This is a genomic window from Dactylosporangium siamense (genome assembly GCF_016862795.1).
GTDB classification, from domain to species: domain Bacteria; phylum Actinomycetota; class Actinomycetes; order Mycobacteriales; family Micromonosporaceae; genus Dactylosporangium; species Dactylosporangium siamense.
The window spans coordinates 1-49,498 of sequence record NZ_BONQ01000031.1; the positions used below are offsets into that span (position 1 = coordinate 1).

A 49,498-nucleotide genomic window follows, 5' to 3' on the forward strand; every position below is an offset into this window, starting at 1 on the left:
CGCTGCGGGCGCCTGCCCCAATACTGCGCTGCCGATGACCGGCCCGAGACGCTTCGCTGGCCGGTCATGCTCGGTGGTGGGATCTCCATGCCCCCAGCGTCGCACTTCAGCTTGCGGCCGGGTGCACTCTCCAAGGCTCGGCCCGCAGCCCGCCGCGCTGGTTGATGCCGTCCTTGAGGCGGTTGGCGGTGTCGCCGGAGATGCCGGGCGCCAGCCAGGACGGGATCTCGACGGCGTCGGCGGTGTACGCGTCGCCCTCGCCGTTGTACTCGACCCGCATCGTCACCGGTCCCCGGTCGGTCTCCAGCATGACGAACACGGTGCCGTCCGGGTCCCCCGACAGCGTGGTGCGCCGGCCCAGCATCTGGCAGGAGGTGATCGCGCCATACGGGGTGCTCTGGCCGGTCGTGCCCTCCGGGCCGCCGGTGAGCAGCGCACACGTGCCGGGCTGCCGGGCGGCGAGCGCGTCGGACCGGCCCGGGAATCCGGTCGCGACGAGATACCCGACCACAACGACGAGCACGCCGACGATCCCGCCGCTCCACCACCACAGACGATTCATGACCACCTTGATACCGGAAACCGCCCGGCGATGTAGTACCGGGGAGCTACCGAAAAGACAGTCCCGCAGCGTGACGACCGCGCGGGGGCACCGTTCGTACCGTCTCAGCCATGACCCTTGCTCAACGTGTGTCGGATGCGACCCCGGCGACCCGGGACCGCGCCGTGGACGGGCTGCGCGCCCTCGCGATCGGCGGGGTCATCCTCGGTCACTGGCTGGTCACCGCCCTGGTCACCGACGGCGGCACGGTGCGCGGGGCCAGCCCGCTGCGCTTCCTGCCGCAGCTCGCGCCGGTGACCTGGCTGTTCCAGACCCTGGCCGTGTTCTTCCTGGTCGGTGGCTACACGGCGGGCCGGCCACGGACGCTGCCGTATCGCCGGTGGCTGGCGGCCCGGCTCATCCGGCTGCTGCGCCCGGTGCCGCCGCTGCTGGGCGTCTGGACGGTGGTCGCGGCGGTGCTGCTGGCGACCGGCGCGACCGATCGGACCATGCACACCCTGGTGAAGCTGGTCCTGTCGCCGCTGTGGTTCCTGCTCGTGTTCGCCGCGCTGACCGCGGCGACGCCGCTGGTGTCGCGGCTGCACTGGCAGTGGCCGCTGAGCGTGGTCATCGCGGTGGACGTGCTGCGGTTCGGGCCACTGGCCCCCGAGTGGATCGCCTGGGTCAACCTGGGTGCCGGCTGGCTGGTGCCGTTCTGCCTGGGGATCGCCTGGTCCCGCGGCACGCTGAACGTCCGGCGGACCGGCTGGCAGCTGCTCGTCGGCGGGGCGGCCGCGACGGCGGTGCTGATCCACTGGTTCGGCTACCCGGCCTCGATGGTCGGCGTGCCCGGCGAGGGCATGTCCAACCTCAACCCGCCGACCCTGGCCGCGGTCACGTTCGGGCTGGCGCAGTGCGGGCTCGCCCTGCTGCTGCTCGGTCCGCTGCGGAGGCTGCTGGCCAGGCCGGTCGCGTGGGCCGGGGTCGCGCTGCTGAACCTGTCGGCGATGACGGTGTTCCTCTGGCATCAGACCGCGATGATCACCGTGACGCTCGTCGTGGACGGTACCCGACCCGGCCTGCACACCGTGCCCGACACGCCGGCCTGGATGGCGGCCCGGATACTGTGGCTTCCCGTTTTCGCGTTGGTACTGGCATGCTGCTGGGCGCTGTTCCACAGGTTCGAGCGCGCTCCGGCCGCCGCACGGTGATGTGAATATTCGGATAAGACGGACATATCCGAGTATCGCTCGTTATGTTCCCTGCATGGCTTCAGCTTGGCTCAAGGCATCAGCCGCGCTCACCACGGCCGTCATCGCCTTCGCACCGGCAGCGCCGGTGTCAGCGAACCCCATCCCGCCACCGCAGTCGGTGGTCGTGCAGGCCGGCGACACGCTGTGGGGCCTGTCCCGGCGCAACGGCACCACGGTCGCGGAACTGCAGCGCATCAACAACCTCGGCGCCTCGACCCTGATCCGGATCGGTCAGACGCTGCTGCTGACCGAGTCGACCCGCGCGGCCAGGGTCGCCGTCGCCGTCGCCTACGCCAAGGCGCAGGTCGGCAAGCCCTACAAGTTCGCGACGGCGGGACCAGAGACGTTCGACTGCTCGGGGCTGGTCATGCGGGCCTGGCAGGCGGCCGGTTTCCAGCTGCCGCGCATCACGTACGACCAGATCAAAGTCGGACAGCACGTCACCCGCGAGCAGCTCGAGGCCGGCGACCTGGTGTTCACCAACAACGGCGGCCACGTCATGCTCTACATCGGCGACGGCCAGGTCGTGAACGCCGGCCACACCGGGGTCTCCGTGCACCTGCAGGCCCTGCCCCGCACGGAGAACGTCGTGGCCTTCGTCCGGCTGCCCGACCGCTGACCCGTCACCGCCCAGTGATGCCGGCCACCTCGTCGAGGTGTTGCAGCAGGTCGTGCGCGGCCAGCTCGACGTCCTTGTGCCGCCACTCCGAGGCCCGGTACACACAGGCGATCAGCCCGCTGCGGTGCACCCGCCGCAGGTCGCCGCAGTTGAACGCGTATCGCGCCTTGGTCTCGTCGCCGGGGCCGACGGTGAGCCCGAGGTGCCACCGGCCGTACTCGTCCCAGGAGTGCCGCTCCAGGTACGCGTTCTGATCCTCGGCCCTGGGCTGCACCTCACCCCAGTCACTGTCCAGCACGTACTGCCGCGCGTCGATGAGCTTGCTGATGTACGCGACCGCCGCCTCGTTCACCTCGTACTTGGCCATACCCCCCGCGATACCCGCGCCAGGCCCGCTTCAACACCGTTCTCCATGATCCGGTGGACCCTGGGCACCCAGGGGTGCGCGAGGTCTACCGGATCATGAGGAGGACGCGAGCCACGCACCCACGGCGGCGACATCGTCCCGGGTGAGACCCCGACGAGCATCGACCGCGTGCAGCAGCGCCGGGCCGGGGTGGTGCGCGGCGACCCACGCACGGTCAGCGGCGGCGATCTCGTCGTCGACCCAGACGAACGCACGCCCGGCCGCCCACGCGACCAGACCACGGGTCTTCCAGTGCACCGGACCGGGATCATCCTCGTCCGGCCAGGACACGACCGGCAACGACGGCAGGTCGAGCAACGGGCCGACGACCTCGTTGGCGTCGGCGCCCCACGTGGTCGCCCACACCAGGTCGCACGGCAGCGCCGTCAGCCAGGCGCCGAGACGAGGGTCGAGGCGGGCGAGCAGCGGGTTGCCCCGCGCCGCCGCACGGATCCGCGCCGAGGCCGGCGGGCCGTACTCCCGCGCACCGAACGGAATGAGCGGGCCGTCGACGTCGAGGAACAGCACCGGTCGCACCCGTCACAGCGTAGAGGAGAGGTCAGCCGCGGAGCCGGTCCGTTCCCATGTTCGGTGGGCCCGCCGGGGCACGTCACAGGTCTGCATCGTGGTGCACGGCGGGCCCGATGACGGCTTGCCCGTCGGATCGGCGATGATCAGGGTGTGGGAACTTGGGATTCCGGACCGCTGGACAACGACACCGCCGCCGACTGGTGCCGCGAGTTGCATGATGCTCCGGCGGCCGAACGGACAGCGATGGTTCGCACGGCGTTGACCGTCGTGATCGGCCACGACGCCGACACGTACCTGGACGACGACTTCGCGGTCGAGGCGATCGCAGCGGCGGCGGTCATCGCCGCGCAGCTGCCCGACGGCCCGCGCCTTGACTCCCCGTACGCGCCGGACTTCATCCACGCCGGCGGTGGCCTCGACGTGCCCGACGGCCTGCCTTCGCTGGCGTTGCTGGCGCTGGACCGTATTGACGGCGCGAACTCGGCGCTGCCGGGCCTGTGGGAGGACGGCTACCCGACGGTGCTCGAGCGCCGTCGACCGATCCGCGCCGCCCTTGAACGAGCGGCCGGCTCATCGCCTGGCTGAGTTCGCGGTGCCGGTGAATGGAGTCGCAGGACCGGACCTACGTATCGCTGCGATGGGGTTCGACGGCGTCCAGAAGCACTCTGATCAGACAGCGTCGCCGGCCTGCCTCGACATCGTCCTGGAAGGCGTCTCGCGCGTGCAGGATCAGATGGTCGTTGATGATGAGCAGGTCACCCTCGGCGAGGGTGTAGCGGAACTGCAGCGCGGGTCGCATCATGACGGTGTCCAATGCGTCGAGGGCCATCCTGTCCAGGTCTGTCAGGGGTTTACCCGTGAGCGCCTGCGCCATCTCGATCCGTTGCCGGTTGCAGCGGACAAGCCATCCCTCTGGTCGTTCGTCGAAGACCGGCGCCATGATCCACTGCTGGCCGCCGTGGTCGACGTGGCTCCGTTCAAATGCGTACGGGCGGCACAGCCGCGTCAGCGCCTCCGAAAATTCCTGTCGGAGGTTTTCGACAATGGTCGGAACGCTCAACAGGACCGACTGGCCACCCGCGGCAGCCGAACCCAGACACAGCAGAGCGAAGTAGTCGATCTCGTCGCCGAGGTTGCTCATCGCGCTGTCATTGTGAATGTCAAGCTCGTCGTGTGACTTCGAGGTGTAGACGCCGGGGGCAAACGACCCGTCGGGCCGGAAACGGGACGATCCCTCGTCCCGGACGATCCAGCCCAGCGTTGTGGCACCGGCGGGGCCCTGGGGGCGCGGCCGACCGAGGAAGCGCACGATCGACGGCGCGAAGTCCGAACACTCCTCAGGGCTCCGGCCCGCGATCGGGACGTCGGTCACCAGCGCGAAGCCCGGATGCCCATCCAGTGGCCCACGGACCGCGGCTGCCAACGCAACCGGATCGGCCACGTACGGGATTCGCCAGTGGGTCGAGGACTTCAGCTCATCCGCATACCACCCCGGTCGCTCGGCAGGCATCACGACGGACTCCATTCCTCCATCGTGCGGTGTCGGGCAAGGGTGTCAAGGATCGAGGTGGCGCATTCGTCGGCGCTGGGCATGGTCCCCATCTCCTGGGACAGGCGCCACGCGTTTCGGTGGTAGAGGTTGTCCGCGCAGATCCGGTGGACGGCGTCGACCACGGCACTGTCCACGTCCGGCGCCTGGCCAAGGTCGATTCCGGCACCAAGGCTCGCCACCCGGAAGGAGTTGTAGGACTGATCGGCTCCCATCGGCTGGCAAACGACCGGGATCCCCAGCGCGAGGCAGTCCAGCATGGTGCTCCGACCCCCGTGACACACGACGATGTCCTGGTCGCGGAGCCAATCCAGGTAGGCGGCGCGCGGCTGCGGCGATCCGTTGGTGCCGTTCAACCGGGTAACTGAGAATCCTTCCCCGGTCAACGCGGCCGCTGCCTTGTGCAGCGACGGAGAGAAGCCGGAATAGACCGTTCCGAAGGTGATGCCGATCTTGCGAGAGGTGCCGGGCACGGGAACGGCAGTCCTCATGTCTCGCAGCGCGATGTCGGAAAGCATCGGATTCATGAAGAGGTCCTGCGGGCGGCGGGACGAGAGGGGATTCGGCTGGAACGACGGCGGTATCGTGTCGATGCAGACATGTCCCCAGAAGCCGTCCATCGCCGGATCCTGGGCCAGCCCGGCCCCGGTCCGCAGCGACGACCACAGCTGGTGCCAGCGCGCCCGCTGGGTCTCGATCGGCGAGCGAAATGTGGTGGCGACGCAGACGCGGTAGCTCCCGACGCGCTCTCCGTAGAGAGCCCCAGCAAAATCGTGATCATCGTGGACGATCACGTTGGGTCGGAGCGCAGGGTCGGCGCGGATCATCGCCGTCAACATCTCGGCGCTCCGGGTGGAGAAGATCCGCGACCAGTGCTCTCGCGGGGTCGCGGTCGGGTAGCGCTCGCGAGCGCGACGAAGGTCGTCGGCCAGGGTCCATTCCGGGCCGATGTCGAGCGTCGCGTAGCCCATCCGCCGGAGTATGGCGGTGGAAAGGCGGCTGCCGGCCAGCCTGACTTCGCAGCCGGCCCGTATCAGCGCGTCGGCCAATGGCCGCAAAGGATAGATGTGTCCATACCCGGGTAGCACCGAGAACAGGACCGTCACCACCCTCGCCACCCGACGACCTTCTGGGCGATCAGCTCGTCCGGCCAGCGGCAACCCAGAGCGTCGAGCTGCTGACGGGCGAGCGACAGCAGGCGCTCTCGCGACGAGTCGTCGGTGATCGACGCCAGCTGGAGACGAGCCTGGGCTGTGCCCAGTTCGCTCCCGCACTCGGTGAACAGCGCTGTCGCATTGTCGAGTGCCCCGGTGGCCCGATGGCGATCACCGTGCAGGACGGCGATCTGCGCGATGGTGAACCAGCCCCAAGCCTCGCCGCGGGTGTCGCCGATCGTCCGGAAATTCTCGATGAGGTGGTCAAGCTCTGCCAGCTGCCCTCCGTCGCGTGGCAGTGCACCCGATCGAATCTTCAGCTCGATGGCGACCAGTGCCACCCAGGTCTGCCCGATCTTCGCTGGGTACCGTTCAAACGCCTCCCTCGCCTGACTGAGGGAGGCCGCAGCCGCGGCGTAGTCGCCTGCGTCCGACAACGCCTGCGCGAGACTGAAACCGATCCAACCGACCGCGCGCGGGTATCCATCGGCAATGGCGCGGCTCAGCCCGGCGGACAGTTCCCGGACAGCACCGGCGACATCTCCGGCGACGCGATAGACGGACCCGAGGCCGAGATGTGGGTAGCTCCGCATGGCGGTGTGCGCTTCCACACCCTCCAGCGATGCCAGAGCCTCTCGATAGCATTGCGTTGCTTCGGCCGGGGAGTCGCCCAGACGGAATGACTCACCCAGGCGAAACTGGGCCCAGGCAATGCCGACCTTGTCGCCGATCGAGGTGAAGACGTCGGACGCCTTCTGGAGCTCGGCCTGGGCTTCCGACGCCCGCCCGATTCGGGAGAGCGCCACCCCGAGGTGCAGTGCCATGGTGGCACTGCCCATCACGTTGTGGCTCCGTGCCGCGGCCTCGGCGCCGAGCCTGCACGCGTTGATCCAGGCATCCCAGCTGCAGGTCGAGTCGAGATAGGTGCTGACAGCGCGAGCGAGCAGCCAGACCTCGTCGAACAGCCCGTCCTTGAATGCCTGCTCGATCAGGACCGTGATGTTTCGGGCCTCGCCATCCATCCAGGTCACCGGATTCTCACGGACGACAACGGCAAGCGTGCCGATCTCCACCCAGGTGGAGGCGCCGAGCGCGCCCTCGATCTGGCCGCCGTCCAGCCCGATGGCCAATCCGGCCTCCTCGGCGAGGACGATGTAGGCCGCCAGCACGTTGCGGAGGAAACGGACCCGCGCCTCGTCGTCGGACGCGGCGAACTTTCTCCCGAGATCACGAAGCAGATCGTGGTAGCGATATTGCCGCTCGGTCGCCGTCGCAGTTCGACCCACCACGTCCACGAACTGCTGGTCGGCCAGCCGCTGCAGTGATCTCCGGGCAGTGTCCAGCGAGGTCCCATCCCCGGTGCCCAGATGCCAGGCTTGGAACTCAGCGGTCGGTAGTGTCGCGAGCAGACCGAAGGCCTTTTGGGCCGCAGGCTCCAGGGATGGGTAGTTGAGGCTGAGCGATGCCTCGAGGTCGAGGTCGCCGATCCTCATCTCGGCCAGGCGGAGTTTGGAGTTCGAGTAGGTGCGGTCCAGCTCCGTCAGCGTGGACTCGGGACGCAGCCGGAGCGCGGCAGCAACGATTCGCAGTGCCAGTGGTAGCCGCCCGCAGGTCGCACACAGTTGTTCGACGATGCGCTCGTCGGCCTGGTCGTATGCTCTGTTGCGATAGATGAGCTCCTTGGCGTCGTTCATGTCGAGCTCGCGAAGCCAGAGATTTTCGAGACCCTCGATGGAGATCGCCTGCCGGGACGTCACGATGACGCCGGTGCTGCCGTCGGCGGGCAGCAGCGGCCGCACCTGATGTTCGTCGGCGCAGTTGTCCAGGACCAGCAGGGTCTTCATCGTGCCGAGGATGGCCCGCAACTGACCGGAGCGAAGGCCGCGGTCGCGGGAGATCTTCGATGGTGCGAGGCCGTAGGCGCGCAGGATCTCGCCGGTGACCTCGAAGGTGTCGAGCGCCTCCGCCTCATAGCCGCGCATGTTGATGTAGATCGTCCGGTCGTAGTCCGGCGCAAACCTCTGCGCGGCGACGATGGCGAGCGTGGTCTTGCCGATGCCGGCCCGCCCGTAGATGTTGGCGAAGAGCGGTGGAAGGTCGTTCCTGATGCGGAGCAGTTGCTCCAGCTCCGCGGCGCGGCCGACGAAGTCGCGCGGCGCCGACGGGAGCGCGAATATGGTGGCCGTCAGGTCACGCCGGCCCTCCGAAGCTTCCTTCGGCCGGCTCCTGGTCTGATCCGTGAGCGTCTGATCCGTAAGCGTCTGGACCTCATGCTTCAGCGTCAGGTAGCGCACATCGTCAAGGTCGCTCGGCTTGATGATCGTGAAGTGGTCGCCGGGCAAGGTCCGTGTGTCGGGGAACACCGACCGGCCCGGCACGTCCTTGACGACGTTGTCCTCCGTTCCGACCGTCGCCAGAATCTTGATCCGGTACCGCGGATCGGGAGGAATCAGGATGCTTTCGAAGATCCGCCGCTGAGCCGCGTTGACCTGCTCGTCGAGTGGCCGCAGCTCCCGCTCCTGCGGGTTGCCGCCCAGCAGGCGGAAGAGCGGCCGACGCAGGGACAGCGCGAGGTCCGAGCCGCCCGTGGGCGTCGCGTACATGAGCAGGCCGACCACGCGGTGCAGCGTCGATGACTCAGGCCGGCTGACCTCCGCGGCGATGTAGCGCTGCGCGACGAGCCCACCCTGGCTGTGGGCGACCAGCAGGATCGACGGTTCGACCACTCGCAGGTCGATGAAGTCGCCGAGGCCACGCGCGATGTTGTCGATGGATGGCAGCCGCTTCAGTGGATTGAGCTGCGCGATTTTGGAGGTGTACTCGTACTGGTAGACCGTCACCTGCTCGCTGACCGGCGCGTCGCTGCTCAGCAGACTTTCCATCTGCGTCCACGTGTGGGGGCCTGACAGGAACCCATGTATGAACACGAGGGCCAGTCGAGCGTCCTGACCGGTCATCTCGTCCGCGCGATCGCAGGCGTCATGACGAAATGATCGCGGAACGGGCGGCTGGGCGCCACACGTCGGCCGCGGGAATCAGGATCAGCGCCATCGCGCAGGTCAGCTTGCCTCCAAGGCGTTCACCCGGACGACGGGATCCGTCCGGCGCTGTCCCGGTTGACCCGGCGGCGGATGATGTCCGCGACGGACGGGCCGCCGGCGAAGCACCACAGGGCGATGACCGGGTCGCAGATCGCGCAGCCGAACGACGAGTCGTGCGCGAACGGCAGCAGCGGCTCGCCGCGCAGGTGGTGCGCGACGTCCCAGGCGGTGTGCAGCAGCCAGCCGACGCCGATCCACCGCCACGACGACAGCCCCCGGAACGCGACGACCGTCATCACGGTCGTGAACGCCAGTTCGAGGGGCCCGAAGGCGCCGCCGCTGAGGTACGCCGCGCCGGCACCGGCCACCATCAGCGCGTTGAACGGCCGGCGGTGCCGGGACGGGATGAACGAGTTGAGCGCCGCGTAGAGCAGCCCGATGAGCACGGGCCCCAAGATGGACATGCCGCGACGCTAAGCGCGCCGCCGGGGCCACGACAGCGGCGCGGCTGCCACGTTCCTACGGGAAATGGACACGCAGGAACTCGCGCAGCACGGCCAGCCACGCGTCGGGCTGGTCCAGGTGCACGTCGTGCCCCGCGTCCGGCACCACGACGTGCGCGGTGCCGGGCCGCAGCGCCACCATCCGCTCCACCTCGCCCGCGGGGCCGGTGCCGTCGGAGCCCCGGACCAGCAGCGTGGGCGCCCGCACCGCGGTCCAGTCGTCCCACCGCGCGACGTCCGCGACGCCCCGGATCGCCGCCGTCATCACGGCACCGTCGAAGCGGGGCCACAGCCCGCCGTCGCGCTGCTCCAGGTCGTCGGCCCACGTCTGCGCCAGGGACCGCCCGCCGAGGAACTCGACCGCCGCCGCCCGGGACGGGAACGGCACCGGCCACGACGCGAACCATGCCTCGAGCCGGCTCGGGTAGTCACCGTCGTCGCCGCCGACCCCGCCCTCCAGCATGACCAGGCCCCGCACCCGCGACGGGTGCCAGGCGGCGACGAGCATCGCGGTGTGGGCGCCCATCGACTGCCCTGCCAGGACCGCCGGCGCATCGGTGAACGCGTCCAGGACAGCGATCACATCGTCCACATACGCGCGCCGCGACACGTCCCCGGGATGCCGGGTGGAGCGGCCGTGCCCGCGCTGATCGGGCACCACGACCGTGTGCGCGTCGAGCAGGGCGGTGGCGGTCGGGACCAGCTCGTGCGCGCTGCCGGCCAGGCCATGCAGCAGGACCACCGGCGGCCCGGATCCGCCGACGAGCGCCGAGATCGTCACGTTGTCCCGTCGCAGGGTCATCCTTCGCACCGGCGCCATCGTAGAGTGCGGTGATGGACGGGTTCGTAGCCGCGGCGGAGAAGCTCGGCGTGCACGGCTTCGTGCTGCTGCGCGATGGCGAGACCGTCGCGGAGGGCCATTGGCATCCTTACGAGCCCGACGAGCCACAGACCCTGTACTCGCTGAGCAAGAGCTTCGCCTCCACCGCCGTCGGGCTGGCCGTCGCCGACGGGCTGCTGTCCGTGGACGATCACGTCGCCGACCTCCTGCCCGTCGGCGATCAGCAAAACGACCTGCGCGGGATGCGGGTGCGGCACCTGCTGACGATGACCACCGGCCACGACACCGACGCCGCCCCGCTGATGGACGAGGACCCGGACGGCGACTGGGTCCGCGTGTTCCTCGGCGTGCCCGTCGCGCACGAGCCCGGCACCCGGTTCGTCTACAACAGCGGCGCCACCTACGCGCTGTCCGCCATCGTGCAGCGGCACACCGGCGAGACCCTGCTGGACTACCTGCGGCCGCGGCTGTTCGAGCCGCTCGGGTTCGGCCCGGCCGAGTGGGACAGCTGCCCGCGCGGGATCAACCTCGGAGGCTGGGGGCTGCGCCTGCGGACCGCCGACGTGGCACGGTTCGGCGAGGTGTACCGGTGCGGCGGTCGCTGGCAGGGCCGGCAGCTGCTGCCGGCGGGCTGGGTCGACGCGGCGACCGCCTTCCAGGTGCCGACGGCGGACACGAACGGGTCACCGGACTGGCAGCAGGGCTACGGCTTCCAGTTCTGGCGGTGCCGGCACGGCGCGTACCGTGGCGACGGCGCGTTCGGCCAGTTCGTCATCGTCATGCCGGCCCAGGCGTCGGTGCTCGCGATCACCGCCGGCACCGCCGACATGCAGGCCGTCCTGGACGCGGTGTGGACGCATGTGCTGGACGCCACGCCGGCGCCACCGCCGCGCCCGCAGGGGCCGCGCCTGGAGGGGCTGCGGCTGCCGGCGCTCACCGACACCGCCGAACCGGACGCGGAGCTGCCCGGCCGCCGGTTCCGGGTCGCCGACCCCCTTGCCCCGCCGCAGCGTGGCGGCCGGCCACTCATCGACCAGCCCACCCGGATGCTCGGTTTCGCGGTGGCACGGGCAGCGGCCGGCTGGCTCGTCGAGCTCGACGACGAGCACGGCGAGCACCGGTTCCGGTGCGAACCCGGCCGGTGGCACCGCTCGACCTTGACCTTGTCCGACGGTGGGACGCACCCGATCGCCACCACCGGCGCCTGGCGCGACCCGCGAACGTTCGAGCTGCGGGTGTGCCACACCGGCGAGCCGTGCACCAGGACGTACACCGCGACGTTCGACGCCGGCGGGGTCACGATCGCCGGGGAGGACTCGGTCGGGTTCGACTTCACCGTCCATCCGCCGGTCCGGGCGGTGTAGCAGCGCCAGCCATCCCGGAAATGTGCCAGGTGGCGTCGCTGCGCGGGCGGAGCGGTCGTTGACCCTTCAAGGTGGAGATCACCAGGTCACATCGCCCCCGAGGAGCCGTCATGCCGCGCCGCCCCGTCCTTGCCGTCACCGCCCTGCTGACCGGTGCCCTGAGCCTCGCCGGGTGCGGCGTGCTCAAGGGTGCCGACGACACCCCCACCCCCGGAGCCGCCGCCACCACCGGCGGTGCCGCCAGCGCCCCCGCCGCCACGAAGAGCGCCCCTGCCGCCACGAAGAGCGCCCGCCCGGCCGGGTTACCCGACATCTGCACGCTGCTGACGAAGGCCGAGGTCAAGACCCTCACCGGCAAGACGGTGACCCTGATGAGCAACGAGGGCGGCAACAGCTCCGGCGCCCGCTACTGCCAGTGGCAGCTCAGCGCCGGCCAGCTCGACGTGACGGTCAACATCGAGACCCGCGACCAGTTCGACGTGCAGAACAAGGACGCCGACCAGGTCGACGGGATCGGCGAGTCCGCCTACTCCCTGGCCGGGCACCTGTACGTGTACGCCGCCGGCAAGGTCGTCGACGTCTACGCCACCTCGGCCAGCACGGACGCCGGCAACCTCAAGGTCGAGCGCGCCACCGCCGAGAAGGTCCTGCCCAAGTTGCAGTAGGCGTCAGCCGATCCGGATGACGATGACCTCGTCGTCGGCGACCTCGGCGACGCAGTCGTGCAGCAGGACGATCACGTCCCGGCCGGCCGCACCGGCGTCGGCCGGGTCCAGGTCGATGCGGTCCTCGGCGAAGCGGTCACGGAACTCGGCGTCGCCGAACGCGTCCGGGTCCAGGCGCGGCAGGAACTCGCGGTGCTGCGGGGTCAGCAGCACCGTGAACCGGTCGTCGTCCTCGGGCACCTCGTCCAGCAGCCGGTCGTACTGCGACGTGTGCAGCGTGACGCCACTGTCGCCGAGCAGCTCCAGGACCGGCAGGATCACGTAGGCGGGCCAGTCGAAGGACACCTCGAGCGGCGTGCCGAGCTTCTCCAGCACGGCTGCGGGATCGCGGGTGAACTCAGCGACGTCCGTCGCCTTGAGGGAGCTGAAACTGGCCACTGCGGACATGGTCCTGACCGTACCGGAACCTCGGATCCAGCCACGGCGCGGGCGCCGCCGCCACGGACGGCGGCGGCGTGATGATCCGTCGGTGCAGCAGGACCGCGCCGACCAGCACCGACGGGGCGGTCACCAGGTACAGCACCGCACCCGGCAACGCGAAGATCTCCGGGATCGGCACGATCGCCAGGAACCGCAGCGACAGCACCGGCAGGATCAGCGCGACGAGGCTCATGATGCCGAACCCGGTGACGTAGGCCCGGTGCCGCCACGCGAACGTCAGCTGCTGCTTGACGCCGTGCACGCCGTGGTGGTGCATCGGCACGGCGAGGACCAGTACCCCCACCAGGAACCCGTTGAAGAACAGCCCCACGCCGAACGCGACGGCGAGGTTGAAGCCCGGCAGCAACAGCAGCGGCAGGCAGATCAGCCAGCCGAGGTGCAGGACCAGCGTCACGATGAGGGTCTGGCGCAGGCAGACGCCGGCGGCCCGCCACCACGGTGGCGGCACCACGTCGGCGCCGCCGGTGCGCCGCACCACGCTGCGGGTCATGAACGGCAGGAAGAACGAGCCGAGGAACATCGTGATGGGCACCGTCAGCGCCGTCAGCAGCAGGTGGAACACGGCCACGGCGGCCCACTTCATGATCCACCGTAGCGCCCACCGCAGCGGCGACGGCCAGCTGGAGACGAAGCCGAGCAGCCAGTCCACGGCGAGGCCGACGAGCCGCGAGACGCCCTCCTCCGCGGCCAGCAGGCACACCGCGGTCAGCAGGACCGGCAGCAGCGCCCAGAACCACAGCCTCGGGGAGCGGACGAAGTACGCGATGCCGCGCCAGAAATACCCGAACCCGATGAAGAACCGTCCGACGCTGCTCGCGGCCCGTTTGGCCCCGGCGACGGTGTGCCGGCTCGCGGTCCCGGCCGCACCCGCGACCCGCAGTGCGGCCGCCTGCGCCGCGGCCTGCGCGACCTGCGCCGCCTGCGCCGCGACCTGGGCCGCCTGGCCGGCCTGCGCCGCGGCCTGGGCGAGGTGGCCGGCCTGCGCGACCGACCGGGTCTCCACGGGCACCTGCGGCGGCGGCACGTAGGGCGCGGCCGGCGGCGCCTCCGGTCGGCGTAACTGCTCGTCCAAGACCCGCCCTCTTCCCCGTCGGCCGGACGCCGAGCGTAACGACTCGGCCCCCGTACGTCGAGTTGCGCCGGCTTCGCGGGCCGGGTACCTCGTCCGTGTGTATCGCCGAACGGCCATGACTCCATAGGGTCATCGAGTGGTGACGAACGGCGCGACGGGGCTCGGCATCGACTTCGGCACCTCCACGACCGTCGCGATGCTCGCCGGCGCCGACGGGGTCGCCCGGCCGCTGTTGTTCGACGCCAGCCCGTTGCTGTCCTCGGCGGTGTTCGCCGCGCCCGGCGGGGACCTCCTCACCGGCGCCGACGCGGAGCGGGCCGCGGTGGCGTACCCGGCCGCCTACGAGCCGAACCCGAAGCGCCGCGTCGACGAGCGCACCGTCCTGCTCGGCGAGCGCGAGATCACCGTCGTCGACCTCGTCGCGGCCGTCCTGCGCCGGGTCGGCACGGAGGCCGAACGGTCCACGGGCGCGCCGCCGCGCACCGTCGTGCTCACGCACCCGGCCACGTGGGGGCCGACCCGGCTGGCCGTGCTCGCCGAGGGCGCCGACCGGGCCGGGCTCGGCACCGTGCGGTTCGTGCCGGAGCCGGTCGCCGCGGCCGCGTACCTCACCGGCAGCCTCGGCGAGCAACTGCCGGACGGGCGCTGCCTGGTCGTGTACGACCTGGGCGCCGGCACGTTCGATGTCAGCGCGGTCAGAGCCGTCGGTGCCGGCTTCGAGGTGCTCGCCTCGGCCGGGATCGGTGACCTCGGCGGCCTCGACCTCGACGCCGCGGTCGTCGGCCTGGCCCGCGACACCGTCGGGGCGACCTTTGTGTGGCAGCGGCTCGACCGCCCGCAGACCCAGCCCGATCAGGAGGCCCGCCACCAGCTGTGGCACGGCGCCCGCGCGGTCAAGGAGCAGCTGTCCCGGCACGCCACCGGCGACCTGCGGATCCCGGTCGCCGCCGCGACCATCCACGTGACCCGGGAGGAGTTCGAGGCCCTGGCGCTGCCGTACCTGCGCCGCACCGTCGACGTGACGCTGCGGACCCTCTCCTCCGCCGGGATCACCCGGGACCAGATCGCCGGGGTGTTCCTCGTCGGTGGCGGCTCCCGGGTGCCGCTCGCCGCGACGCTGCTGCACCGGGCGACCCGGATCGCGCCGAGCGTCCTGGACCACCCGGAGCTCGCCGTCGCCGCCGGCAGCCTGCACGTCGGGCCGCCGCCGTTCATCCCCGGCCAGCGCCCGCCGCTGTCCCCGGACGACCCGCTGTTCCTGACCGACCCGCCTTTTCCGGCCGACCCGCTGACCTCGGTGCTGGCGCTGCTCGACCCGCCGCCGACCCTGACGCTGCCGGGGCCACGGGCACCGCTGCCGTTCGACCCGCTGCTGCCGATGTCGGGGTCCGCCTGGGCCGGCGAACCGGTGCTGGACCCGGTGCCGGTCCCGCCCGGCGGCCGGGCCCGCGACCTCGGCGTCTGGGCGGTGCTCGCGCTGCTGGCCGCCGCGATCGTCGCCGTCGCCGTGTGGTGGCCGCGGCCCGGGCGGCAGCAGCCGCCCTCCCCGCGGGAGCTTGCCCCGGCCGTGGGCCTGGCCGCCGCCACGGAGCTGCCCGGCCACAGCGGGTCGATCCTCGCCCTCGCCTTCGCCCCGGACAGTGCCACGCTGCTGTCCGGCGGCGGTGACTCGTCCGTCCGGCTGTGGGACGTCGCCTCCCACGCCGAGCGTGGCGGGCCGCTCACCGGCCACGTCAACCCGGTGCGTGCGGTGCGGTTCAGCCCCGACGGTGCGACGTTCGCCACCGGTGGTTACGAGTGCGGCCGCAGGTGGCGTACCGACACCGCAGCGGAAACGGGAGCGCCGACCGCCGTCCCGGCCACCACCGGTGCGGTGCGGGCGACCGCGGGCATCGCCGACATCGCGTTCCAGCCCGGCGGCACCCCGGTCGCGGTCGGCTTCGCGGGCGGCACGTTCCGCCTGTGGGACCTCGCCGCCGGCATCGAGCTCGGCGTCCTGCCGTCCGGCGCCGCGGCTGCTTCCACCGCGGCGGACGCCGTGCTCGACCCCGACGGGCGGTGGGCCGCGTTCGGCGCCGACCGCACCGTCGAGGTGTACGCCGTCGCCGACCGCCGGCCCGTCGCCGCCCTCACCACGAGCCCCGCGACCCGGCTCGCGTTCAGCCCGGACGGCCGCACGCTCGCCGTGGCCGCCCTCGCCGGCGACGCCGTCCTCATCGAGTTCTGGGACCCGGCCACCGCCACCCTGCTCGGCACCGTCCACGACCCCGGCCACCCCACGAGGATCACCTCCATGGTGTACGACCAGCGCGGCGCTCTCCTCGCCACCGGCGACGCGGGCGGTCGCGTCGTCCTGCTCGACGCCCACGACCGGCACCCGATCGGCACCACCGGCCCCACCGGCGCCCCGATCCAGTCCCTCGCGTTCAGCCCCGACGGCGCCTGGCTCGCCACCGGCGACAGCCGCGGCATGATCCGCCTGCACCCCGTCCGCCGCTGACCGCCCCTCCCCCGCCTCAGGCTAACGACCCTGCCCCGGCCGCACTCCGGGCACCGTCCGGCCCGTCCTCGATCGTGGCGTGTGTTGAACTGGGACCGTGCAGATGCGTCCAGCGGAACTGGCAGCGATCCGTGCCGGCGAGGTCGACGTGGCGTTCCGTCGATGGGAACAGCCACGTGTCAGGGTCGGCACCCAGATGCGGACCGCGGTCGGACTGGTCGAGATCACGTCCGTCGACCGCGTCCCGGTGAGCTCGCTGACCGGCGCGGACGCCCGCCGGGCCGGCGCGGCGTCACTGGCCGCGCTCCGGCAGGGCCTGGACCGCCTGCACCCCGAACGGCCGGTGTATCGGATCGGGCTGCGGTATGCGGGCACGGACCCACGGCACACACTGCGGGAAGCGGTGCCCGACACCGCGGAGATCGACGCGATCATCGCGGGCCTCGACCGGCTCGACCGCGCCGCACCCACCGGGCCCTGGACGCGGGCAACGCTGCTGCTGATCGACGAACTGCCGGCCATCCGGGCCCCCGACCTCGCCCAGCGGATGGGCCGCGACACCCCGTCGTTCAAACAGAACGTGCGCAAACTGAAGGAACGCGGCCTGACCGAATCACTCGACATCGGCTACCGGCTCTCGCCCCGCGGCGCCGCCGTCCTGGACCACGAGGGACATCCCCGCACCACCCGGGACCGGCCGGCACCGGAACCGGGCACCCCGCTGCCACACCTCGGCGCAGCCGCGACCCGCGCGCTCACCACCCACGGCGTGGTCCGGCTCGAACAGGTGGCCATGCTCAGCGAGGGCGAGGTGCGGGCACTCCACGGCGTCGGGCCCTACGCCCTCCGACACCTGCGAGCCGCGCTGGACGCCGCCGGGCTCGCCTACCGCGCCGAGCCTGACGCCTCGCCGCCGGCGGCATCCTGACTGGCGTTGGATGCTCGGCCGTGAGTCTTCAGGAATCGGAGAGGGAATGTCGGATCGTCGCTTTTTCACAGTAGAGCCGACCGCCGAACCGATCACCGCACCGATCGCCAAGGTGGGCGGCCAGCCGACGTGGCTCGAACAGCCGCAGTGGCCCATCTCGCGCAATCACGGCACGCCGATGACGTTCATCGCGCAGTTCGAAGTCCCGGCCGGGATGGCGTACGTCTTCATGACCGACGCTACCGAATACGTTGACTACGCCTGGGAGGCGGAAGGCGGCGAGAACGCCGTGATCGTGCAGCGCAACGGCCGTCTGCCGCTGCTGGAGGTCTATGGGCCGATGGTCTCGGTCTACGGCTCCGCCGAGCCGCGGCCGATTTCGGTATCGGCGCAGGCGACCGGACCAACGGTTGCCGCCGATCACCGGATCGTGCTGGCAACGCAGGACGTCGGCGACTTCCAATTCTCCGGTGGTGAGCCGGCATGGTTACAGAATGCCGATGTCCCGGGCGAGGGCTACCGCTTCCTGGTGCAGTTGGAGGCCGACCGGCTGCCCTTTCCCATCAACTTCGGCGATGGCGGCATCGGCTACGTCTTCCTGTCGCCCGATCTCCTGGAGGGCCGCTTCCTCTGGCAGAACTGAAGGGCTGGTTGAGCCGCTCGTCGCGTCGATGGACAAGCACTCCTACGGTGCAGCGGTCGGCTGTGGTGCCGACGCCCGCCTGCTGTGGCGCCGGCGCAGGATGAGCGTCCACACGATCGCGGTCAGCAGCAGTGCGGTGCCGAGCTGCCAGGGAAAGCCGAACATCAGCGTGACCCAGGTGCCCAGCGGATCCGTGCGCTGCCACCACGTCCCGGTGCCGGAGCCGTCACCCGGCCCGTCCAGGCTGACCTCGGGCATCAGTGGGCTGTAGATCACACCGACCTCGTCGCCGTCGAACCGGTCACCGAGATCGGGGAACAGGGACGGGCTCAACCGCCTGGTCGTGATGTAGATCCGACCGTCCTGCCCGCCGTAGATCTCGGCCCACCCGTGGTCCTCCATCGCAATCAGCGTGTCGGTCACCTCGTCGATGTTCGATGGCCGGGTGTCGGACCCTCGTGGGCTGCTGTCGAGCCACGGCAGCTGCATCGCGGACAACGAGATGCCGGACCAGTGCCGGGAATCGAACCCGGCGAGCGCGGTCGACAGCACCATCAGTGGGACCAGGATCATCAGGCAGAGCAGTGTGATGACGGCGTCGCGCGCTCGGGTCATCCCCGTATGATGCACGCGGCCGGCCGCCGGTGTCCGCCCCGCCCGCCGGCCAGGTCCGTTGACGCCGCCCCGCCCGGCGGACGGTGGGCGGTGGGCGGTGGGCGGTCAGAGCGGCCTGGCGTGCACGGTGATGCGGGTGAACGAGCCGACGTGGATGTGGTCGCCGTCGGCGAGCGGGACGGGCAGCTCGGGCTGGATGGGATCGGCGGCGTCGTTGACGAACGTGCAGTTGGCGGAGCGCAGGTCGACCACGGCCCAGCCGCCGCCCGGCTGCGCGACGAGCAGGGCGTGCAGGTGCGACACGGCGATGTCCTCGGGCGGGCCGGCCAGGTCGATGTCGGGGTAGCTGCCGCGGGACCGGCTGCGCCGGCCGATGAGGACCTGCTCGCCGGTGAGCGCGAACCGGCGCTCGGGGCAGAACCGCGGGTAGGAGATCGTGGGGTCGGGACCGTTCCAGGCCTCGACCCGGTCGAAGTGGGCCCGGTCGGCGGAGACCACCACGTGCCAGCCCACGGCGGCGGCGGTGCCGTTCGTCGCGGTGCTGTTCGACGCGGTGGCGTCCAGCCCCCGACCGGACGTCACCGCACCAGGCCCGGCCGCTCCCGACGTGGCAGCACCCGACGTGGCAGCACCCGAAGTGGCAGCACCCGAAGTGGCAGCACCCGAAGTGGCAGCACCGGACGTGGTGGCGTCCGGCGTGGCCGCGCCGGCCGTACCGGCGCCGGCCGAGGCGGCCCGGACCGGCTCGGAGGCGAGGACGGCCTCCAGCGCGGCGTCGGGAGGGGCGGCCAGCGCGTCGAAGCCGTCGACCTCGCAGAACCGCCCGGTCATCGGCGTCGCGCACTCCGGGCACACGGTGATCCGGACCGGCGCCGACGTCGGTTGGACGGCCGGCGGCGCCTGCCCGGAGGGTGCCGCCGTCATGGCGGCGCCGCAGACGTCGCAGTAGTCGGTGGTCTCCGACTCGTGACCCTTCGGGCAGGTGGCCATCGGGCGCTCCTTCAGTTCGTGCGGACGCGCGTCGTCCTGCGGGATTCGAGCGCCGCGATCTCGGCGTCGATGTCGACGTCCTTGTTCTCGGAGCGGCGTTTGAGCTGCACGGTCCCGGTCCGGGCGTCCTGCACCTCGACGACCCGGGCCAGCAGCTGCACGGTGTCGGACCGGCCGGCCTCGGTGGCGAGCTGCACGGCGCGGCCCAGCCGGGCGGTCGCGGTGGCGGTGTCGCCGGCCTCGCGGGCGGCGAGCCCCTCCTGGATCGCGGAGGCCAGCTCGGCGGCGCCGGTGTAGTGCGCGACCCGCTTGTTGAGCCGGGTCGACTTGGCCTCCTCGTCGGTCCACACGGCCCGCACGAGGCCCTTGGCGAGGACCTCCTCACCGCGCACGACGCTGACTCGGGCGGCGAGCTTCTCCTCGCCGACGGCGCCGACGGTGTCCGGGTCGAGCTCGATGGCCAGGTGGTAGTCGCGGCTCTCCGCGCCCCACGCGCCGGTCGGGTAGTCGCCGACGCGGGCGCTGACGTCGGTGCGCCGGTCGGTGAGGTCGAGGATCCCGGGATGGACCTGCTTCACGAAGCGGATCCGGGCCCCGGCCGGGGTCCAGAGGCGCAGGGCGACACCGGCGACGGTCTTGCCCATCGCGGCCTCGATCATGGACCGGAAGTCCTCCTCGAGGCCGGCCGGGTCCTTCATGCCGTCGGCGGTGCCGAGCAGCGCGTCGGCGACCTTGATGAGCTCGGCGGCGCTCCAGTTCTGGCCGACGCCGCGGCTGTCGCAGACGAACAGGCCGGTGCACTGGTCCAGCACGGCCTGGAAGGTGCGGGCGGACTCGCCGTTGCGCCCGTCGGTGAGCAGGATCGCGTGCCGGATCTCGGCCGGGTTGGCCAGGAACAGCTCGCGGGCGAGGGTGAGCCAGGTGCCGATCTGGGTGCCGCCGCCGGCCTTCAGGTGCCGGATCGCCTGCCGCGCGGCGTAGCGGGTGTCGTCGTTGGCGACCGCGAGGGTCTGCACGTCCGGATACACCATCTGGGCCCAGTCGGTGCCGGCGACGACCGCGAACGCGACGCCGTCGCGCAGGGTGTCGACGGCGACCGCCGCGGCCTTGCGGGCCTGGACGAGCCGCTCGCCGCTCATCGACCCGGAGCAGTCGATCATGATGACCTCGGCGGCGGAGGCCCCGGCCCCCACGGTGCGACCGGCGCCCGCCCCGGCGGTGATGGTGACGACGGCGTCGGCGACGGACGCGCCCTCGGGCAGGTACTCGTTCTGGAAGACTTCCGCTACGACACCGCTGGACTCGTCGGTCATGGCTGCGGCGCTCCTCTCGATGGGTCGAACGGGACGGCGGCGACGGCGATGTTGTCGGCGCCGCCGGCGGCACGGGCGAAGTTCGTCAGCCGCCGCACGAGCTCGGCCGCGTCGCCGTCGCCGTCGATGGCGTCGGTCCAGGTGGGGTACCGGGTGAGCCCGTCGCTGGTGAGCAGGAGCACCCCGGCGGTGGTGGGGCGCAGGGTGGTCAGGTGCGGGTCCCCGGCGGGCGCGTCGGCGCCGAGCCACCGGGTCAGCGCCGCCGCCTGCGCGGACAGCCGCAGCGCGTCGGCGTCGACCCCGGCCGCGGTGAGCTGCCCGGCCAGGGAGTCGTCGACGGTGAGACAGCGGGCGCCGTCGCCGTCCAGCCAGTACGCCCGGCTGTCACCGACCCACCCGACGGTGCACTGCCCGTCCTCGACGACCGCGGCGAGGAACGTGCAGGCCGGCGCGTCGTAGGCGGCGGCCGACCCGGCGAGCTTCGCGACCGCGACCGACGCGGACCGGTACGCCCCGGTGATGTCGCCGCCGCCGACGAGCACCTCGATCGCCTCGACGGCGGCGGTGGTCGCGGCGGCGTCGGAGTCCGGTGCGCTGGACACGCCGTCGCAGACGACGACGGCGCGCCGGCCGCCGGCGACGCCGATCGCGTACGCGTCCTCGTTGCGCCGCTTGCGCAGCCCCCGGTCGGTGACGGCGACCACGCCCGGCAGGTCGTGCTCGGCGTGCTCGCTGCCGGCGTCGCGGCGCAGCCCGCAGCCGTCGCAGTATCCGTCGGCACCGGCCGTCGCCCCGCACGCCGCGCACGGGCCTGCCGCCGCCTTCGACGAGCGCCACTCGCCCGTGGACGCCGACGGCGGCGGGGCGGGCTCGACGAACGCCTCGACCGGCGGGGAGAGCGGACCGGCGGACGGCTGCAGCGTGAACTGCTCGGCCGGGGCGGCCAGGTCCGCGCCGCAGGACTCGCAGTAGTGGTCACCGTCCACGGTGGGCGCCGCGCAGGACGGGCAGGCGGCCGTCACAGCCACGTCCTCGGCCGGACCCGGTTGGCCTCGTCGACGAGGTCGATGCGGGTCTGCTGGTCCGGTGCGACCTTCGCCAGGACCCGGAAGGCGCGTTCCAGTCCGGTCCGCAGGTCCCGCTCCGCCAGCCGGTGGGTCAGCACCGTCGCCGTGCCGGCGTTGCCCGCCCGGACCCAGTCCAGTGCGGTGCGCAGCGTCTCGACGGTCAGCCGGGCGCGGCGTTCGGCGTCCAGGCTGAGGCGTTCGACCCGGCCGGAAATGTCGAGCAGGTCGGCCTCCGCGAGGCTGGCCGGCGGCGCGGCGAGCCGGGCCCGGACCGCGGCCACCTGCGCCGGGACGCTGTGGCTGGAGCTGTCCGGCACCGCGTCGAGGGTCGCGACCGCGCCGGGCCGGTCGTCGCGTTCGGCGAGGATCCGGGCGACGCCGAACGCGGCGCTGACGAACGACCGGTCGGTGCGCCAGACCGCCGAGTAGTGCCGCAGGGCGGTGTCGGTGTCACCGGCCGCCTCCGCGGCGGCCGCGACGGCGAGCTGCGGGGCCAGCTCTCCGGGCAGCGCACCGTAGACGGCCTCGAACGCCGCCCTGGCCTCGCCGGGCCGGCCGGCGGCGAGGGCGGCCATGCCGTGATACCAGTCGACGCGCCAGTCGGGTTCGGCCACCGCGGCCAGGTCGGCGGCGGCGCCGTCGAGGTCACCAGCGGCGATGCGGGCCCGGATGACGGCGAGGGCGACCTCGATCCCGTCCGCGCCGACGGACTTCAGCGCCTCCTGCAGCACCACCGGGTCGGCCGTCTGCATCGTGGCCAGCAGTGCGGCGCCCGGATCGGCGGGGTCAACGGTCGGCACCGGCAGCGCCGCGACCACCTCGGCGCCGGCGGGGCGGGCCGGGCCGGCGATCGCCCGGGCCCCGTTGGTCGGCCCGGCCTCGGCGGTGATGACGCCGGCCGTGGTGCCGAACGCGGTGCGTTCACCGGTGAACTGGCTCGACACGCTCGGCCGGGGCTGGCCGTCGGCGGCGCTGAGGATCTGCCGGAGCACGCCGGTAAGCTGCTCGGCCATCTCGGCGGCGGAGACGAACCGGCGGGCCGGGTCGGGGTCGGTGGCCCGCAGCAGCAGCCGGTGGTAGGACTCCTCGCGGGCCAGCAGCGGCACCGTCGAGGGGTCCGGGAGGTGGTCGACGAACGTGGTGGTGAACCCGCGGAAGTCGAAGCTGAGCACCGCCATCGACCGGGCCACGGTGTAGAGGTCCGAGGCGACGGAAGCCCCGACCGAGGCGACCTCCGGCGCCTGGTAGCCGACGGTCCCCCACACGGCGCTGACGTCGTCGTCGACCCGCCGCACGGCGCCCAGGTCGACGAGCTTGACCCGCTGGTCGGTGTGCAGCGCGTTGTCCGGTTTGAAGTCGCAGTACAGCAGCTCCCGCTCGTGCAGGTAGCCCAGCGCCGGCAGGATCTCCAGGGCGTAGGCGATGACCTGCGGCAACGGCAGCGACTGGCGGACCCCGCCGGTCACCGGCCGGGCGAGGAAGATGTCGCGCAGCGACAGGCCGCCGACGTACTCCATGACGATGTAGCCGACCCGGTCGCCGCTGCGCGGGTCGGGGTGCGACACGAAGTCGTAGATCTTCACGATCGACGGGTGGTCGACCTCGACGAGGAACCGCCGTTCGGTGATCGCGGCGGCGGTGGCGTCGGCGTCACCGGAGTCGATGAGGCCCTTGAGGACGACCCAGCGGTCGCTGACCTCGTCGCCGACGTTGCGGTCGCGGGCCAGGTAGATCCAGCCGAGCCCGCCGTGGGCGATGGCGCCGAGGACCTCGTACCGGCCGGCGACGACGGCGCCGGGCGGCAGCGACGGCCGGAAGTTGTACTGGGTCCGGCAGTTCGTGCAGAACCCCTCGGCCAGGCCGGGCCGGCCGTCGCGGGACCGGCCGACCGGCTGCTCGCACGTGCCGCAGAAGCGGCGGTGCTCCGGGACCTGCGGGTCGGGCAGGACCGCACCGGCGGGGTCGCGGCGCGGCATCGACGGCAGCGCGACCAGGGCCGCGGCGCCCCGGCCCCGGCCCGTGGTGCGCGCGGAGGACGAGGTGCGGCCGGACACCGACGGCGTCGAGGCCTCGGTCGCGGGTGCGGCGGCGCCGGCCTGCTTGTGGCCGCACTCGTCGCAGTACCCGTCCTCGTCGTACGTGCCCGGGCAGCCGGCACGTGTGCACTGACTCATGTCGCACTCCCTTCGGCGGCGCCGGACAGCGCCTGCTGGTACGCGAAGACGGCTCTGGTCGCCGCCCGCAGGTCACACGGTGCCGCCCACAACAGGTCGCGGGCGGCACGGTACCGCTCGGTCAGGTCGTGCTCCTCGACGCGGTCGAGCCGGACCGCCTTCGCCCGGTAGGCCTCCAGCCGGCCGCGCAGCTCCTCGCGCCGGTCGAGCAGGCCGGTGGCCGCCGCGACCCGGTCCTCGGCGGCGGTGACGGCGGCGGTCAGGTCGCGGTCGAGGGCGGTGATGCGCCGGTCGAGGGCCGGCCAGCCGGCGAGGTCGAGCGCGTCTGTGGCGCGGACCAGGTCGGCGACCGCGGCCTGCCAGCGGCCGTGCGCGTCGGTGGTCTCCGGCAGCCCCGGGTCGGCGATCTTCGCGACGGCGGCGTCATGGGCGCGGTGCGCCCGCTGCTCCGCCGCGGCGAGCGCGTCCAGGAGCATGTCGAGGCGGGTGAGGCGGGCCGGGAGCGCGGTGCGCAACGCGGCCAGTTCGGACAGCTGCCGGACCGTGCGGGTGAGCTCCTCACGCAGCGCCGACCAGGCCGCCTCGTCGACGGTGAGTGGGTCGGGCACGGCTTGGGCGTACACCTGCTGCAGCCGCTGCTGGAGCGGTCCGGTGGTCGGGGTGTGATCGGCGCCGAGGCGGTGGTGCGCGGCGACGGCGGCCTCCAGCGCGGTGTCCAGCTCGATGAGCCGCTCGGTGAGCGCCGCCCTGGCCGCCCCGATCCGGTCGAGGACGTCGACGGTCGCGGCGCACTGCCGCTCCAGCTCGGCGACGAACGCCACGGGCGGCAGGCTCGGCAGCCCGCGCGGGCCGTCGACCGGGTCGACCGGCACCGGCGCCGCGAAGATGCGGGCGGCATCGGCGTCGCGGGACCGGCCGGTGAGGTCGCGCAGCCGGTCCAGGACCGCACGGATGGCGACGAACCCGGCCCACAGCCGCGCGACGTCGACGCCGGACCACAGCCGGGCCGTGGCGCCGCGCAGCTCGACGCCGCGCAGCAGCGCCTGTGCCGGGTGGACGTCCACCGCGTACAGCGCCGCCGCGAGCCGGTCGTGCGCGGCCGCCAGGTCGGCGACCGCGCGGTCGGTGTCCGCTTTCATGTCCCGGTCAGTCCAGGTACTTCGCGGGCGGGGGTGGGGGCGCCGTGCCGAGCCATTGGCTGTAGATCGCCGTCCACCTGCCGCTGGCGCGGACCTTGTCCAGGACGCCGTTGACGAACCGGACCAGGTCCGTCGCGTCGAGGCGCATCGCGACGGCGGACGGCTCGTCGCTGACCGGCTTGCCGACGACCTCGGTGGACGGGTCCTGCGCGGCCAGGCCGATCAGCAGCACGTCCACCGTGGACACCGCGTCGACCTGCCCCTGCTGCAGCAGCACCAGGCAGTCCAGGGTGCTGTCGGTGGCGACCGGGATCGGCTTCGACGGCTGCTTCATGATCGTGACGATGCTGGTGCTGCCCCGGGTCGCGCACACCTTGCGGCCGGCGAGGTCGTCGAAGTCGTCGATGCCGGAGCCCTTGTTGACCAGCAGCCGCTGGGCGGAGGTCAGGTACTCGGTGGAGAACGCGACCTGCTGGCGCCGCTCGCAGGTGGAGGTCATCGTGCGGATGACCATGTCGACCTCGCCGCGCTGCAGGACCGGGATCCGGTCGGCGGTGGTGATCGCCCGCCACTGGATGGCGTCGGGGTTGCCCAGCAGCGCCCTGGCGATCTCCTTGGCGAGGTCGATCTCGAAGCCGACGACCTCGCCGGTCCTCGGGTCGCGGTAGCTGGTGAGGTAGGCGTTCTGGTCGATGCCGACGATGAGCCGGCCCCGCTCGACGATCTTCGCCATGGTGGAGCCGGCGGGCATCTTCCCGGGTGCGGGCAGCGTCGCCGGCGGCCGGAGGCTGGCGCGGACGTCGCACGCCGGCGGTGACGTCGACGGCGGGGCCGGCGACTGCGCGGGGTCCTGCACGTTGAGCGGGCGCGGCACCGCGGCGGCGGCCGTGCTGTCCACCGCCGGGGTCGCCGGGTCCTGACCGCATCCCGCCAGCACGAACACCACGGCGAGGGTGGCGACGATTTTTCTCATCGGTACTCCGCGATCCGCTGGTTCAGGCCGAACGCGGCGGCCGCCGCGACGGCAAGGGCGAGCAGCGCGACGGCGATGTCGGCGCCACCGAGTGCGTCCCCGGCGCCGGCCGCGGCCCGGTCGAACCGCCGCCCGCCGCCGGCGATGCCCTCGGCGAGGGCCGCGTCGAGCCGGCCGGCGGCGCTCGCCGCGCTGGCGTCACCGTCGGTGGCGAGCTTGACCGCCTCGGCGTGCTGGCTGCCGTCGTCCAGCTCGCGGACCTTCTGGTGGACCGTCAGCCACTCCGCGGCGTGCTGCTGGGCCTGCTGCACGGCCGCGCGCGCCGCGTCGTCGGGTGCCTCCTGGTGCGCCCGCTGCAGCAGCCCGCCCTTGCCGTCCTTGCCCGCGAGCTGCTCCATCATGACCTTGAAGTCGTCCTCGAACGCCTTGCCGTCGCCGCGGGCGATGAGCGTCAGCCCCTCGTCGGCGCGGGCCTGCAGGGCCGTGATCCGCGCCTCGGCGAGCAGTCCGACCTGCTCGGACCCACCGTCGCGGCCGTCGCTGATGTGCCCGGCCGCGCCGCTGGCCGCGATCGCCAGCCAGCCGAACGCGACGAGCGCCGCGACGGTCGCCAGGACCATGCCCCGGTTGAGCCGCCGGTTCGTCAGCCGGATCAGGTACCGCTGGGTCAGCACCAGCACACCGAGCAGCGCCAGCCCGAGCAGGGTCACCGTCCAGGGCCACCGGGCCACGGCCCGCTGCGCGTCGGACAGGCGGGTCGCCTCGGCCCGGAACAGCTCCTGCGCCGCCGGCAGGATCGTCTGGCGCATCAGCGCCGACGCCTCCCGCAGGTAGGCGCCGCCGAGCGGGATGCCCTGCCGGTTGTAGGTGCGGGCCGACTCGACCAGGCCGGTGTAGACGGGGATCTGCCGGACCAGGACGCCGAGCGCCGTGGCGCTGCGCCCCTCCGCGCTGTGCAGCGCGACGGTCAGCGCCGAGGAGGCCCTGGCGATGTCGTCCAGGTAGCGCTTGCGCAGCTCGGCCGGCTCGACACCGTTGCCGAGGAAGGCGGTGGCCGCGGTCGCGTCGGCGTCGGACAGCGACCGGTAGATGTCCTGCGCCTGGAGGCTGAGCGGCCCGCTGCGGTCCGTCACGTCGCTGACCAGCCCGACGCTGGCCCGCATGGCGAGCACCCCGGCCAGGCCGAACGCGAGGCCGAGCACGACCACGACGGCCGTCAGCGTGGTGAGACGGCCCGGGCTCGTGGCGGCCCGGCGGATGAGTCGACGCCACGCGATAGCCAAGAAACATCTCCCCGTCTCGATGATGCCCCCGAACATATCCGGCGGCGTCAACCACCTGACAGCCACGTGGCGCGAACGTCCGGCGTCGTTCCCGGGACGAGCCGGCGGCGCGGGCGCATAGGATCGTACTTTCGTCGAGCGTTGGAGGCTGGCCGATGGATCCGCTCGTGCAGGTCGGGGATGTCCGGGACGGCGTGACGCTGCTCGACGCGCGCTGGACCCCGCAGCCGCCGACGGCGCTCGAGCGGTACCGGGTCGCGCACCTGCCCGGCGCCCGGTTCGTCGACCTCGACACCGACCTCGCCGCCCCACCCGGCGCCGGCGGGCGGCACCCCCTGCCTTCCGCGGCGGCGTTCCAGGCCGCGATGCGCCGCCTCGGGGTCGGCGACGATTCAAGCGTGGTGGTGTACGACGACCGGGACGCCTCCGTCGCCGGCCGCCTGTGGTGGATGCTGCGGCACTGGGGGCACCGTGAAGTGCGGGTCCTGGACGGTGGCATCGCCGCGTGGATCCGCGCCGGGCGGCCGGTCGAGGCCGGCGACCCGGTGCCGGTGCCGGCCGGCGACTTCACCGCCGGCGAACCCCGCGACGACCTGCTGACGGCCGCGCAGGTGCCGGCGTTCGTCGAGGGCGGGGTCCTGCTCGACGCCCGGCTCGGGCCCCGCTTCCGCGGCGAGGTCGAGCCGCTCGACCCGGTCGCCGGGCACATCCCGGGCGCGGTGTCGGCGCCGACGTTCGACAACAGCGACGCCGACGGGCTGTTCCTGCCGCCGGCCCAGCTCCGGGAGCGGTTCGCCGCGCTCGGCGTCACCGCCGACCGGCCGGTCGCGGCCTACTGCGGCTCCGGGGTGACCGCGACGCACGAGATCATCGCCCTGGAACTGGCCGGCTTCACGCCCCGGCTGTACGCGGGATCCTGGAGCGACTGGATCACCGACCCGGACCGCCCGGTGGCCACCGGCCCCTGACCGGCCGCCGCGTTCAGGCGTTTCCCGGTCCGGTGTTGGACCGGCGCCCGCGCACGGCTGCCACGGCCTTGGCGACCTGGGCGTCGAAGGCGTCCAGCTGCTCCGCCTCGGCGGCGCTCGCGACGAAGGCGCGCCGGTCGCAAGCCGTGCCCGCGCGCCAGATCCGCTGGATCGCGCGGGTCGCGGTGATGTCGGTCAACGGGTCACCGGACACGAGGACCAGGTCCGCGCGCTGCCCGACCGCGACCCGTCCCCGGTCGGGGAGGCCGAACACGCGGGCCGGTTCGGTGGTCGCCGCGGCCAGCGCCCGCGCCGGGCTGATGCCGCACCGGACCAGCAGTTCCAGCTCCCGGTGCAGGCTGGCCCCGAACACGGTCCCCGGGTTCGGGGCGTCGGTGCCCGCCAGCAGCGTGACCCCGGCCTCGGCCAGCCGCCGCACGGTGCCCTCGGCCCGCGAGTACGGCGGCATCCGCCGGCCGCTCCAGCTCGGTACACCCGACGTCAACCGGCGGGTCCAGGCGTCCCCGAGCGCCTCGGCGAGCCGCGGGTCCGCCGCCACCGCCGCGCCGCCCGGTTCACCGAGCGTGTTCTCGATGGTGGCCAGCGTCGGACCGACCGCGATGCCGGCCGCGGCGATGCGTTCGACCAGGGCCTGGTCCAGCTCGCCGGTCGCGGGGACGTGGGCCACCACGTCGACGCCGGCGGACACGACCTCCTCGACCCCGGCCGCCGAGCTCACGTGCGCGACGACAACCAGGCCGCGGTCGTGCGCGGCGGCCACCAGCGCCGTGATCGTGCCGGGGTCCAGCGCCGGCCACAGGCCGCCGACCCCAGAGATGATCTTCAGGTGGTCCGAGCCCTCGGCGACCCGGTCCGCGACGAACCGCTCGGCCTGGGCGGCGGCGGTCAGCGTCGGGATCGGGGCGTACATCAACGACGGGTGCCCGCCGGGCGCGGTCGCGCCGATGCCCGAGGAGCGCACGTCGGCCACGTCGGGACGGGACCGGGCCTCCTCCTTGGCCCTGGCCACCAGGTCGGGCTTGCTGAACATGTCCAGGACGGTGCTGACGCCGAACGTCAACGACTGCGCGAGGGCGCCGGGCACGAGGTGCACGTGCGTGTCGATCAGACCGGGAAGCACCGTCCCGCCACCCGCGTCGATCACCTCGTCGCCGTCCTGGGCGATCGGGGCCGCCGAGCACCCGGTGATCACCCCGCCGGCGAACCGGACCGACGTCCAGTCCCGCGACGCGGTCCCGTCGAACACCTTCGCGTTCACGATCGTCGTTGCCGCGGCCATGGCGTCCTCAGGGCTCACGAGTCGAAGCCCAGGCCGAGGCGGTCCAGGGTGCGCAGCCACAGGTTGCGGCGGCCCTCATCGCGGTCGGCCCGGGCGATCGACCAGCGGGTCAGCTGGATCACGCCGGAGCGCACCGGCTCCGGCGGGAACGGCACCGGCCTGGAGCGCACCATCCGCAGCCTGGTCAGCGGGGTCGGCTCGCCGGCCAGCAGGTCCAGCATCACCTGCGCGCCGAAGCGGGTCGCGCCGACGCCGAGACCCGTGAACCCGGCGGCGTAGGCGAGGCGGCCGGCATACCCCGTGCCGAAGAACGCGCAGAACCGCGAGCACGTGTCCACGACCCCACCCCACGCGTGGGTGAACCGGACGCCGTCCAGCTGCGGGAACGTCTCGAAGAAGTGTGCCGCGAGCTTGTCCGACGTCGATGGGCGCTGGTCATACGCGGGGCGGATGCCGCCGCCGTTGTAGTACACCGCGTCGTAGCCGCCCCACAGGATGCGGTTGTCGTCGGTGAGCCGGTAGTAGTGGAACTGGTTGGCGCTGTCGCCGATGCCCTGCCGGTCGGCCCAGCCGATGGAGGCCCGTTGTGCCTCGGTGAGGGGCTCGGTCATGAGGGCGTAGTCGTACACCGGGACGATGAACGGCCGGACCCGGCGCAGCGGCGAGCGGAACGCGCCGGTGCCGAGGGCGACCCTGGCCGCGGTCACGGTGCCGTGCGGGGTGCGCAACCGCAGCCCGCTGCCCGTGCTGTGCACTCCGGTGACCCGGGTGCCCTCGTGGAAGCGCACGCCGAGCGCGGCGCAGGCCCCGGCGAGGCCCCAGGCCAGCCGGGCCGGGTCGAGCATCGCGGTGCCGTCGCGGTCCCACACGCCGGCCTCGTAGGTGGCCGCCCGCACCTCCGCGCGGATCGCGTCCCGGTCGAGGAACTCCACCCGCCGGCCCATCCGCCGTGAGGTTTCGAGGCCCTCGAGGAGCCCGCCGACCTGCCATGGTTCGGTCGCCACCGACAGCTCGCCGGTGCGCTCGAAGCCGCAGTCGATCCCGTGCCGCCGCAGCGTCGCCTCGATCCCGTCCAGGTTGGCCCGGCCGAGCTCCTCCAGGGTCTCGATCTCGTCCGGGAACCGGTCGACGCCGTTGGCCAGGCCGTGGGTGAGGCTGGCCGCGCAGAAGCCGCCGTTGCGCCCGGTGGCCGCCCAGCCGATCCGCCGGCCCTCCAGGACGACGACGTCGAGCCCGGGGTCGCGCTCCTTCGCCAGCAGCGCCGTCCACAACCCGCTGAACCCGCCGCCGACCACCGCCAGGTCCGCGGTCGTCTCCCCCCGCAGCGGCGGGTGCGGGTCGGGCAGCGTCCGGTCCAGCCAGAACGGGGTGCTCACGGCGTCGCGCAGCGCGGGATGACCCATTGCCGCACTCTACGGGTCACGCGCCCGGCCCCGGGCGTCGATACACTGAGCGGGTGGCCACGGACGACCTGCTGTTCGTCGTGCTCGACGGTGCCGGCGGCTGCCTCGTCGCCCTCGACGAGCCGACCCTGGCCGGGCCGGTGTCCCGGGCCGGTCGCGGCGGCGTCATCCACCTCGTCCCCTCCGGGCGGCCGGTGCTGCGCCCCGACCCGCCGGGCAACGCCGGGCTGCGCGCGCTGACCGGCGCCGGGACCGTCGCCGTCGCCGGGGCGACCGTCGCGCTGTCCGCGCTGTTGACACCGTTCGTCGGCGCACCGATCGGGGTGGCCGGCCTGGCGCTGTGCGGCGCCGGCTACCGCAGTGGCCGGTCGGCGCTCGACCGGCGCTGGGGCGACCGGCACCGCATCCTGCGCCGGCCCGCCGAGGTGGGGGTGTTCGCCGGGGCGTTCAGCGCCGCGCAGACGATCCTCATGCTGTGGCCGCGGCTGCGGGACCTGGTCCAGGTGTCGACGCCGAGCCGGGAGCTGGCCGGGTCGCTGTGGACCCTGGCCGGCCTGCTGCACGACCGGGCCGACCTCCAGGAGCAGCTCGCCGAGCTGTCCCGGGCCGCGGCCCGGCTGCCGGCCGGCTCCCGGGCCGCAGCGCCGCTGCGCGACGAGCTGGCGCAGCGGCAGGCCCTGCTCCGGGCGTCCCTCACAGAGCTCGCCGGCGCGGTGGACGCCCGGGTGTCGGCGCTGGAGACCCTGGCCGGGGAGTGCGTCGACCTGGTCCGGGACGAGCGGGCGGTGGTGGCCGCGGTCGAGGCGATCCGCAGCGCGGACCGTTCGCTGGGCCTGGTCGTCCCGCCGGTCGTCACTCCCCCGGACGAGACCGGCGAGCTGGCGTCGCAGACCCGTTCGATCGTGGCGGCGTATCGGGAGCTGACCGGCCTCACCCGGCGCTGAGCGGTCCCTTCCGGGCAAGGGCCACCCGTCCACAATGGAGTGCGCCGTCCGCACGGGGTGGGGGCGGCCTTTCGGCGGTGCCGCGGGCGACGCTGCGTCGCCTAACCTTCACGCCGTGTCGCCCGACGAGGACTCGCCGCCGCCCACGCCCCCGCCCGCCGAACCGCCGCCGGGCCCACCTGCGGATCCGCCGCCGGGACCACCGCCGGGACCACCTGCGGATCCACCGCCGGCAGCGCCTGCGGGTGGTGGGCGCACGGGTCGTGTCGCGCGGTGGACGGCGATCGCCAGCACGGCGGCGGTCGTGCTGGCCGGGCCCGCCGCGTGCGTGCAGGTCCTCGGGGTCAACGTGGCGCAGGTCGTCGGCTGGTTCGGCGGGCCGGTGCCGTCGCCGTCGGTCACCGGGCAGTCGGCGACCCCCGTACAGGAGCCCGTCACCCCGTCGCCGAGCGGGTCCGGAGCCTCTGCGTCACCGTCACCCTCACCCTCCCCCTCGGTCGGGCCGACCGGCCCGCCGCCACCCCCGCCGCCGTCGCCGACACCGACGAGGAGCCCTGCGCCCGTCGCGTTCACCTTCGACGCGCGGAGCACCGTCGACCAGTGCGACAACCTCGCCGGGCACGGTGACGCGCCGAAGACCGGACGGGTGCTCATCTTCGTGCGGTACCAGCGCGACACCGTCTGGTTCTACGAGCAGCCCGTCATCTTCGGCCCGGACCACACCTGGACCAGCAGCCGGGTGGTGACCGGCGGCGACGACGACGGCGGCACCGAGTTCCGCTACGCCGCGGTCGCCGTCTCCGACCAGACCGCCGACACCCTGTCGAAGATCACCGGCTCGCCGTATCCGACGCCGTCCCTGCCGGGCACGATCATCCGCGAGAGCGACGCGGTCGTCCGCACCCGCGACAAGGGCATCTGTTAAGCGGGCACCGGCTCGGCGACCTGCGGGCGGGTCCGGCGGGCCCAGGCGACGACCGGCGGGACGAGGGTGCCGAGGACCGCGAACACGGCGCCCAGCAGCAGCCAGCCCGGTGCGCCCCAGCCGACCGCCAGGCTGGTCACCACGAACGGCGCGAGCATCTGCCCCAGCTGCATGCCCATCGAGTAGGCGCCCTGGTACTGGCCGTGCGCGTCGGACGGGGCCAGCCCGAACGAGATGCCCCACCCGGCGGCGGAGTGCCACAGCTCGCCGGTGACGTGCGCGAGCGCGCCGAGCACCAGCAGCGCGACCGTCGCCGGCATGCTGGTGCCACCGCTCACCGCGAACAGCGCGCACCCGGCGAACAGCGCCAGCCCCGCCCGCCGCGAGGCCCGGGCGGCGCCGGACAGCGACTCCGTGCCGCGGGCGGCCCGGACCTGAAACAGCACCACCGCCGTGGTGTTGACCAGGAACAGCACCGCGATCAGCCAGCGCGGCGCGTCGGTGCGGTGCGCGATCCACAGCGGCAGCGCCACCTCGAACAGCCCGAAGTGCGTCGCCATCAGCCCGTCGAGGACCACGAACGCCAGGAACGGCCGGTCCCGCAGCGCGACCAGCCGGGGACCCGTCTCCCGGGCGGGCGCGGCCGGCACCGGGGCCAGCCCGCGCAACACCAGCGCCGCGGCCGCGTAGGTGACCGCGTCGAGCAGGATCAGGGTGAGGTACGCCGGCCGCGTGTCGATCGCCAGCCCGACGCCCGCGACGGCGGAACCGGCGGCGATCCCGACGTTGGTGACCGAGCGCAGGTATGCCCTGGTGTGCACGCGCCGGTCCGCCGGGACCGCGCCGGCGATGACGGCGCCCTTGGCCGCCCGCTGGGCCGCGTCGGCGATCGCCATCGGCACCCCGACGAGCAGGTAGGACCCGAACCCGTCGACGGTGACCAGTGCGACCGACCCCACGGCCAGGACGACGAGCCCGGCGACCAGGACGCCGCGCGGTCCGCGGCGGTCCGCGACGTAGCCCATCGGCGCGCTCGCGACCAGGCTGGCCAGCGCCGTCACGGTCAGCGCCAGGCCGGTCTCCCGCACGCTCAGCCCGACGGACCGGGTCAGGAACAGCGCGATCGACGTCATCGACACGCCGTTGCCGAACGTGTTGATCAGGGTCGCACCGGCGAGCAGCCGCAGTGGGCCGGGTTCTGGAAGCACGCCGCCATTAAACAATACGTACGTACGGTTTGCTAGTCAGGTCCGCGCGGATCCGGTCCAGGGTGGCCGCCATCGCCTGCGGCATCGCCGCGCCCCGGCCACTGAGCCGCTCGAAGGCGAGCACGCCACGGCCCGCGCTCAGGGCCATCGTCTGCACCAGCCGCGTCCCGCCGGGCACGGCGGTCAGCGCGAAGCGCCACGTGGTGCTGTCGGGGAAGCGGCCGCGGCGCAGGGTCCGGAACGCGAACTCCACGCCCGGCTCGGCGGCGAGCACCACGCACTCCCGGGTCCAGCGCACGCCGACGCTGCGGCTCGACCCGCGGAAGCGCGCGCCCGGCACGGGACCGGTCGCGGCGTCGTCCCATTCGCAGCGGTAGCACTCGGGGCTCCAGCGGCCCATGCGCGTGACGTCGGCGACGGCGGCGTACACCTCGGCGGGCGGGACCGGGATCACCACCTCCGCGCGGGCGGTCATCGAGACGACCGGCTCGGCGGGCGCGAGGTCGGCGTACGCGTCCTGCAGGCGCCTGGTGTACCGGCCGCGGGTGGCGGCCAGGATCAGCCGCAGCGGCAGCCCGCCGGTGTGCAGCACCCGCTCGGCCAGGGAGGCGTCGGCGGCCATCACCCACGGCACGACGAACCCCATCCGCACCGGCAGCGCCTTGCGCATCGCCTTCTCCATGGCGGCGTGCCGCTGCGGGGTGATCCGCTCCGCGACGATCGGCACGACGACGGCCTCCTCCTCGGCGAGGTGCTCGACCATGAGGTCCCGCAGCCGCACCGACGCCGCTTGCAGGGCGGCGAAGTCCCGCGTCTCCAGCGCCGACCGGATGGCGTCCATCAACGGGTCCAGCTCGCCGTGGTCGCCGCTGAGCGCCTCGAGCTCGGCGTTGGGGCCGGTCGCCTCCAGCAGCATCGGCCACAGGAACCCGTCCTCGCCGGTGTGGTGATGGTGAATGGCGTCGATCACGTCGCCGACGTGGGCGCGCAGGGCGGCGAGCTGGCGTGGCCCCGGCCGGCGCCGCCCGGCGGCGGCGCTGACGGCGAACTCGGCGAGCCGGTCGAGCTCTCCCCGGATCGCGGCGTGCATCAACAAGTATCCCGACTGGTCTGTCATGGTCATCGCTCCTCGGTTATATTCGGTGCAGCCACACTGTATTCGAACCAGTGAGCATGGAGTCAATATCGTGGATACGACACCTCGGGCGTACCGGTCCCCCCGGCGCCAGGCCCAGGCGGAGCAGACCCGGGCCGCGATCGTGCGCGCCGCCGCGCGGCTGTTCGCCGACCGGGGCTACGCGGGCACCACGATGCAGGCCGTCGCCGACGAGGCCGGCGTCGCCGTCGAGTCCGTCTACAAGGCCGGCTCCAAGGCCCAGCTGCTGCGCCGCGCCCACGACGAGACGGTCGCCGGCGACGACCGGCCCGTCCCACTGCTGGAGCGGGAGGAGCTGCGCGCCGCCCTCGCCGTCGACGACCAGCGCGCGCTGATCCGCACGTTCGCGGCCACCGTCGCCGACCGGGCCCGCACCCTGAGCCCGATCAGCCGCGCGTTCGTCCAGGCGGCCGGCGCCGACCCGGCGATCAACGCGTCCTGGGAGGAGCTCGAGTCGCAGCGCCTCGCCGACCAGCGCCGCCTGGTCGAGGCGATCGCCGCGCTGGGCCCGCTGCGGGCGGGCCTGAGCGTGGACCGCGGCGCGACGCTGATCTGGACGCTGCTCAACCACCAGTCGGGCTGGCTGGTCACCCACCACCTCGGCTGGGACGACGAGCAGGTCGCCGGCTGGATGACGGAGACCCTTACCTGCCTGCTGCTGCCCGGATCATGAGACGCCGTCGAGGAAGGAGGCGGCGCGGAACACCTCGAAGTCCGGGGCCGGGACCGGGCGGGAGAAGTGGAAGCCCTGGCCGACCGGGCAGCCCAGCCGGCGCAGCTCCTCCGCCTGCGCCGCGTGCTCGATGCCCTCGGCGACCACCTCCAGCCCGAGCGCCGCGGCCAGGTCCAGGATGGCCCGGGCCAGGGCGGAGCGCTCCGCGCCCTGGGCGACCCCGTCGACGAACGGCTTCGGGATCTTCAGGACGTCGATCGGGAAGTCGTGCAGCCGGGACAGCGACGAGTACCCGGTGCCGAAGTCGTCGACGGCGAGCTGCACGCCGAGGGCCTTGAGCTCGCCGAGGCGGTGCTGGGCCACCTCCGCGTCCTCGTGCAGCAGCGACTCGGTGATCTCCAGGGTGAGCAGGTGCGGCGGGAGGCCGGACCGGGCGAGGGTCTGCTGGACGTAGAGGACGACGGCGGGGTCCTGGACCTGGCGCGGCGACAGGTTCACGCTGATCTTCAGGCCGGGCCACGCGGCCGCCTGGCGGCAGGCGGTGTCCAGCACCGCGTAGCCGAGCGGCAGGATCAGGCCGCTCTCCTCGGCGAGGGGGATGAACCGGTCGGGTGGGATGAGGCCTTTCGTCGGGTGCGGCCAGCGTACGAGGGCCTCGGCGCCCACGACGGCGCCGTCGGCGAGGTCGATGAACGGCTGGTAGTGCACGACCAGCTCGTGCCGTTCGACGGCGCCGCGCAGGTCGTCGGCGAGGTCGAGCTTCTCCACCAGGCCCGCGTGCATGCTGGGGGCGAAGTACGCGAACCGGTTGCGCCCCTGCCGCTTCGCCATGTGCATCGCGACGTCGGCGTTGCGCAGCAGCTCGTCGGCGTCCGGGAGCCGGTCCGGGTCGGGCAGGGCGATGCCGACGCTGGCCTGCGGCTGGATCTCCCGGCCGCCGATGGACAGCGGCTGGCGCAGCGTGGCGAGGACCCGTTCGGCGACGCGGGCGGCCTCGGCGGCGTCGTCGAGGTGCTCCAGCAGCATCGCGAACTCGTCGCCGCCGAGCCGGGCGGCGGTGTCGGCGGAGCGCAGGCAGGTCCGGAGCCGGTCGGCGGTGGCGCGGAGCATCCCGTCGCCCACGGACCGGCCCAGCGAGTCGTTGATGGTCTTGAAGTCGTCGAGGTCCACGACGAGGACGGCGAGATGCTGATACGGGTTTCCGCGCCGCTCCAGCGCGTGGTGGACCCGGTCGGCGAGCAGGGCCCGGTTCGCCAGGCCGGTCAGCTCGTCGTGGAACGCCCGGTGGGTGAGCTGGTCCTCCAGGGCCTTGCGTTCGGTGACATCCCGGGTGGTCATCAGGTAGCCGCTGACGTCGGCGTCGTCGACGACCCGCCCGACGGTCTCCGTCATGATGTACTGCCCGCTCGCGTGCCGCAGCCGGCACTCGAGGGGGCCGACCCGGTCGGCACCCTCGGAGGTGGCGCTGCCGAGCAGGGCCGTGACCCGGTCCCGGTCGTCGGGGTGCACCAGGTCCAGCAGGGACGTGCCGAGCAGGGCGTCGGGGTGGTGGCCGAGCAGCGAGCGCACCGACGGCGTCACGTACTGCACGCTCGCGTCCCGGCCGCAGATCGACAGCACGTCGGTGACCTGCTCGGTGAGGCGCTGGAAGCGGCCCTCGGCCCGCTGCCGCTGCACCTCCCGCAGCACCGCCATCAGGTCCGCCATGCGGATCAGGATCAGGACGAACAGGACGCACGACGCGGCGAGAAACACGGGGAGCTCACCGACCGCCGTCGCGCGGACCGTGATGACGGCCGGGATGAGCAGCGCGGCGACCGCGAGCAGCACCGCGAACCGGCCGCTGGTCAGCCGCGCCGGAGCGGCCGGCACCGGCTCGGTGAGCCGGCGCATGTCCGGGTGCAGCGCGGCGCAGCCGGCCCCGATGTAGAACACCAGCCAGCCGAGGTCGACCCAGGTGCCGACCCGGAACTCGCCGTGCAGCGACTGCCAGGTGAAGATCCCGTCGGTGGTCAGCAACGCGACGACGCTCGCCAGCAGCAGCCGGAACGACGTGCTGCGGGCGGTCCGGCCGCTGCCGAGCCGGACCAGGACGGCCAGCACGAGCACGTCACCGAGTGGGTAGGCCACCGCCGCGACCTGCTCCAAGACGGAGTCACCGGCGCCGTCCAGGTACGGCCGGATCACGAACACCCAGGCCAGCAGCGCCACCCCGACGGTGATGATCGACGCGTCGAGCAGCGCGGCCCGGTCACCGCCCGGGTTCTGCCGGCGGACCAGCGTCGCCAGGGCCACCGCGAGCAGCGCATACATCGCCACGAAGAACACGTCGGCGAACGACGGCCCGGCCGGCTCGTTGTGCACCAGCTGCGGCCAGATGTACAGCGCCACGCCGACGGCGTACGACGCCAGGCCGGTGCCGATCAGCACCCACGGCAGGGGCTGCGCCGGGCGGTGCCGGGCGACCCCGACCGCGACCGCGACCGCCGGCGATGACGCGACCGCCGTCCACAGGATCGAGCGCAGCGGCGAATCCGGCGTGAGGTAGTACACCGCGCTCAGCGCGACAGCGACGCACGCATACGCCCGGACCAGCACGGGCACCCCCTTTCCTACCACTGCAGATCGGCCGGTCCGGGGCCGGGTTTACGAAGTCGCACCAACGCGGCAACCCGCGACCCCGTGCGGCCCGTCCCACTGGGGTGAACATGTCGGACGAAGCAGAGTTCCGCGACTACGCCGGACCACGGATGGCGACCTGGCGCCGCACCGCGTACCTGCTGTGCCGCGACTGGCATCTCGCCGATGATCTCGTGGCGACGGTCCTGGACAAGTTGTTCCGGCAGTGGCACCGCCGGGAGGCGATCCGCAGCCTCGACGCGTACGTCGGCGGCATGCTCGCCCGCGCCGTGGTCGACGAGCACCGCCGGCCGTGGCGGCGGGAACACCTCGAGGACGGCGACCGCGATGTCGGGGTCGCCGTCGGGGTCGGCGGCGGGGTCGAAGCGACCGTGGAGCGGCTGACCCTCGACACCTACCTGGCTCAGCTCGGCCCGCGCCGTCGCGCGGTCCTGGTGCTGCGCTTCTACTGCGACCTCTCGGTCGAGGAGACCGCCGAGATCCTCGGCGTGTCCATCGGCACCGTGAAGAGCCAGACCGCCCGCGGTCTGGAGACCCTGCGCGCCCTCGCCGCGCCGCCCACTGCAACCGTCAGGCAGGCATGATGAGCCACCAGCAGCTGTTCGAACCGGTCCTCACCGGTGAGCCCCCGGTCCGTGACACCCTCGACGCGCTGGTGCGCCGGTCGCGCCGGCGCCAGCGGTACCGCCGGCTGACCGCGACGGGCGTGGGCCTCGTCGCCGCCGGGGTGGTGACGATCCTGGCCCTGCCGTCCACCCCACCGTTGGTGACCGGAGCGCCACCGACGACCGCCCCGTCCTCGCCGAGCCGGGCCGATCCCATCCTGCTCGGCGAGGATCCGAGCGAGCGGCCGGAGGACGCGGTGCAGCGCCTCGCCGTCGCGGTCCCGGCCGCCGTCACCCAGGTCGTGCCGGCGGCGCGCACCGTCGTGCAGCCGACCGTGCGCCGGGAGGTGGTGATGACCGTGCCCGACAACGTGACCCTCACGTCCGCGTACGTGATCACCTCGGTCATCACCGTCAACGGCGTGCCCGGCACCCTGGTCGTCACCGTCCAGCGCCGCTACGTGGCCCTCGGCTGCGCCGCGGCGTTCCCGGCCGACGTGCTGCCCTCGACGCTGCGGACGCAGTGCGCACCCAACGCGGACGTGGGTCAGCCGTACACGATCGAGACCAAGCGCGACGAGCGCCCGGGCATGATCCGCAACGTCGTCTCGCTGGACCGGCTGGACGGCCTGACCGTGACCGTCTCGGTGAGCAACGAGCCCGCGCTGACCGGTGCCCCGCCGCTGACCGGGGAGCAGATCGTCGAGATCGCTCGCGACCCTCAGCTGACCCTGTATCCGTGACCCTGTATCCGTGACCCTGTATCCGTGATCAGGCGGCCCGGCGGCCGGCGAGCGCGATGACGGTGCCGAGCACGACGATCAGCCCACCGACCGCCACGGGCAGCGACAGGACGCCGCCCAGGAGGCCCAGCACCGCCGGTCCCGCCAGCAGCCCCGCGTAGCCCACGGCGCCGACCTGGGCGATCGCCGCTCCGGCCAGGTCCGGCCGCACGCTCCCGGCCAGCGAGAAGACCAGTGGCAGGACCGGACTCACGGCCACCCCGGTCAGGTACACGGCGGCGAGCACGACCGGCACCGCCGGCACCGCCACGAGTAGCGCGCAGACCACTGCCACGCCGGTGCCGCACCAGACGATGACGGTCGCGGCACCGGCCCTGGCCCGGATCCGGTCCGCGCCGGCCCGCCCGGTCAGGATCCCGGCCTGCAGCAGCGGATGGCCCAGCGCCGCGACCGCCGCCGACGCCCCGGCACCGTCCCGCAGCAGCAACCCGCCCCAGTCGGCGAGCACGCCCTCCACCATGAACGCGGCGAACGCGAGGACGCTCAGCAGGTGCACCCGCGGGCCACGCCTGTCCGGGGGTATCGCTGCCGGGAGCGGCAGGTCCGGGGTCCGCAGCAGCGTCAGTGGCAGCACCAGCACCGCGATGCACGCCACGGTCATGGGGTACGGGACCGCGAGGCGGGTGCCCGCCGCGACCAGCAGACCGGCGACGGCGGCGCCGACGGCCCAGGCGGCGTGCATGCCGCTGAGGAGCGGCCGGTCGTACGCCCGCTCCACCGCGGCACCCTGTGCGTTGACGGCCGCCTCGATCACGCCGAACGCGACGCCGAAGCCCGCCGCGGCGACGAACAGCGGTCCGTGGCCGGGGGCCGCCGCGACGGCCACGGCACCGACCGCGCCCGCCGGGCCGGCGATCCGCAGCACCGTTGCCGGGCCGGCGAGCGGCAGCACCAGCCGCAGCGACTGCATCGCCGCGAACGCCGCGACGCCCCAGGTGAACAGGACCGCGCCGACCTGCCCGGCCGACAGGTCGAGGCGGTGTGCCAGCGCGGGTATCCCGGCCGCGACCACCCCGCACAGGACGCCGGCGACCGCGAACATCACGGTCACCGACACCCGTGCCCGGCTCGGAACGGGCGCGGGCAGGGCCCGGTGCAACTCGCCCGTCGCCTGCCGCATGGTTCGCGCCCGTCTCTCCCGGCGCTTCGGATGTCCGGCTGTACTGGGCAACGGCCGCCGTGTCGGCGCGGTTCGGCCTTGTCATGGCCGATACCCGACCGTCGCCGGGTCCGCCACTGATGACGGACCCGGTTCGGGGTCGGGCGGTTCGGGTCGGGCGGTTCGGGTCAGGCGGTTCGGGTCAGGCGGTGAAGCCGCCGTCGACGTTGACGGTGGCGCCGGTGATGTACCTGCCGTCGGGGCCGGCCAGGAACGCGACGGCGGCCGCCACGTCCGACGGGTCGGCATAGTGCCCGAGCGCGGTGAACCCGTTGATGGTGGCCGCGTTCGGGCCGTCGGCCGGGTTCAGCTCGGTGTCGGTGGCCCCGGGGTGGACCAGGTTGACGGTGATGGCCCGCGGGCCGAGTTCCCGGCCGAGCGACTTCGTCAACCCGATGAGCGCGGTCTTGCTCATCGAGTACAGCGAAAATCCGGGAAACACGGCCCGCTCCGCGGCATTGCTGCCGATGTTGATGATCCGGCCGCCGGCGCTCATGTGCCGCACCGCTGCCTGGGTGGCGACGAACGGCGCACGCACGTTGACCGCGACGGTCTGCTCGAACTCGGCCAGGCTCAGGTCCTGCAACGGCCCGAGCAGGAACGCTCCGGCGTTGTTGACCAGGATGTCGAGCCGGCCGAGCTCGGCGGCGGCACGGTCGACGGCACCGGCCACGGCGGCCGGGTCGGCGCTGTCGGCCTGGATGACCAGCACCCGGCGGCCGGTCGCGGTCACGGCGGCGGCGAGCTCCGTCGCGCGCTGCCGGTCGTGCTGAAACGTGAGCGCCACGTCGGCGCCCTGCGCGGCGAGGCGGCGCACCACGGCGGCGCCGATCCCCCGCCCGCCGCCGGTCACCAGCGCGACCTTGCCCTCAAGACTGTTCGTGATCGTGTTCGTCGTCATGATGATCAGCTTTGTCGCCGGCACCCACCCGCGTCTGGCGGCGATCGGACGTGGCGCTCAGGGCAGCGAGCAGATCGCCACGCAGACCGTCCGCGTGTCCGCCTGGGTGGTGCCGACGTACGAGCGGATCTGGAACTCGACCTTCTCGCCGCTGTAGTACCAGTATCCGGGCGTGGTCTTCACGGCGCCGCCGCTGAAGGTGTTCATGTGGGTCCAGGGGAGGCCGGCCGTGCCCCAGCCGTGGCGGGTGTAGACACGGGTGGAGGTGGCGCCGGTGGCCCCGTAGGTGAAGGACACCCGCGAGTACGGGTCGCCCGGCTGCTTGTTCGTGCTGAAGTTGCTGATCGTGCCGGCCGGGTCGGGTGCGTCCGGTCCACAGACCGGTGGCGGGTTCGGCACGTCGCACACCGGGATGGCGTGCGCGGCCGCTGGGCGCACGACCAGCGCGGCGGTCGCGACCATGGCGAGCACGGTGGCGCGTCGGAGCAAGGACATCTGATGACCTTTCGATGGGTTCGGTGTCGCTTCCCATCTCCACGCCGACGCCTCGGCGGCGGTTCGATCCCGCGCCTGCGCGAACCCGACAGACCAGATGCGCCGAAGGCCAGGCGTGTTGCCATCACCCGGCGTTGCGGCCCGAACACCGGCGCATGAAACCATTGTTGATCACCGAAAGCGGACCTAACGCCGGCTTAAGCGAACCTTTGAAATCAGGTCTTCACGTGCTTCGATGGATATCAATGCCTGTCGTGGCCCGGACACCCCGCATGTGCATCCTAGATGCGCGGAAATGACCTGCACGATCGGCCTGATCTGGCCAAACCGGATCTAGCAAGTTCCTTAACGAACCCTCAAACCGTCATCACCGATAAGCCGAAGCCGCTCGATGAAACTTAAATTGACCGGCCCCACTGGGCTGCCTACGTTGGATTCGTCGATCGGGGTGAAATCGTCACACAATGCGTCGGCAGCGTTACGCAGATTGAGGATAAACGATGGTTCGACGGTATCCTCCAGCTCGGGGCGGGCAACCATCCGCCATCAACGTCAGCCTGCTGGTGCTCGCCGGCCTGGTCCTGCTGGGCGTCATGACCGAGGGCGGGCGGCCGGTGCTCACCGGACTGGTGGGCTTCCTGCGCTTCTACGGCGGTGTGTTCACGCTCGTCGCGCTGACCCTCACCGTGATTGCCGGACTCGTCGCCACCGACCGCGTCCTGCTGCTGGCCCGGCACCGGCTGTGGGTCCAGTCCGTGCACCGCACCCTCGGCATCGTGGCGGTGTCGTGCCTGGCGCTGCACATCGGCACCGAGCTCGCCGCCAGCCGGGTCGGCGTGTTCGGCGCGCTGGTGCCGTTCACCTCGGCGCCGTTCGGGATCGGGCTGGGCAGCGTCGCGGCGTATCTCATGCTGACCGTGACGTGGAGCGGCATCGTGCGGGCCCGCTTCGCGCAGAGCGGACGGCCGGGGCTGTGGCGGCCGGTGCACGCCGTGGCCTACCTGTCCTGGCCGGTGGCGCTGACGCACGGGCTCAGCGCCGGGCGCCCGCCGGCCGTCTGGGTCACCACCAGCTACCTCGTCCTGCTGTTCCTCACGACCGTCGCGCTCGGCCTGCGGTTGTCGGCGGAGCACAACCGGCGCCGCCAGCAACTGGCCGCGGACCGGACCACGACGACGATCGCGCCGGTGGGACGGCCGGTGCCCGCTCCGTCCGCGCGGCGGGCCGCACCGCCGGGACGGACGGCGACCCGGTTCCGGTGGGACGCACCACCCGCGGAGCAGCTGTGGCTGGAGCGGGACCTGCACGATTGGCAGACGCCCCAACGCGATGAGCCCGCCACGGCCACGTACCGGGGCACGGCCGCCCCGCACACGCCCACGAGCCAGACCGGCCGGCACGCGACAGCGGACGAGTCCCCCGGCCTGACCCTGCGCGACCGGTTCGAGGCGCGCCGCGCGAAGGTGCAGCAGGTGGAGCCCGAGGACCGCTACCCCGACGACGACACGCCGACCCTCGTCAACCTCGACGCACGCCGCGCGATGCGGCGCCGGCCACGGAAGTCGCACGAGCTGGACGAGGACGACATCAAGTACTGGGCGCAGCTTCGGGGTGAGGCCAGGTGAGCAGCCCGCTGCCGGCCGTGCGCTCGATCGGACCGGCCCGGCTCACTGCCGGTCTCGAGCGCTCCGGACGGCTGAGGCACCACGCCCATCTCCAGGTCCACGGGCCACTCGGCCCGATGTCCCAGCGCGCCCTGATCGCGCTCGCCGAGGACATCCGGCTGACCGGCCGCGGCGGCGCGGGCTTCCCGTTCGCGCGCAAGCTGCGGGCCGTCGCCGACGCGGTCGACCGGCGCACCCTCGCCCCGGTCGTGGTGGTCAACGCGACCGAAGGTGAGCCCGCGGCCTGGAAGGACAAGGTCCTGCTGACCCGCGCACCGCATCTCATCCTCGACGGCGCCGCGCTGGTCGCGTGGGCGTTGCGGGCGGAGGAGATCGTCGTCTGCGTCGCCGACGATGGTGTCGGTGAGCAGTCGATGCTCGCCGCGCTGGCCGAGCGTGAGCTTCCGGCGCCGGCACAGGCGATCCGGGTGCCGCACCGGTTCATCTCCGGCGAGGGCGGCGCGCTCGTGCAGGGCATCAACGGCCTGCCATTCATCCCGCCGGGGATCAAGCGCCGCGCGAGCGACGGAGGTGTCGGCGGACATCCGACGCTGCTGTCCAACGCGGAAACCTTTGCACAGCTGGCGATCGCCGCCAGGATGGGCCCTCGACGCTACCGCGAGGCCGGCACCGACGAGCCCGGGACGGTCCTGCTGAGCGTGACCGGCAGCGCCGCGTCGCCGGCAGTGGTGGAGTGCCCGACCGGCACCCCGCTCGCCCAGGTGCTCGACGTGTGCGAGGTGCCCGCCGGTCCCGCCGTGCTGACCGGCGGCTTCCACGGTCGCTGGATCGACATGACGACCGCATACCGCGCGGAAGTCTCCCGGCAGGGGCTCACCGCCGTCGGCGGGGCGCTCGGCGCCGGGATCGTGCTCCCGATCGGCGCGGGCACCTGCCCGATCGGCGAGGTCGCCCGGGTCGTGCGCTACCTCGCGGCGGAGTCCGCCGGGCAGTGCGGACCGTGCCGGCTGGGCCTGCCGGACCTGGCCCGCGCGGTCGACGGGGTGGCATCCGGCGCCGGCGACCCGGGCCTGGTCCGGGCCGCCGCCACAGCGGTGAAAGGTCGTGGCGCGTGCGGACACCCCGACGGCACCGCCGGTTTCGCGTCCTCCGCGCTGGAGGTCTTCGCCGACGACCTGGCCCGGCACGCCCGCGCCGGCGACTGCGGGCGCCCCGTCGCCGGGACCCTGCCGGTGCCGGACCGCGACGAGGACGGCGCACTGCGCCTGGCCGTGGACTGGTCGCGGTGCGACGGTCACGGGCTCTGCGCCGAGATCGCGCCGGACCTGATCCACCTGGACGGCAACGGATTCCCGGCGTTCCTCGACACTGCGGTGCCGACGCGACTGGAACCGGTGGCGGCGCAGGCGGTGGCGATGTGCCCGGCGCTCGCGCTGCGCATGGCGGCATCGAAGCGGTAGTGGCTCATGTATCAGACGTCCCGCGGAGATCACGTCGCAGGCCGGGTCGACGTCCACGACCGGGGCCGCTCCCGGCATGCCCGGCGCGATCCCGAGGACGAGCTGCTCCGCGTGCTGTACCAGGAGCACGCGGAGGCGTTGCTGCGCTTCGTCGTGCGCATCACCGGTGGCGACCGGCAACGCGCCGAGGACATCGTGCAGGAGACCCTGCTGCGCGCGTGGTGCAACGCGGACAAGCTCGATCCGCACGCCGCGGTCTCGTTGCGGCCGTGGCTGTTCACCGTGGCCCGCCGGATCGCCATCGACGAATACCGCAGCGCGAACGCACGCCCCCCCGAAGCCTACGACCAGGACGTGGAGGCGCTGTGGCTCGACGACGAAACCGACCGCGTGATCGCCAATCTCGTCGTCGCGGACGCCATGCGCGGCCTCAGTCCCGCACACCGGGAGATCCTGGTCGAGACCTACCTGCGCGATCGCACCGTGAACGAGGTCGCCGAACTGCTCGGGCTGCCGATCGGCACGGCCAAGTCACGGGTGTACTACGCCCTGCGCGCATTGCGGGTCGCACTGGATGACCTTGGTGGTACGGGCGAAACCCGGCACTAGTTCAATGCCGCGCCGGAAATCGCTGTGAATTTGTCCACTGTGGAGCCGTTCAGTCCCCTCCCTCTCCCGTCACGTACCCCTCAGCGGAACGAGCAACACGAACGCGAGCGACGGAAACGAGGAGGACGACGTGGCAGCACGGAGGTTCATCGTCACCCCGGCCGGCTGCGCTGTGGCGGCGGCCGCCATGACAGGCCTGACAGCACTGACCGGATGCGCCCCGAAAGGCGGCTACGACGCGGAACAGCAGCAGGTGCCGGCGCTGGCCAACGCCGAGGCAGGGCCGACTTCGGCGCCGCCCGCGTCGACGGCGCCGCCGCAGCCGCTCACCGAGTCCCTCAAGGCGGTCACCATCCCGAAGATGGGCAAGGTCGTCGTCGACCAGAAGGGCTGGGTGCTGTACCGCTTCGACAAGGACACCGCCAACCCCTCGAAGTCGGCGTGCGAAGCCAAGTGCGCCCAGGTGTGGCCACCGGCCATCACCGACGGCAACCCGGATCTCGCCGGTGTCGACCCCGCGATCGTCGGCACCGTCATCCGGGGGGACGGCTCGCGGCAGATCACCCTGGCCGGCTGGCCCGTCTACCGGTACATCGGCGACCCCAAGCCGGGCGCCTGGAAGGGTCAGAACGTCGGCGGCACCTGGTTCGTCGTCGCCCCGACCGGCAAGAAGAACCTCACCTGCCTGCCGACGCCCGCACCCGCCGCGGTCACGCCACCTGCCGCCTCGCAAGCCGCAGGCCCGCCGGAGTCGACCAGCACCGGCGACGGATACGGGTACTGATGAGTTCCCTGCATCGCAGCGCCGCCGCCACGAACTGGCTGGCGCGTGGCCGGCGGTGGCCGTGGTGGGCGCTGCTCGCCGCGACCGTCGGTGCGGTGCTGCTCGTCCCGGCGCTGCGCGCCGGCGATAACGCCGCAACGAGTGCGCCCGAACACCACCACCACGATGTCGTCCCGGCCGCGGTCACCGCCACCGGAATCGTTGCCACTGACCTGCCCGACGGCTGGACCATGACCAGTTTCGGAATGATCGGCCCCGCCGACCGGGAGTTTCTGGTGAAGGTTCGCCAGGCCGGCCTCTGGGAGGGCCCGGCCGGGCAGCTGGCCCGCGACCACGCCGCCGACAAGCGGGTCAAGGAGGTCGGCGCGCAGCTGGCCACCGATCATCACGGCCTCGACACGCAGGTGCGGCAGGTCGCCGCCCAGCTCGGCGTACCCCTGCCGAACGAGGCCAGCGCCGAGCAGCAGGGCTGGGTCCGGGAACTGGACGGCAAACGGGGCGACGAGTTCGACCGCACGTTCGCCAACCGGCTCCGCGCCGCGCACGGCAAGGTCTTCGCCCTCGTCGGGACGGTCCGCTCGGGCACCCGCAACGAACTGGTCCGGTCCTTCGCACAGACCGCCGTCAACGTCGTGATGAAGCACATGACCCTGCTGGAGAGCATCGGCAAGGTCGACTTCGAGGACCTCCCCACGCCGGCCGCCGCGGCGACCGGCAGCAACACAACCCCCGGCGAGGCGAGCTACCGCGAGACCCTCTGGGTCGTCGTCGCACTGGTCCTGGCCGGCGGGGGCACCGCCGCGTTCCGCGCACTCCGAGCATTGCGTGCGCGGCGCACCTTCTGACGAGAGGACGTGAGCACATTGCAACAACGAAGGAACCGCCCGGTCCGGTGGTGGACCGCGCTCGCCGCCGCCATCGTGGTGATCGGCGCGATGCTGTCCGTCACCCACGCAGCCACCGCGGAGGAAGAACCGGACGCCCTCGCCCAGGCCGCAAAAATCCCCAACGACCAGGGGCCCGCACCGGAGTGCGCCGGGTCGACAGCGGGGCACGTGCACAACGTCCCCGACAAGTGCCACGCCGACATGGGCGGGCCGGCCAACGGCGACTTCATCGACATCCGCCAGGTCCGCCCGGCCGGCCGCGGGAGCCAGGCCGGTCGCCAGGCGTCCACCGGCACGTTCGTCTCGGTCTGCGGCACCAACACCGAGGGGCACCACAACTCGGACAACTTCATCGTGGCGCCCGGCGTGACGAACGGCGCCCATCACACGCACGACTACGTCGGCAACGTATCCGCCGATGGCAACTCCACCAACGAGAGTCTGGCAGCCGCCGGCACCACCTGCGCGAAAGACGACCGGTCCACGTACTACTGGCCCGTGCTGCGCCGCACCGGCAAGCAGGGATCGGATCAGAACAACGACGGGGGCGGCAAGGACGGCAACGTCGGGATCATCCTGAAGCCCGCGTCGGTGCGGCTGGAGTTCGGCGGCAACAGCCAGGCGAAGGTCCGCGCGATGCCGCAGTTCCTGCGGATCATCACCGGCGACGCGAAGGCGCTCACCAACGGGCCCGCCAACGCCCGCGCCAAATGGACGTGCAGCGGGCTCACGAACCGGACGACCACGAAGTATCCGCTGTGCCCGCGAGGCAGCCAGATCCAGCGGATCCTGGAGTTCCCGAGCTGCTGGGACGGCAAGAACACCGACAGCGCCAACCACCGCTCGCACATCGTGTTTCCGAACTCGTCCGGGCGCTGCCCCCGCGGCACAGTCGCGGTGCCGCAGCTGCGGATGGTCCTGTCGTACGAGCGGCAGAACGGCACCGGCTTCGCACTGGACTCGTTCCCGGAGCAGTTGCACGCCCCGATCACCGACCACGGCGACTTCGCCAATGTCATGTCGGCGCAGCTGATGAACTTCGCCGTGCAGTGCATCAACAGCGGCCGCCGTTGCTAGATTTCCGTGGACCCGCACTGCCTCAAGGTGGGTGGTGCGGTCCACCCCTCCCGGATGCTCAGGGCATCACCCGGGTCCGGACCCGCCGGGCCGTCAGGTCGCCGTGCTGCTCAGCCTGCGCAGGCTGCTGCAGCGGCTGCTCGCCGCCGAGGGCGCCGTCGTCACGCTCGTCACCTTCGAATTCGGTGCGTACTGCCAGATCCAGTCGAGT

Annotated in this window: 46 protein-coding genes; 20 read left to right on the forward strand and 26 right to left on the reverse strand. The window is 72.8% G+C overall.

Annotated elements, in window-relative coordinates:
• Positions 1–106 precede the first annotated feature (106 nt).
• Entirely contained in the window at positions 107–562 is a 456-nt protein-coding gene (locus Dsi01nite_RS10740) for a hypothetical protein (RefSeq protein ID WP_203845939.1), read from the reverse strand.
• Positions 563–672: 110 nt separating this feature from the next.
• On the opposite strand from Dsi01nite_RS10740, the gene Dsi01nite_RS10745 reads away from it, so the two are divergent.
• Positions 673–1,752, forward strand: a complete 1,080-nt coding sequence (locus Dsi01nite_RS10745; RefSeq protein WP_203845940.1) for an acyltransferase family protein — start codon at positions 673–675, stop codon at positions 1,750–1,752.
• A 55-nt stretch (positions 1,753–1,807) separates the two neighbouring features.
• Complete coding sequence (locus Dsi01nite_RS10750; protein ID WP_203845941.1) at positions 1,808–2,413, forward strand: C40 family peptidase; 606 nt, start codon at positions 1,808–1,810, stop codon at positions 2,411–2,413.
• A gap of 4 nt (positions 2,414–2,417) precedes the next feature.
• Here Dsi01nite_RS10750 and Dsi01nite_RS10755 read toward each other — a convergent pair whose 3' ends face one another.
• Together Dsi01nite_RS10755 and Dsi01nite_RS10760 are read right to left on the reverse strand one after the other, a co-directional pair.
• The gene (locus tag Dsi01nite_RS10755) at positions 2,418–2,780 is read right to left on the reverse strand and encodes a hypothetical protein (protein ID WP_203845942.1); all 363 of its coding nucleotides are present in this window, start codon (positions 2,778–2,780) and stop codon (positions 2,418–2,420) included.
• Between the two features lie 93 nt (positions 2,781–2,873).
• Complete coding sequence (locus Dsi01nite_RS10760) at positions 2,874–3,347, reverse strand: HAD domain-containing protein (protein ID WP_203845981.1); 474 nt, start codon at positions 3,345–3,347, stop codon at positions 2,874–2,876.
• A 153-nt stretch (positions 3,348–3,500) separates the two neighbouring features.
• Between Dsi01nite_RS10760 and Dsi01nite_RS10765 the strand changes: the two genes are divergently transcribed.
• On the forward strand, positions 3,501–3,935 hold the full coding sequence (locus tag Dsi01nite_RS10765; protein ID WP_203845943.1) for a DUF4259 domain-containing protein: 435 nt from the start codon (positions 3,501–3,503) through the stop codon (positions 3,933–3,935).
• A gap of 37 nt (positions 3,936–3,972) precedes the next feature.
• Here the strand turns inward: Dsi01nite_RS10765 and Dsi01nite_RS10770 are convergent, their stop codons facing one another.
• From Dsi01nite_RS10770 to Dsi01nite_RS10790, 5 genes are all read right to left on the reverse strand, one after another.
• Positions 3,973–4,875, reverse strand: a complete 903-nt coding sequence (locus Dsi01nite_RS10770) for a TauD/TfdA family dioxygenase (RefSeq protein WP_203845944.1) — start codon at positions 4,873–4,875, stop codon at positions 3,973–3,975.
• Positions 4,860–6,017, reverse strand: a complete 1,158-nt coding sequence (locus tag Dsi01nite_RS10775; RefSeq protein WP_203845945.1) for a glycosyltransferase — start codon at positions 6,015–6,017, stop codon at positions 4,860–4,862. The genes Dsi01nite_RS10770 and Dsi01nite_RS10775 overlap by 16 nt, the downstream gene beginning before the upstream one ends.
• The gene (locus Dsi01nite_RS10780; RefSeq protein WP_203845946.1) at positions 6,002–9,010 is read right to left on the reverse strand and encodes an alpha/beta fold hydrolase; all 3,009 of its coding nucleotides are present in this window, start codon (positions 9,008–9,010) and stop codon (positions 6,002–6,004) included. The genes Dsi01nite_RS10775 and Dsi01nite_RS10780 overlap by 16 nt, the downstream gene beginning before the upstream one ends.
• A gap of 122 nt (positions 9,011–9,132) precedes the next feature.
• The gene (locus tag Dsi01nite_RS10785; RefSeq protein ID WP_203845947.1) at positions 9,133–9,558 is read right to left on the reverse strand and encodes a DUF6010 family protein; all 426 of its coding nucleotides are present in this window, start codon (positions 9,556–9,558) and stop codon (positions 9,133–9,135) included.
• A gap of 55 nt (positions 9,559–9,613) precedes the next feature.
• Positions 9,614–10,408, reverse strand: a complete 795-nt coding sequence (locus Dsi01nite_RS10790) for an alpha/beta fold hydrolase (RefSeq protein WP_203845948.1) — start codon at positions 10,406–10,408, stop codon at positions 9,614–9,616.
• Between the two features lie 23 nt (positions 10,409–10,431).
• Between Dsi01nite_RS10790 and Dsi01nite_RS10795 the strand changes: the two genes are divergently transcribed.
• Together Dsi01nite_RS10795 and Dsi01nite_RS10800 are read left to right on the forward strand one after the other, a co-directional pair.
• Entirely contained in the window at positions 10,432–11,802 is a 1,371-nt protein-coding gene (locus Dsi01nite_RS10795; RefSeq protein WP_203845949.1) for a serine hydrolase domain-containing protein, read from the forward strand.
• A gap of 110 nt (positions 11,803–11,912) precedes the next feature.
• Entirely contained in the window at positions 11,913–12,467 is a 555-nt protein-coding gene (locus Dsi01nite_RS10800; protein ID WP_203845950.1) for a DUF3558 family protein, read from the forward strand.
• A 3-nt stretch (positions 12,468–12,470) separates the two neighbouring features.
• Here the strand turns inward: Dsi01nite_RS10800 and Dsi01nite_RS10805 are convergent, their stop codons facing one another.
• Together Dsi01nite_RS10805 and Dsi01nite_RS10810 are read right to left on the reverse strand one after the other, a co-directional pair.
• A complete protein-coding gene (locus Dsi01nite_RS10805) occupies positions 12,471–12,914 on the reverse strand; it encodes a hypothetical protein (protein ID WP_203845951.1) in 444 nt (147 codons plus the stop codon).
• On the reverse strand, positions 12,865–14,040 hold the full coding sequence (locus Dsi01nite_RS10810) for an EI24 domain-containing protein (RefSeq protein ID WP_203845952.1): 1,176 nt from the start codon (positions 14,038–14,040) through the stop codon (positions 12,865–12,867). Before Dsi01nite_RS10810 ends, Dsi01nite_RS10805 begins: the two co-directional genes overlap by 50 nt.
• Before the next feature lie 136 nt (positions 14,041–14,176).
• On the opposite strand from Dsi01nite_RS10810, the gene Dsi01nite_RS10815 reads away from it, so the two are divergent.
• The 3 genes from Dsi01nite_RS10815 to Dsi01nite_RS10825 all read left to right on the forward strand — a co-directional run bounded on the left by Dsi01nite_RS10815 (position 14,177) and on the right by Dsi01nite_RS10825 (position 18,111).
• On the forward strand, positions 14,177–16,540 hold the full coding sequence (locus Dsi01nite_RS10815) for an Hsp70 family protein (RefSeq protein WP_203845953.1): 2,364 nt from the start codon (positions 14,177–14,179) through the stop codon (positions 16,538–16,540).
• A 103-nt stretch (positions 16,541–16,643) separates the two neighbouring features.
• Positions 16,644–17,468, forward strand: a complete 825-nt coding sequence (locus tag Dsi01nite_RS10820) for a hypothetical protein (RefSeq protein ID WP_239135820.1) — start codon at positions 16,644–16,646, stop codon at positions 17,466–17,468.
• 46 nt (positions 17,469–17,514) lie between these two features.
• Entirely contained in the window at positions 17,515–18,111 is a 597-nt protein-coding gene (locus tag Dsi01nite_RS10825) for a YwqG family protein (RefSeq protein WP_203845955.1), read from the forward strand.
• A gap of 42 nt (positions 18,112–18,153) precedes the next feature.
• On the opposite strand, the gene Dsi01nite_RS10830 is transcribed toward Dsi01nite_RS10825, so the two are convergent.
• The 8 genes from Dsi01nite_RS10830 to Dsi01nite_RS10865 all read right to left on the reverse strand — a co-directional run bounded on the left by Dsi01nite_RS10830 (position 18,154) and on the right by Dsi01nite_RS10865 (position 27,665).
• Complete coding sequence (locus Dsi01nite_RS10830; protein ID WP_203845956.1) at positions 18,154–18,726, reverse strand: hypothetical protein; 573 nt, start codon at positions 18,724–18,726, stop codon at positions 18,154–18,156.
• Positions 18,727–18,831: 105 nt separating this feature from the next.
• Positions 18,832–19,716 (reverse strand): FHA domain-containing protein, encoded by an 885-nt coding sequence (locus Dsi01nite_RS10835; protein WP_203845957.1) that lies wholly within the window; start codon positions 19,714–19,716, stop codon positions 18,832–18,834.
• An 11-nt stretch (positions 19,717–19,727) separates the two neighbouring features.
• A complete protein-coding gene (locus tag Dsi01nite_RS10840; RefSeq protein WP_203845958.1) occupies positions 19,728–21,029 on the reverse strand; it encodes a VWA domain-containing protein in 1,302 nt (433 codons plus the stop codon).
• Positions 21,026–22,051: a PP2C family protein-serine/threonine phosphatase gene (locus Dsi01nite_RS10845; protein WP_203845959.1), complete on the reverse strand. Its 1,026-nt coding sequence runs from the start codon at positions 22,049–22,051 to the stop codon at positions 21,026–21,028. The genes Dsi01nite_RS10840 and Dsi01nite_RS10845 overlap by 4 nt, the downstream gene beginning before the upstream one ends.
• Positions 22,048–24,270, reverse strand: a complete 2,223-nt coding sequence (locus Dsi01nite_RS10850; RefSeq protein ID WP_203845960.1) for a serine/threonine-protein kinase — start codon at positions 24,268–24,270, stop codon at positions 22,048–22,050. The genes Dsi01nite_RS10845 and Dsi01nite_RS10850 overlap by 4 nt, the downstream gene beginning before the upstream one ends.
• Positions 24,267–25,409, reverse strand: coding sequence for a hypothetical protein (locus Dsi01nite_RS10855; RefSeq protein ID WP_203845961.1), 1,143 nt, complete (start codon positions 25,407–25,409; stop codon positions 24,267–24,269). Before Dsi01nite_RS10855 ends, Dsi01nite_RS10850 begins: the two co-directional genes overlap by 4 nt.
• A gap of 7 nt (positions 25,410–25,416) precedes the next feature.
• On the reverse strand, positions 25,417–26,382 hold the full coding sequence (locus Dsi01nite_RS10860) for a glutamate ABC transporter substrate-binding protein (protein ID WP_203845962.1): 966 nt from the start codon (positions 26,380–26,382) through the stop codon (positions 25,417–25,419).
• Entirely contained in the window at positions 26,379–27,665 is a 1,287-nt protein-coding gene (locus Dsi01nite_RS10865) for a GlnX family signal transduction membrane protein (protein ID WP_203845963.1), read from the reverse strand. Before Dsi01nite_RS10865 ends, Dsi01nite_RS10860 begins: the two co-directional genes overlap by 4 nt.
• A 155-nt stretch (positions 27,666–27,820) precedes the next feature.
• On the opposite strand from Dsi01nite_RS10865, the gene Dsi01nite_RS10870 reads away from it, so the two are divergent.
• The gene (locus Dsi01nite_RS10870; protein ID WP_203845964.1) at positions 27,821–28,633 is read left to right on the forward strand and encodes a sulfurtransferase; all 813 of its coding nucleotides are present in this window, start codon (positions 27,821–27,823) and stop codon (positions 28,631–28,633) included.
• A gap of 13 nt (positions 28,634–28,646) precedes the next feature.
• On the opposite strand, the gene Dsi01nite_RS10875 is transcribed toward Dsi01nite_RS10870, so the two are convergent.
• Together Dsi01nite_RS10875 and Dsi01nite_RS10880 are read right to left on the reverse strand one after the other, a co-directional pair.
• A complete protein-coding gene (locus tag Dsi01nite_RS10875) occupies positions 28,647–29,951 on the reverse strand; it encodes an amidohydrolase family protein (RefSeq protein ID WP_203845965.1) in 1,305 nt (434 codons plus the stop codon).
• Positions 29,948–31,336, reverse strand: a complete 1,389-nt coding sequence (locus Dsi01nite_RS10880) for an NAD(P)/FAD-dependent oxidoreductase (protein ID WP_203845966.1) — start codon at positions 31,334–31,336, stop codon at positions 29,948–29,950. The genes Dsi01nite_RS10875 and Dsi01nite_RS10880 overlap by 4 nt, the downstream gene beginning before the upstream one ends.
• A 53-nt stretch (positions 31,337–31,389) precedes the next feature.
• Here Dsi01nite_RS10880 and Dsi01nite_RS10885 point away from each other — a divergent pair, with 53 nt between their 5' ends.
• Both Dsi01nite_RS10885 and Dsi01nite_RS10890 read left to right on the forward strand, forming a co-directional pair.
• Complete coding sequence (locus Dsi01nite_RS10885; RefSeq protein ID WP_203845967.1) at positions 31,390–32,280, forward strand: hypothetical protein; 891 nt, start codon at positions 31,390–31,392, stop codon at positions 32,278–32,280.
• Positions 32,281–32,584: 304 nt separating this feature from the next.
• The gene (locus Dsi01nite_RS10890; RefSeq protein ID WP_203845968.1) at positions 32,585–33,205 is read left to right on the forward strand and encodes a hypothetical protein; all 621 of its coding nucleotides are present in this window, start codon (positions 32,585–32,587) and stop codon (positions 33,203–33,205) included.
• On the opposite strand, the gene Dsi01nite_RS10895 is transcribed toward Dsi01nite_RS10890, so the two are convergent.
• Together Dsi01nite_RS10895 and Dsi01nite_RS10900 are read right to left on the reverse strand one after the other, a co-directional pair.
• Positions 33,202–34,413: an MFS transporter gene (locus tag Dsi01nite_RS10895; protein WP_239135821.1), complete on the reverse strand. Its 1,212-nt coding sequence runs from the start codon at positions 34,411–34,413 to the stop codon at positions 33,202–33,204. The two genes, Dsi01nite_RS10890 and Dsi01nite_RS10895, sit on opposite strands and share 4 nt — an antisense overlap.
• Before the next feature lie 7 nt (positions 34,414–34,420).
• Positions 34,421–35,530, reverse strand: a complete 1,110-nt coding sequence (locus Dsi01nite_RS10900) for an SRPBCC family protein (protein ID WP_203845969.1) — start codon at positions 35,528–35,530, stop codon at positions 34,421–34,423.
• A 70-nt stretch (positions 35,531–35,600) separates the two neighbouring features.
• Here Dsi01nite_RS10900 and Dsi01nite_RS10905 point away from each other — a divergent pair, with 70 nt between their 5' ends.
• The gene (locus Dsi01nite_RS10905) at positions 35,601–36,242 is read left to right on the forward strand and encodes a TetR/AcrR family transcriptional regulator (RefSeq protein ID WP_203845970.1); all 642 of its coding nucleotides are present in this window, start codon (positions 35,601–35,603) and stop codon (positions 36,240–36,242) included.
• On the opposite strand, the gene Dsi01nite_RS10910 is transcribed toward Dsi01nite_RS10905, so the two are convergent.
• Positions 36,237–38,846 (reverse strand): putative bifunctional diguanylate cyclase/phosphodiesterase, encoded by a 2,610-nt coding sequence (locus Dsi01nite_RS10910; protein WP_203845971.1) that lies wholly within the window; start codon positions 38,844–38,846, stop codon positions 36,237–36,239. The genes Dsi01nite_RS10905 and Dsi01nite_RS10910 overlap by 6 nt on opposite strands.
• Before the next feature lie 104 nt (positions 38,847–38,950).
• Between Dsi01nite_RS10910 and Dsi01nite_RS10915 the strand changes: the two genes are divergently transcribed.
• Complete coding sequence (locus tag Dsi01nite_RS10915) at positions 38,951–39,466, forward strand: sigma-70 family RNA polymerase sigma factor (RefSeq protein ID WP_203845972.1); 516 nt, start codon at positions 38,951–38,953, stop codon at positions 39,464–39,466.
• On the forward strand, positions 39,463–40,230 hold the full coding sequence (locus tag Dsi01nite_RS10920) for a hypothetical protein (protein WP_203845973.1): 768 nt from the start codon (positions 39,463–39,465) through the stop codon (positions 40,228–40,230). The genes Dsi01nite_RS10915 and Dsi01nite_RS10920 overlap by 4 nt, the downstream gene beginning before the upstream one ends.
• Before the next feature lie 28 nt (positions 40,231–40,258).
• On the opposite strand, the gene Dsi01nite_RS10925 is transcribed toward Dsi01nite_RS10920, so the two are convergent.
• The 3 genes from Dsi01nite_RS10925 to Dsi01nite_RS10935 form a co-directional block, all read right to left on the reverse strand.
• On the reverse strand, positions 40,259–41,410 hold the full coding sequence (locus tag Dsi01nite_RS10925; RefSeq protein WP_203845974.1) for an MFS transporter: 1,152 nt from the start codon (positions 41,408–41,410) through the stop codon (positions 40,259–40,261).
• Positions 41,411–41,591: 181 nt separating this feature from the next.
• Positions 41,592–42,350, reverse strand: a complete 759-nt coding sequence (locus Dsi01nite_RS10930; RefSeq protein WP_373318754.1) for an SDR family NAD(P)-dependent oxidoreductase — start codon at positions 42,348–42,350, stop codon at positions 41,592–41,594.
• Between the two features lie 57 nt (positions 42,351–42,407).
• Entirely contained in the window at positions 42,408–42,845 is a 438-nt protein-coding gene (locus Dsi01nite_RS10935) for a hypothetical protein (protein ID WP_203845975.1), read from the reverse strand.
• A 500-nt stretch (positions 42,846–43,345) separates the two neighbouring features.
• Here Dsi01nite_RS10935 and Dsi01nite_RS10940 point away from each other — a divergent pair, with 500 nt between their 5' ends.
• The 6 genes from Dsi01nite_RS10940 to Dsi01nite_RS10965 all read left to right on the forward strand — a co-directional run bounded on the left by Dsi01nite_RS10940 (position 43,346) and on the right by Dsi01nite_RS10965 (position 49,287).
• Entirely contained in the window at positions 43,346–44,470 is a 1,125-nt protein-coding gene (locus tag Dsi01nite_RS10940) for a ferric reductase-like transmembrane domain-containing protein (RefSeq protein ID WP_203845976.1), read from the forward strand.
• Positions 44,467–45,930, forward strand: a complete 1,464-nt coding sequence (locus Dsi01nite_RS10945) for an NADH-quinone oxidoreductase subunit NuoF family protein (RefSeq protein WP_203845977.1) — start codon at positions 44,467–44,469, stop codon at positions 45,928–45,930. Before Dsi01nite_RS10940 ends, Dsi01nite_RS10945 begins: the two co-directional genes overlap by 4 nt.
• Before the next feature lie 111 nt (positions 45,931–46,041).
• Entirely contained in the window at positions 46,042–46,539 is a 498-nt protein-coding gene (locus tag Dsi01nite_RS10950) for a sigma-70 family RNA polymerase sigma factor (protein WP_373318755.1), read from the forward strand.
• Positions 46,540–46,669: 130 nt separating this feature from the next.
• Positions 46,670–47,323: a hypothetical protein gene (locus Dsi01nite_RS10955; protein WP_239135822.1), complete on the forward strand. Its 654-nt coding sequence runs from the start codon at positions 46,670–46,672 to the stop codon at positions 47,321–47,323.
• Positions 47,323–48,168, forward strand: a complete 846-nt coding sequence (locus Dsi01nite_RS10960; RefSeq protein ID WP_203845979.1) for a DUF4142 domain-containing protein — start codon at positions 47,323–47,325, stop codon at positions 48,166–48,168. The genes Dsi01nite_RS10955 and Dsi01nite_RS10960 overlap by 1 nt, the downstream gene beginning before the upstream one ends.
• Before the next feature lie 9 nt (positions 48,169–48,177).
• Positions 48,178–49,287, forward strand: a complete 1,110-nt coding sequence (locus Dsi01nite_RS10965) for a DUF1996 domain-containing protein (RefSeq protein ID WP_203845980.1) — start codon at positions 48,178–48,180, stop codon at positions 49,285–49,287.
• Positions 49,288–49,498: the final 211 nt, after the last annotated feature.

Coding starts and splice junctions, on each gene's coding strand:
- Dsi01nite_RS10740 (WP_203845939.1), bottom strand. CDS start 562: ATGAATCGTCTGTGGTGGTGGAGCGGCGGGATCGTCGGCGTGCTCGTC.
- Dsi01nite_RS10745 (WP_203845940.1), top strand. CDS start 673: ATGACCCTTGCTCAACGTGTGTCGGATGCGACCCCGGCGACCCGGGAC.
- Dsi01nite_RS10750 (WP_203845941.1), top strand. CDS start 1,808: ATGGCTTCAGCTTGGCTCAAGGCATCAGCCGCGCTCACCACGGCCGTC.
- Dsi01nite_RS10755 (WP_203845942.1), bottom strand. CDS start 2,780: ATGGCCAAGTACGAGGTGAACGAGGCGGCGGTCGCGTACATCAGCAAG.
- Dsi01nite_RS10770 (WP_203845944.1), bottom strand. CDS start 4,875: ATGGAGTCCGTCGTGATGCCTGCCGAGCGACCGGGGTGGTATGCGGAT.
- Dsi01nite_RS10780 (WP_203845946.1), bottom strand. CDS start 9,010: ATGACCGGTCAGGACGCTCGACTGGCCCTCGTGTTCATACATGGGTTC.
- Dsi01nite_RS10785 (WP_203845947.1), bottom strand. CDS start 9,558: ATGTCCATCTTGGGGCCCGTGCTCATCGGGCTGCTCTACGCGGCGCTC.
- Dsi01nite_RS10795 (WP_203845949.1), top strand. CDS start 10,432: ATGGACGGGTTCGTAGCCGCGGCGGAGAAGCTCGGCGTGCACGGCTTC.
- Dsi01nite_RS10800 (WP_203845950.1), top strand. CDS start 11,913: ATGCCGCGCCGCCCCGTCCTTGCCGTCACCGCCCTGCTGACCGGTGCC.
- Dsi01nite_RS10805 (WP_203845951.1), bottom strand. CDS start 12,914: ATGTCCGCAGTGGCCAGTTTCAGCTCCCTCAAGGCGACGGACGTCGCT.
- Dsi01nite_RS10820 (WP_239135820.1), top strand. CDS start 16,644: ATGCGTCCAGCGGAACTGGCAGCGATCCGTGCCGGCGAGGTCGACGTG.
- Dsi01nite_RS10825 (WP_203845955.1), top strand. CDS start 17,515: ATGTCGGATCGTCGCTTTTTCACAGTAGAGCCGACCGCCGAACCGATC.
- Dsi01nite_RS10830 (WP_203845956.1), bottom strand. CDS start 18,726: ATGACCCGAGCGCGCGACGCCGTCATCACACTGCTCTGCCTGATGATC.
- Dsi01nite_RS10835 (WP_203845957.1), bottom strand. CDS start 19,716: ATGGCCACCTGCCCGAAGGGTCACGAGTCGGAGACCACCGACTACTGC.
- Dsi01nite_RS10840 (WP_203845958.1), bottom strand. CDS start 21,029: ATGACCGACGAGTCCAGCGGTGTCGTAGCGGAAGTCTTCCAGAACGAG.
- Dsi01nite_RS10850 (WP_203845960.1), bottom strand. CDS start 24,270: ATGAGTCAGTGCACACGTGCCGGCTGCCCGGGCACGTACGACGAGGAC.
- Dsi01nite_RS10855 (WP_203845961.1), bottom strand. CDS start 25,409: ATGAAAGCGGACACCGACCGCGCGGTCGCCGACCTGGCGGCCGCGCAC.
- Dsi01nite_RS10860 (WP_203845962.1), bottom strand. CDS start 26,382: ATGAGAAAAATCGTCGCCACCCTCGCCGTGGTGTTCGTGCTGGCGGGA.
- Dsi01nite_RS10870 (WP_203845964.1), top strand. CDS start 27,821: ATGGATCCGCTCGTGCAGGTCGGGGATGTCCGGGACGGCGTGACGCTG.
- Dsi01nite_RS10880 (WP_203845966.1), bottom strand. CDS start 31,336: ATGGGTCATCCCGCGCTGCGCGACGCCGTGAGCACCCCGTTCTGGCTG.
- Dsi01nite_RS10900 (WP_203845969.1), bottom strand. CDS start 35,530: ATGACAGACCAGTCGGGATACTTGTTGATGCACGCCGCGATCCGGGGA.
- Dsi01nite_RS10915 (WP_203845972.1), top strand. CDS start 38,951: ATGTCGGACGAAGCAGAGTTCCGCGACTACGCCGGACCACGGATGGCG.
- Dsi01nite_RS10920 (WP_203845973.1), top strand. CDS start 39,463: ATGATGAGCCACCAGCAGCTGTTCGAACCGGTCCTCACCGGTGAGCCC.
- Dsi01nite_RS10925 (WP_203845974.1), bottom strand. CDS start 41,410: ATGCGGCAGGCGACGGGCGAGTTGCACCGGGCCCTGCCCGCGCCCGTT.
- Dsi01nite_RS10930 (WP_373318754.1), bottom strand. CDS start 42,350: ATGACGACGAACACGATCACGAACAGTCTTGAGGGCAAGGTCGCGCTG.
- Dsi01nite_RS10935 (WP_203845975.1), bottom strand. CDS start 42,845: ATGTCCTTGCTCCGACGCGCCACCGTGCTCGCCATGGTCGCGACCGCC.
- Dsi01nite_RS10940 (WP_203845976.1), top strand. CDS start 43,346: ATGGTTCGACGGTATCCTCCAGCTCGGGGCGGGCAACCATCCGCCATC.
- Dsi01nite_RS10960 (WP_203845979.1), top strand. CDS start 47,323: ATGAGTTCCCTGCATCGCAGCGCCGCCGCCACGAACTGGCTGGCGCGT.